This is a genomic window from Photobacterium indicum, assembly GCF_003026215.1.
In the GTDB taxonomy this organism is placed as follows: Bacteria; Pseudomonadota; Gammaproteobacteria; order Enterobacterales; family Vibrionaceae; genus Photobacterium; species Photobacterium indicum.
The window spans coordinates 230,686-288,356 of record NZ_PYOC01000005.1 but is presented as its reverse complement, the minus strand read 5'-3'; the positions used below and the strand labels follow the sequence as shown (position 1 = coordinate 288,356).

Below are 57,671 nucleotides of genomic sequence, written 5' to 3'. Positions count from 1 at the left end.
TTTAACGGCTTTCAGGTTCATCCTTTATATGATGACTTCTCTACCCCTACATTTGATGGCCTACATAACTTAGTTAAAGGGGGATCTTGGATCTCAACCGGCAACGAGTCTATTAAAGCGTCTCGTTATGCTTTCCGCCGTCATTTTTATCAACATGCAGGATTTCGCTACGTAGAATCAAACCAAAAACCAGAAGAGATGGCGCAAATCAACGTATATGAAACCGATGAACTTATTTCACAGTACCTTGAATTTCACTATGGCCCTGAATATTTTTCGGTTGAAAACTTCTGCGTTAATGGTGTGAAGCAATGCTTACAAGAACTGCAACTCACTCATAGAAGCAAAGCCCTTGATATCGGTTGTTCTGTTGGCCGTGCTACGTTTGAACTCGCCAAAACATTTGACCATGTTGATGGGTTAGATTTTTCTGCTCGTTTTATTCAGCAAGCCTGCACGCTTATTGAACAAGGTGAAAAGCGATATACCATCCGAACAGAAGGTGATTTAGTTGAATTTAAAAGCATAACGTTAGCTGAACTTAACTATATCGAAATAGCCGATAAAGTCAGCTTTATGCAAGGAGACGCCTGCAACTTGAAATCTCAATATACTGGCTATGATCTTATTTATGCCTCTAATTTGATTGATCGCCTTGGTGATCCTAAGCAATTTTTATCTTCGATCTATGATCGCATTAATACGGGTGGTTATTTAGTGATTACCTCTCCATATACTTGGTTAGAAGATTACACAAATAAAGATAACTGGTTAGGAGGCACAAAAGTACATGGCGAGAACTTTACAACCTTAGATGGACTAACAGAAAACTTAATCAGCCGATTTGAGCTTATTGCAGTAAAAGAAATTCCTTTTGTGATTAGAGAAACAAAACGCAAATTTCAACACAGCTTGTCTGAAATGACAATTTGGCGAAAACGCTGATGCTCTCTTAATCCAGCATCTTGAGGTAACTTGGGGATATCGCAGCTGAATTCAAGCAACAAGTGCAACTTACAGGCTGTAGGTTGCGCTTTTATTCTGATACATTACGCGATCTTAGTACTCAAGATTGGATTAAACAGTGAAAACACCTTGTGTTGGTAAATGTAAAAATAATGATGGTGTGTGCAGTGGCTGTTTACGCACAATGAGTGAAGTAGGAGAATGGCGTCAAATGTCTGATGATGAACATGTCAAAACAATCGATGAGATCAAAGGATTACGCACCACACATGCCTGCAGCCTATGCGGAAAGCCCGCTTACTGTGAGATCAGCGCAGGAAAATCAACATGTTGGTGTTTTGAGCTAACCAAACGCGACACATCAAACCTAGAAGCTGGAAGTTGCGTTTGTCGAGCGTGTTTATCCTCCTTACCTCTTCAAGATTAATTTTCACAAAGTCTAGCGTATTTAATTACTTATAATATGATCCTCTGTGGTAATAGTCGGCCAGTAAACATATAACCTATTGATATATATATAGTCAAACATATATAATACCCCCATCAAACGACTAGTTACCTGCACTTATGCCTAATGTTTTTTTTATTATCGTTACACTTTCTCTATCATTTTTATCGTACGCTTCAAATAACGTCACAACAGTTATGCAGAACGAACAAGCTTGCATGAAAAATCTTGAACTGCTCATTGTTAATCAGCAAATTATTTATAGTGATAATACCCTTGCGCTACAAGAACGGCAGATTGCAGAACGTACCATCGACATTACTCGTGATGCTTTTAAAGAAAACGAAAGTTACTGCGATGCACAGCAAGCAATGGAAGCCTACGCACGAGAAAAAGATAAAGGACTCCGTTTAAATAAAGGTCAAGATAACCACTTTGGTCGAAATCAGCACAAATAGTCATTGATAATGCTGCTAAAATGACACTATCTGAAAAATATAAGATCCATAAAACAAAGGGGCTCACAATGAGGAAGTGGTTACTAGCAGGTATCTTTACGCCATTATTACTTGCAGGTTGTGAGAATAATGAACAAATCGGATTTTCCAGTAAAAACCTGCAGCAAGACTGGGTTTTAACTAACATCGATGGAAAAGAAATCACCATAAAGGAGCCAAGAGTTATTCCCAATATGGCTATCGATTCTGACCTTAAGGTATCTGGATTTGGTGGTTGTAATCGTTTTACAGGGCAAGCGGAAATCAAAGACAATAAGTTTAAAATCGACACGCTGAGCTCGACAAAAATGGCCTGTATTCAAGATGATCAAGCAACCACTGAATCGATAATGACGGTATCTCTGCAGGAATGGAGCAGCATAGCATTAGAAAATGATGTGTTAACACTAACATCAGAACAGCATATTTTAACCTTTATGCCTGAAGATATTTTAGAAGATAACGACCAGTAATATTCGCATTCAAAAAGTACACTTAGCCCTAGATTTTTTACGTCAATAATGTGCTTAATCAACCGAACTAGACGGCATGATTTTCATATTTCATTTTTTGTTTATTTTTCATCACAAAAACACTTTACTGTTCGAAAGCCAAGCGTATACTGCGCATCTTTTCTACACACCCATACTCTTTCTGAACATTAACAAGGCACTTAACACAGCAATGCTTGAACTCTTAACTTTCGCCATTGAGCACAAAATCATTACAACCCTAGTCATAATCACGACTTTATTATTACTACGAGTATTAGTATTAAAAATCATCCGAGGCGATCACAATTTCATTAGTGAAAAACAACGCCAATGGATGTCTCGTACAAAAAATGGTTTTGCGATTCTCATTATTATCACTATTTTTGGTATTTGGAATTCAGAAATAAAAGAGTTCGCACTGTCTTTAACGGCTATTGCTATGGCCGTTGTTATCGCCTCTAAAGAAATGATTCTTTGTATAACAGGATCGATACATCGCGCATCATCTAGCTCCTTTACAATCGGAGACTGGATCGAAGTCGGTGATCTTCGCGGCGAAGTGATTGAGCATACAATGCTATCAACGAAGATTCAGGAAATTGATATCGCGCATAACCGTTACGATTACACGGGAAAGACACTAACACTGCCCAATAGTATGTTCTTTTCACACACCATCAAAAATATGAATTTTATGAAACGCTACGTTTATCATAACTTCACGATTGTTGGGCCAAAAGAGCGTAATTTGTTCTCGTACCATGATGAGCTAATCAGCAATATCAACGACTATAGCGAAGAATTTATTGAGGTTGCACGACGCTACAACAGTGTTATTGAACGACATGCTGGAGTTGATTTACCTGGCGCAGAACCACACATTCATATTGGTACAAATTGTACCGGTGAAAGCGTAATGCATATCACAATATTTTGCCCAACAGAGCAAGCAGCCGAATTAGAGCAACACATAACATCAGATTTTATGAGGCTGGTTTACGGGCCATAATTTACATTCAAGGTGGGTTTCGCTACATTACAACGGATTAATAACAGGCCGTGATAATGAAAGTAAGTAAAAAGAAAGCGCAAATACTAAACAATGCTATTGATTCTTGGGAAGAAAAACTCACGATCAATGCAGAGCAAGCTAATACATTACGACAAAGCATGCAGATTGTCGGCTTTGATTGGAAGTTATTGGCTGTATATTCGTTTTGGATTGCGATTACATGCCTCATTATCTCGGTAGGAGTCTTACTTGCCGATGATTACCTATTAGACTTACTCGCCAAGATCTTTGACGCTCCTGCTGGAGTAATATCAATAGTAACCGCGATTATAGCTGCGGGATTATATGCAGTTGGTATTCGCCGCCGACGTAAATATCCAGCAAAAAATATCAGTAATGAAGCAACATTTTTCTTTGGTGTCTTAATGACAGCAGTCTCTGTCGGCTTTTTAGGTGCAACATCTTTATACGGTGATACCCATGATGCCCTACTACTTTTACTGCTAACATCCATTTATGCGGTTCTTGGGTTACGCTTATCATCAATCTTGATTTGGCTATTTGCATTGTTCACTTTTGGTGGCTGGGTGTTAACAGAAACAAGCTTTTTATCTGATTGGGATGCCTACTTTTTAGGGATGAACCACCCTCTGCGCTTTGTTTTTGTTGGTGCGGCAATTACTGCGTTAAGCTTATTGTTCCCTAAATACCCTAAACACGAGCGCTTACAAGAACCTACCCGATTTGTTGGGTTGCTTTACCTGTTTATGTCGCTGTGGCTGCTTTCTATTTTTGGTAATTATGGTGATATCGCTGCTTGGTCTCAAATAAAACAAATTGAATTGCTCCATTGGTCTATCTTAGCTGTTATTGTTTGTTTAATTGCTATTTATGTAGGTATTAAATTCAATGACGCATTAAGTCGTAGTTTTGGTATCACCTTTCTTCTTATTAATTTTTATACTCGCTACTTTGAATACTTTTGGGAATCGTCACATAAAGCAATATTTTTTGCAGTTCTAGCGCTTAGCTTCTGGGCTATAGGGTCTAAAGCTGAGAAATTATGGCAAATAGGCGAGCACTCTGCTGGCGACAAACCAACCCCTATGAAGCATCAATAAATATAAGCATAAACGAAAAACCGCTGCGATAATGGCAGCGGTATTCAAATTGAACTATTCATTATATTTTGTCTGTTTAACTGCGGATCGTATTACTAACTTCGAATACATGACGCTGGTTGATTAGGCTTGTTGCTCAAGTCGGTACAACTGAATTTCGTGCAACACTCTTTCTGTCATTAATTCATTCATTGCATCTTTAATATTGGTCTCCATTTTGGTAATGGCCGGAAATACTGATTCACGCATTTCATCTACACATTCTTTCGACACCGACATGGTCATATCAAACTCAAATGAGGCTAATACTAAGAACTTTTCCATGCGCTCTACTATTACTCTCGCCATCATTGGGTCTGCACCAATATCAAGTAACTCCTGCTCAACAACGACTTCTAGTGGTGACAATTCTTTTGGCTGCTCTTTTACTGGAAAAGCTATGATATTCGACATCTTATCCTCCAGAATTATTAATGTGTAAAGATTCTCCCCCCTAAAAATACTCCTCTTATTAAATTTAAGTATTCTTTATCCTATGTGTATTTTTTGTTAAATAAAAGTTCAAATGACTATTTTCTTAAAAAAAACACCTTATTAGTGAAGAAAAGAATAGTCACACCTATAAAAAACGGAAAAAATCACATTGATTATCAAAAGGTTAAATCAAAAAATTAAACATTGTTTAAAATTCAACCTTTCAAACACTAGAGTGATCTCTATTGGTAATTGAGCACGTAGTGTTCAATGTTAAGCAAAATACATTCGAAAAAGCGTTCGATAAAGAAGGTCGGAATATTGAATTAATGGATCAAACGTTTGTTGATGACAGCTATTTGAGTAATATATTCCATCACACCTTATTGCCACTAAATTGGCATGACCGTTCAGATGCTCTCGCTTTTACGCACATTCAGCAGATTGTTTACGTACACTTATTAAAAAATCACTGTAATGTTCAATTTAACATGCCCAATATTACAGGCGGCTTATCACCCATTGTTGCAAAGCGAATCAATGAATATATTCATGACCATTTAGCTTCAAAGATCACTATTGAGCAACTTTCAAATATAGCTGAATTAAGTGAATTTCACTTCTCTCGCATGTTTCATCAGTCATTCGGATCCCCTCCTCATCAATACGTACTCAAACTACGTACACAACTCGCCGCAATGTTATTAAAGACAACCCAGCACCCTCTAGCTGATATCGCCATACAATGTGGCTTTTCTTCACAGCCTCATTTTACACTGCACTTTAAAACGTTTTTTTCGATAACTCCGGCTAAGTATCGCCAGCTGCAACGTTAATATACCCAAGTTATACCAATTTCAAAAGAGAACCACTCTTCTATCAAACACTATCCTTGAACTCGACTCCCAGTGATATTCTGAATGGTCAGATAATTAATGGCTTTGGTATTACCTCAAAATGCTCGTTTCATTCATAGAGTTAATACCCTACAATCGATCATATCGCTCTCTATTTAAAAAGGATTTGTTTTATGAAGAAGATCCTCTTCGCAATTGGTCTGGCTACCCTACTCGTTGGTTGTTCTGACAATGAGGTTGGTGATGTATCCTTGGGAATGTTCACCATGAAGGATATAAAGATTTCGAATTTGGATGACGATAAAATTCCAGGAATAACCTGTCACATCGCATCTGTTGAAGCCAATTTAAGCCTTTCTGATCCAAGTGATAGCTCAATTTCTTGCCGTCAAACCGGTGATATAACACCAGAAATGCTTGCCACTATCGACAAGAGTAAATCTGGTGAAGTTGTATTTAAGAAATCTAAAAGTATTTTCTTCAAAACAATGAAGGTTAGACGTATCTACGATGCAGATAATCAAACCCTGCTCTATTTGTCTTACACAACCAAAGAGACTGAGGGTAGCTTTAAACACAGCCTATCTACTGTGCCTTTATGGGGAACTAAGGCATACCAAGCGCCAACACCAGTCGCGCCATAAGATTCTTGTTAATACTCATAAAAAAAGCCTGATGATTATCTCATCAGGCTTTCTATTTTAGATCATTACATACGTTGTAAGAACAACTTCTGTTTATTCCGGTGGTACTTGTTTCACGCTGCCTTGCTCTTGGTTACGCTTAACAAGAAATACAGCGATACAACCGTATACGAGTGCTTGCAACCATAGCTGCCCCCACCAATTTATCACCTGTTCAAAGCTTGCTCCCATCTGGTTCAACCGCAAAAATCCATTTATTGCGGGGGTTGATGGTGCTAACTGAGCAAGTGCATTAATCGGGGCTGGTATTGCCGACACAGGCCAAATAAAACCTGCGGAGAAAACCAAAGGTAATGAGCTAAGCAAGATAATTAATGTTGCCAACTCACGCCGTGGAATAAGCTGACCAATAATTATTCCAACGAAGATAACCGCTAGCAAAAATGGAACGGTCATTGCGACTAAATCAGATATCGAAGCTAAGCGGCTTATATGATAGTTAGAGAAGCTATAACCAAAATAATAGGCAACAAGCGGGATATATATCAACACCAATAAGAGAGTACGAACCAGCACGATTTTCCATGCACTGTAACGTAACCAATACCCAGTGCCACCTTGCAGGCGATATTCATTCTGTCCACCGCCAAGCATTCCCGCAGCAATCATCAGTGTTTGATGTAAGATCAATACGAATACCGCAGGTACAACATAATTTATGTACCCCATCGTCGGGTTAAATACTGGCCGCATATTCAACTTCATTGCTGAATACTGTTCTGATGCTAACACGAGGTCATCACCAGACATCACCATACGAGAGACTTTAGCTTTAGCCCCCAATGTGCCACCAGCAGTTGCTAAACCTTCTACTATCGTACCGTACACTAAGAAATACGAAGCATCACCTGCGTACGCAACCGTTGGGCTTTTTCCCAAGAGTACATCACGATAGAAATTAGTGGGGATCACCATCAAACCATGTACATCACCTTTAATCAGTAATGACTTGGCTTCTTCAATACTATAAACATGCTTGGTAATATTGACTTGAGGCGTAGCGTCAACCATCCGCTCTAGTTCTCTGCTCATTTGGCTATTATCCAAATTCACTACCGCGATAGTTTGCTCACGTGGTAACTGCTGAGAATACGGCAAGGGATAAAGAAACGAATAAATTAGCACGCCACCAAATACAGTAAAAAGCAGTGATGGATTAGTGAAAATTGCCGTCAATTCAAACTTGAAAAGCGTACGCCAACTCATGCTTGCGTTCCTTTATTATCAGAATGCTTCAACACAGCATTCTTAGTAACTGCATTTACAGCGCTATTAGAGGCTGTGGCAATTTTTTTCGCTTTCATCATCGCAACTAATAAAACAAACCCGAAACACGCTAATGCAATCATATTGGGTATGGCGTCAACTAATGAAGCACCATAATCAACCTGCTGGATTTGAATTTCTATATAATGACTAACAGGTAACATTGCTCGCCATAGCTGCGCTAAGAACGGCATATCCGTCGCAGGAAAAGTAACCCCCATGAAGGCAAAGGCAGGCGCTGTAAATCCAGCCACTAAGCTTATTGCGCGTGTTGAATCGAGAGTTAGCAGAAAGAAAGCAGCCCCCATACTTTGGCAAGCCACAACCATAAGTAATTGCGACAAACTCAAAATAAACCAACTGCCGTGCATCGGCCATTCAAGTGCCCCGTACATAGCCCACAAGAATATGAAGCCTTGTAACCAAAACAACAGGGTATAGGGAAGTAGTTTTGCAATAACGTGATTAATCGGACTATTTGCTAACCATGCCGATATACCTTGTTGCCGAAATTCTGCCGATATAGCCAATACCGTAGTGGCGACTATCAATATCTGCCAGATAGCGGGAATTGCGGCAGAAACCAAGAATTGCCCGTAGTGACTATTACTATTAAATAATGGCGTAATCTGGCTTTGGATTGGAACAGCCTGACCCAATGCTTGCAATGGAACTGGTGAACCATCCGCCATATTTTTCAGCGTGTCGATTCCTGCGGTATAAGTCCCTTGGGCTTGCACCATCGCAGAATTGATCAGCTTACCAATTAAGATGTATTGGCTATTATAAAAAGCCGTTACTTCAGGAGCACGCCCTAACAACGTATCTTTCTCTAATTGGGCTGGCAGTACAACCAACGCATATATATCTGCATTTTTAAGAGCATGACTCCCCTCAGTCGCAGATGTATAGACATTAGTGACAGCCAGTGTTGGGCTCGCGTCATAATAACGCACTAAACCACGAGACAAGCGGCTGTGGTCAAGGTCAACAACACCAATAGGCAGATCACGCGCTATACCCGCAGAGAAAATCAGCCACATACTAAAAAACAGTACAACAGGCAGCCAAAAAACCATGGCTTTCAGCCAACTGTCGGATACAAGTATTCGCCACTCACGGTAACATTGTGTAGAAAAAGCCATAAAATTACTGCTCTAAAATGACACTCATACCAACACGTAAGCCTTCTATGGCTTCCATTGGGCGTGCTTCAATCTCAAATGTACGCATATCAAACCCTTGTGAAGCATCTGTTGCACGCCATGTGGCAAAATCACCCATCACGGCAACATGTGTCACCTTAAAACTATATGCCTCATCACCCAATGCTGGAATCGTAGCATCGACAATCGTACCTTGGTTAAACTCACTTAAACGGTCTTCGCGTACATGAAATACCGCCCACGCATCATTCATGTCAATAACGCTAACCACAGGGAAACCTTGTGGGGCAAGCTCGCCACCGTGTAATAAAACCTGTGTCACTTCGCCATTATGCCAACTGGTAATTTTGGTATCAGCCGCATATGCTTCAACTTCTGCCACAGCACCCGCTGCCATTCTTTCTTTTTCTATCGCAGCACGTTTGGTTTCAACACGCGCACCTTCACTTGCCATACCAAACATTTGATAAGCAGCTTGTTCGGTATAACGCGAGGCTTGCCATTGAGTGTACGCCTCATCACGCTTTTGTTCTGCAATCACGCCGTCTTTATAGAGATTGTCGATACGCTTATAGGTTTTTTTCATTAAAGAAGACGCTGCTTTGGCTTTTTGCCACTGATCCCTTGCGGCGGCAATTTCTTGTACTCGAGCACCTTTCTCTGCTTGCTCGGCCATCGCACCCGCAGCTTGTTGGCCCGCTTTGGCTTGCATTAATTTTGCATCAATTTCAGGGCTAAGTAGCGTAAAAATTAACTGTCCACGCTCAACCTGATCACCTTTGCGCACTAATACTTCATCAACACGTCCCGGTACTTTTGAAGAAATATTATATTGTTGTGCTTCAATCTGGCCTTGCATGCGGTCTGCTTGAGGCTGATAAGCCTGCCAGAAGGTGTAACCTAACCAACCGACTAATGCTACAGCAGGTATCACTACTGCTAATGGCTTTAACTTACTCATTGTTTAACCTCAAGACCTTGATATTGTTGATACTGATTGAAACTGTTCATTTCACCGCTTACTGCCAATAGACGCGATAACGAAATAACATACTGGTATGCCGCTGCCAATCGTTGAGTTTTCACTCCCGCTAAATACATTTCGGCATCAACAACATCAAGTGACGTTGATAACCCCTGACTAAATGCTTTTTCACGCAATCGTACATTTTCTTCGGCAAGTGCAAGGCTCGATTTCAATCCGTTGTATTCTTCTAATGATTGATTCGCTTCTCGGTACGTTTTTTCAACCAGTACAGAGAGATCTTGCTCTGCTTGCGCACGAAGATAGTTCACTTGTGTTACTGCACTGTGTGCTGCTTTTACTTTTCCTGAACGACCCGATGTATCAACAATAGGAATATTCACGCCAACCCCAACCGCCCAATCTGGTGCAGTCTTGCTGGCTAATGTATCGTCTTCATACAAGCTGTAGTTACCGTATAGGTACACTTCGGGGTAATACTTCCCTTTCTCGACATCAATAACGCCACTCGCTTGTTTTTTCTTTGCGTCTAAAATGCTCAAGCCTGGGTAGTCTGAAAGGGTTTTATCAATAAATGCATCCATAGGCGGTAGCGATTCATTGGTAAAAAGAGTCGTCGATGGCATAGCAGGAGAGTTTAATTTCAGAAGTTTGGTTAACGCCACCTGAGCGATTTCTAAATCACGCGCTGATTTTTGACGATCGACACGCGCCTTATCATAAGATGCTTCAGCTTGAAGGCGTTCAACTTTGGCAATTTGCCCCTGTTGTTCCATTTTCTGTGCATGATCTAGGTGTTTTTTCAGGCCTTGCTCTACATCAATCCGAGTCTGCAGCACTTGCTCGGTTAACACGACACCAAAATAAAATTTTGTTAAATCTTCAAATTTTGCTTGCTGTTGCATAACGAGCATATATTTAGCTTCTTCGGTTTTACCCTTCGCGATTTCTTGTGCGGCATTAATACGCCCACCAGTAAAAATAGGCCAAATAGCACGAATTGAGCTGGTGAAAATATCACGATCGGTCAGTTGCGAGGTAAATAGCTGATCTAAATTGGTTGTATTAGGGAAAATACTGGCTAATAAGTCGCCCACGGGCATACTATCCAGTAAATCAGACGGTGAAATTTCGACAGGCTTATCAAGCCTAGTGTAGTTAGCAGATACACTTATATCAGGTAAATACAGATCGCTCGTTGCATCTTGTAAGTGCCTAGCTTTATCTACATTTGCTCGCTCTGCTGCTAGTGCATCACTGCTTGTTAAAACCGTTTGCCATGCATCATTGAAGCTAACAGATGCAGCTTGAACACTTGGTGATAAGACCAAAATAGCAACGGCCAATTGCTTTAATGCAAGTGGCTTTATTTTCATTTTCAAACCCTTTTAAGCCTTTGTATTTGGCTGATTCATGCTCATTTTAGAGTGTTGACTCTAAAATACAACTTACTATTGATAGAGCTAATAATCATTCAGTAAATAATTGATGCTTACCCAATGACTAGAACAGAGTACTTAAGAATTAAATTACGCAACCAACTATCGCTAGATCATTGATCGTAGCAGGTTTTATCCGTATTTCAGAAGCAGATAAGATAAAAATTCAAACAAAAAACGGCCTACTTATGTAGACCGTTTTTATTTTACATTATGCCGCTCTTAGGCTTGCTTAACCCGCGCTCATAGAAACTATGATTAACGAGCAAGGCTGATTAGCGATTTGCCCAGCAACCATTCCAATTCTTTAATGCTATCGTCTCCGTAGCGTTCTTTACACAGAGCATATAAACGCTCAATACCACGCAAAGCAAATTCGCTTGAGTTTTCAGCGGAAACAATATGGTGAAATAGTAAGCGTAAGATCGCACGAAACTTTTCATCTTCAAGCGCTTCAACCCAGCTTGCTACAAATGCTTCAAGACCATTATCAAGATTCAATCTTTCAACAAATAGACGAAAGATCCGGCCATCAAGTGCGTTAGCAAAATCTTGCTTTTTCGGAAAATGGTGGCTGATGCCAGTACGAGAAATCCCGGTTTGCTTACTCAATGTTGTATACGACATTTTGTCGTAACCTAATCGTAAAATTTGATCAACAACGGCATCCATAATTGTTTGGATAGTTATCTCAGTATCTTCTTTACTACGCTTTGGCATAATTAGTTGGCTCTGTATCTAGATGTTTTAATCAACAGCTTCTATTGAGTGCAGGCCCAAATAGCTAATGTGATGTTCTTTTAGTTAGTATCTTGGCTAGTATTACAAAATGATATTCCGTTAACTAGTATCATTATCATTTTTTATCAAAACCATAACTAAAAAGCGGTCAAAAATGAAAATCTTCGTAAAACATCACACTTTATAAACGGAAAATTGGGCATTCATGGTTAGCAGTTAGTATCAAAGAGCTATACCTATTAATATTTCAATAGACCCTAGCGTCCAAATTTTTGGGCTTCCTTTTCAATATTCCGGTATAGCTGCATTACCCAAAAGGGTTGTCCGTGTCTAGGAACAAGAGGCCCCTTACGAGGATCTGAAGGGCTAATCACAACTTGCACATTCTGAATTTGAGCTCGCTCAACCAAAAGAAATAGCTCTTCAATGGCAATATCCCCCATAGCTAAACAACCAACAGACTTCGCTTTACCATGAATGAAAATATTAGAACCAGGTCGATTACGCTTTTCTAACTGTGCATATTTTAAATCAAATTCATTGGGGTAATTTAATTGCATTGAAAGGTGGTACTTACTATTAGGGTTCAGGCCGATTACTTGATATATACCCTCAGGAACTTGATGATCACCCTCCCGTAGTTTAGGGCCGGATTTTCCACTGATTTTCGCAATATCATACCGCTTAATATAAACCCAGCTCTCTTCATCTTTTGCCCATAACTCAACTTGCATTTCTTCTTTTAAAGCAAACATTGCTATTTGTTCTGGTGGATATTGAACACCGACTTGTTCAAACATGAGTGAAATACGGGGCTCTAAAATAGGAGAATAATGCTTAACGACATCATTAATAGTTCGATAGCCCTTTTTAGGGGAATCGGGATAATCCCAGTTTGCTTGTACTAACGTGGTTGCCATCGTTAGAAGCGCGGTAAATATAGCCTTATGCTTTAACACATCCATACCATCCATTATTCTTGCTATACAATACATTCACCAGTCGCCATTCATTCCTCTAGCGAATGCTTTATGAAGCAATAATCAACCAATTGCACTGAGCGTTAGATAACAAATAGCAATATAATAAGAATTTTAGTTATTTCAAAAACTTACTAAACACAAAAAAATCATACGCTCGTTTAAAATTTATTGTTACTTTTCTTAAGGATAGCTAAAAGAATACAAAATAAATCACTAATAATTATGCTAACCATCAGAAACACGACTAGAATTTAGACTTGACGGACCAGTTAATAAAGCCTTAAATTTAACACAATAATAACATACACAAGGACGCGATGAATATGACATTACCTCTGCAGACCGAACGTTTAAGGGAAACGCTTATGGCTCAGCCTTTACCTAATGAAATGATCTTAAAGTGGGCGAGTGAACGCCCCAATGAGGTGTACCTACGACAAATAATCAACAGAGAATTCGTTGATTACACATTTGCAGAAGTCGCCGATAAAGCGCTACGTTTAGTCAGTGCTTTACGCGACATGGGTATTCAGCCCGGTGATAAAGTCGCCCTAATGTCTAAAAATTGTGCTGAATGGTTTATTACCGATTTAGCTTTAATGCTTGGCAGCTATATTAGCGTACCTGTATTTCCAACAGCAGGAGCTGATACGGTTGAGCACTGTGTAACACACAGCGAGTCTAAAATCCTTATTGTGGGTAAATTGGATGATGCAAAAGCGGTTAATGCCGTGGTTAAAAAGTATCCTGACTTACCGACGATATCTTTTGCCTATCCAGGTACGCCTACTTGTACTCATGAGTTCAATACGGTGATAGCAAAAAGTTTACCAAGCGAAGAGCGTCCAAAGCATGCTCAAGACGCATTAATGTCAATTGTATACACATCTGGCACATCGGGTTTACCTAAGGGTGCGATGCTCACATACGGCTCTTTTTCATGGTCAGCCCAACGCATTGTCGATCACATTGGAATGCGTGATGGCGAGCGCTTGTTCTCTTACTTACCGCTTGCGCATATTACAGAGCGCGTTTACATTTTCGGTGCTTCTATCCTAGCGGGTATGCAGGTTGCCTTTCCAGAATCACTCGACACCTTTATCGATGATGTAAAAATGCATCGTCCAACGTTATTCATTTCTGTTCCGCGCTTATGGACGTTATTCCAGCAGCGAATTCTTGATAAATTGCCACAAGCGAAACTGAATATACTACTTAAAATTCCATTCATTTCAGGAGTTATCAAACGCAAGCTTGCTGATGGCTTAGGATTAGACAAAGCACGTATGCTTGGTTGTGGCTCAGCACCCGTATCACCAGCCCTACTTCGCTGGTATGAAAGCATTGGGCTTAATATTACCGAAGCATGGGGTATGACAGAATCTTTTGCCTACAGTACGATTAATCATCCGTTCCGTAGCGATAAGATTGGTACTGTCGGTAATGCAGGGCCAGGTGTCGAAATAAAAATTTCAGACGATGAAGAGATACTTGTTCGTGGTATGGGGATCTTCTCTGGTTATTACAAGAACGAAAAAGCAACACAAGAAAGTTTTGATAAAGATGGTTGGTTATACACAGGTGATAAAGGTTTTCTTGATGAAGATGGCTATTTGAGCATTCAAGGACGCCTTAAAGACACCTTTAAAACAGCCAAAGGTAAATTTGTTTCACCAGTACCCATTGAGAAACGCTTATTCGAGCTGTGTAACATTGAAACCATGTGCGTTATTGGATCAGGAATGCCAGCACCTATCTTGTTAGCAATTCCTCATGAATTCCCTAACTTTGACCCTAAACGTTACGAACATAAAATTGAACGTACCATCGAAACAATCAATAAAGAGTTAGAATCACACGCAAAAATCAAAGGTGTACTCATGGTGAAAGAACCATGGACCATTGAAAACGGCATCCTGACACCAACACTAAAGATCAAACGACATATTTTAGAGAATAAATACCAAGGTCTTGGTGATGACTGGCCAAAAGACACGTTAATTCAGTGGGAGAAATAGCAATAATATTGTCAGCTAGTTCCACATTAAAGCTGCAAACTGCGTTCATCTAATGACAAAAGCCGAAGCACACTGAAGAAAGTGCTCCGGCTTTTTTATTTACCATGACATATAGCTATATATTGAATTGACCAATGAGTGTATCTAACCGCTTACAATCACCAGCTAATGCTGCAAATGCTTTTTCTGACGATTGAACTTTAAACACAACCTCTTGACTCTTATCTGCAATTTTCTGAATATTTTGATTAATATCTTCACTGACTTGGCTTTGTTGATTGGCCGCTGTCGCAATCTGCATATTCATTTCATTGATCACTTCAATCGACTGGCTAATTGCATCTAACGACTCATTAGCACTATTCGCCTGATCAACAGTTGCAGTACCACTTTCTTGGCTTCTTGCCATCGCTTGAACAGCATCATGCGCACCACGTTGTAAACGCTCAATCATCACTTGTATTTCGCCAGTACTATCTTGGGTTTTACTGGCTAAAGAACGCACCTCATCAGCAACAACAGCAAAACCACGCCCCTGCTCACCCGCTCGTGCTGCTTCAATGGCAGCGTTTAATGCCAATAAATTGGTTTGATCTGCAATGCCACGAATAACATCTAAAATAGAGGCTATGTTACTGACATCTAGCTCAAGATTCGTAATAACGCCGCTCGATGTTTCAATATCATCCGCTAATTGATGAATAGAAGTGACCGTATTACCAAGAATTCTTTTCGCTGCATTTGATTCACCGGCTGCAGATTGGCTCGCGCTAGCGGCCTCATTTGCATGTGAGCTCACGTTATCGCTTGTTGCACTCATCTCGTGCACAGCGGTGGCAACGTGCGCGCTTTCAGCTTGTTGTTCTGATGCGTTTAACACGACACCTTGTGTTTCTTTTTGAATCTGTTGCGTTTCTTCACGCACAGATTTCATTGTCACCGACACTTCAGTGATCGTAGCGTGGATTTTTGATACAAATTCATTAAACGCTGTGGCTAATTGCCCTATTTCATCACGACTTTCGACAGGCACTCGTTGCGTTAGGTCACCTTCACCCGAGGCAATATTTTCCATTGTTGTAGAAAGCCGCTGTAAAGGCGCAAGAATAATGCTAGATACGAACCATGTAATCACAATAGATAAAATAATGACCACCAGTGCACCCACTTCTAACACAATAATGGTAAGACTAATCTCATCATTCATCTGCTCTTTAAGTTCAAGTTGTGCCTGCTCTATTTGAATACGAATATCTTTATATGCTGCTTGCAACTGATTAAATTCTTTCTGGATCTGTTTCTGATTGTTTTGATAATAATCAGCAGCACTATCAGGATTTTCGGCAATATAGGAGTAATGCGTTAACCATTGACTGTAAAGGGTAGGTAAAGTTTGTACCGATACACGACCCGACGAATTAATAAAACCATTATCAAGCAATAATGTAGGTGATTTAAAACGAGTTAATGTTTTACTGCTGTCATCGTAAAATTCTTGCTGATTATATTTTATCCTATCTTGATCTCCTGCAGCTAAGATCACCCCTTGCCCTGCAGTTATAACCTGGTAAAGATCACGATAACCTTCTTCCATTTCATTTAGCACAGGTTGCACTTCATCACTTTGCAATGCATCTGTTCGTGCTAAATCGTTGAACACAAATAAAACCATACTCAAAATAGCCATGAATACAACAACAATAAGCCCAGTAGGCAACGCAAGCTTCCAACGAAAACTAAGATTATAGAACCACGACATATATTTCCTTTGATTATTGTTTTATCACGAGTGCTTAATATCAGAAATGCACAGGTATGAAACAAGCTGCACCTCATATTCTCGATATGCGATCACTTTATTTCTGTCGTAAAATATTCATTGTGATAATACTGACACATTTAATATTTCCCTTGCTGATAATGTAAGCAAAAATAAACTTGTTATTTTTATTATTTTACCGCCCACACCCGCAACAAACAGAAACACTCCATTAATCTATTGATATTTAATGCAATAATGTGGTTTCATTGACACACAATAATAACATACTAAAAATAAGGTCATTCCGTGTCAGCCACCCTCATAAATAAAGAATCTACCTTTTCTGATAACGAACAATTAGTTTCTACGACAGATACAAAAGGTGTTATTACTTACTGTAATCCGCTTTTTTGTCGGGTGGCTGGTTATAGTCCCGAAGAGCTCATAGGTCAAAACCACAACATTATCCGCCACCCTGACATGCCTAAAGCTGCATTTGCTGATTTATGGCAATGCTTGCGAGATGGCAAAGCATGGAGAGGAATTGTAAAAAATAAAACCAAAGAAGGCGGTTTCTATTGGGTAGATGCATATGTCACACCGATTCACGAACATGGAAAAGTCATTGGTTTCCAATCTGTTCGTGTTAAACCCAAAGCACAATGGGTTAACGTTGCAACATCAGCTTATAAGCAATTACTAAATGCCGAGAAAAAAGGGCGACAGATAGCTTTCTCTTTACCCGATGGCATCAAATACGCGGCATTAGCAATATCATGTGCACTCCCCGTTACAGCAAGCATAATACACACAGGCATGAGCCTACAAAGCGTATTAAGCATTGCCCCTGCTGCCGTTATTAGTTTGTTTTTCCGCCAAGAACTCATTAATACGCCACGTCAGCTGAAGCAGCTTCAATCACGCTATGACAGTGTCAGTCGATTGATTTTTTCTGGTAATGACCAATTTTCTATTGCAGATTTCCATTTAAAATTGATGTCGGCACGTATTCGAACTGTACTCGGTCGAATGACAGATTCTGCTGAACCTTTGCATGATTTAGCCGATCAACTCAGCGATACCGCCAGCCGAGTAACACATGCTATTAGCTCACAAAATGACAATATTCATCATGTTGCGAATGCAGTAAATGATATGTCTGACTCTGCTCGAACAGTCTCAAATCATGCCAGCGAAACCCATTCACTATTAGATGAAACCCGTTTTCACTGCGATCTAACCCGTGTGCAACTTGATTCAACACAAGAAAGCTTACAGCAACTCTCAGCACAAGCCGAACAAGCAACCTCCGCAACGCACCAACTTAGTAGCGAAGCCGGTAAAGTCAGTACTGTCATGTCTGAAATAAGCGGTATTGCCGCACAAACCAACTTACTGGCTTTGAATGCTGCCATAGAAGCTGCACGAGCAGGCGAACACGGCCGGGGGTTTGCGGTTGTTGCCGATGAAGTGCGCGCTCTTTCTTCTCGAACGCAAAATGCGACAGAGCAAATCCAAACCAGCATTGAGCAAATGCTAACCACAATTGAAAATTGGCAAAACCTGATCGAAAGCAATCGTGATAAGACGAACGAATGTGTGAATATCGCAGAGAAAGGTGCTGATTGTTTGCAAAAAGTAGAAACCAATATGCTGACGATTAACAAGCTAATCTCTCAAGTTTCTTCTTCTGCTACCCAACAAGAAAGCTTGTCTAGTGAAATTGGTCAACATATCCATTCCATTGCCGATGCTTCTGAACAGAATCTTCAAGATGTTGCTGACGTAGAAAAAACAGGCTCAACACTAAAAGATAAAGTGGATGATTTTCATCATTTAGCACAGCAATTCGAAGATAAGTAATACCGTTATTAATCATAAAACGGTCAAACATTGAGTACAAAGAAAAATGCCAATACTTGTGTATCCAAGTTACCTCTGGTGCATATTGGCATTTTTACCGATTGATTATCTTGCAAGAAAACTCACTTTAGCTCTAAAAGTTCCACCTATCGGCTTACAACGCTTACTATCTTATTGTCAGTTAGGCTATTATTGCTGTTCATTTGTAAAGTGAGCGCGCACTCTGTATGTATCATCAAACACTTAAAGATTACTTTGGCTTCGATAGTTTACGTAAAGGACAAGAAGACGTTATTACTCGTGTTCTTAACGGGCAATCTGCTGCTGCTATTTTCCCTACAGGGTCAGGTAAATCTTTATGCTATCAATTACCTGCAGTTCAGCTACCTCACTTAACACTAGTGATCTCCCCTCTTTTAGCATTAATGAAAGATCAACTCGATTTCTTGCGATCCAAAAAGATCCCAGCGGCATCTATTGACTCAAGCCAAACATGGGACGAGAGCCAACAAGTCATGCAAGGCGTTAGAAACGGAGAAACCAAGGTCTTAATGATTTCTGTAGAGCGCCTGAAAAACGAGCGTTTCCGTCAGTTTATCTCTCAGGTACAGGTTTCTCTATTAGTGGTTGATGAAGCACACTGTATTTCAGAATGGGGACATAATTTCCGCCCCGATTACCTAAAACTGCCATATTACCGTCAGCTACTTAACATTCCTCAAGTATTGCTACTAACAGCAACAGCAACACCGAATGTCATTCAAGATATGAGTACAAAATTCGGCATTGCAGAGCAAGATATCATTGTAACTGGCTTCTACCGCCCGAACTTAGACCTTACAATTTTGGCTTCCGAAGATGATAATAAGCTAGCAACGCTTTATAAAGTACTTGGGCATCACAATGATCAACCAACCATTATCTATGTCACGCTTCAACAAACTGCAGAAGCCGTTGCCGTTGCGCTAAATCAACAAGGCTATCAAGCACAGGCTTATCACGCAGGAATGGATAGCGACCGACGCCAAGCTATTCAACATGAGTTCATGAGCGGCAATATCAACTGTATTGTTGCCACCATCGCATTCGGCATGGGTATAGATAAGTCCAACATTCGTAAAGTGGTCCACTTTGATCTTCCTAAGTCGATAGAAAATTACAGCCAAGAAATTGGCCGTGCAGGACGAGACGGCGAAAATTCTGAATGTACCGTTATAGCCAATAAAGCAGGGCTGAATGTTTTAGAGAATTTCGTTTATGGTGACACACCCGATCTAGATGCCATTGCATATATATTAGATGAAATTAAAAACCAGCCTGCCGCATGGGAAGTCATGCTGACTCGTCTTTCTAAAGACAGTAATGTGCGTTTATTACCGCTTAAAACATTGCTGGTTTATCTCGAGATTCATAAGATTATCGAACCGCAATTTACGTATTTTGCTGATTATCGATTCAAATGCAACCTAACACCTCACGAAATATTGGCACATTTTCAAGGTGAGCGACGCCAATTTGTTGAAAATATTTTCGCTTGCTCATCTAAAGCTCGCACTTGGTACACGGTTGATTTTGAAGCACTCTGGAATAGCTGCCATGCAGAACGTAAACGAGTAATAACCGCTATCGACTATTTTAGTGAAAAAGGCTGGATTACATTAGAAAGTAAACAAATGACCGATGTTTATCGTGTCGTTAATAATCAATATGATGTGAATGAAGAAGCGAAGAAGCTGTTTGATTTATTCCGTCAAAAAGAAAGCAGTGAAATCAAACGTATTAATAAGATGATCAGCTTCTTTGAAAACACGCAGTGTTTAAGCCACGACCTTGCGAGTTACTTCGCCGATAATAATGCACCCAAGCAATGTGGTCATTGCTCGGTCTGCCGCGGTGATATTGCTGTTCTTCCACCAGCACTTCCGCTACCAGAAACATCTGACAATGTACTTAAAGCTTGGTGTGATCCATTTTTAGCTGCATGTACAACTACGCCATCAGCCGCCGCAATTACTCGCTTTTTAAATGGTATGACATCACCATTAAACACTAAAGTAAAAGCGAGACAAATGAATGGCTTTGGGCAGCTAGAAGCCTATCCGTTTGGCGAGACTCGTGCGCTAGTTTGCAAGGTTTATTCACTTCAAGAATAAACATCCATTGTAACAACCAACCCATCTTTACAGACAACGCCAGCGATTATGCTGGCGTTTTTCTTTGCGGTATTCAACGTTTATCTTTTGCACGGCAATTGTTCAACAGAAAAAGCGTATTTCATGAAATAAATGCAATGTAAGCAGGTCTTTTAGATTAGGTACCCAATCATTTTATGACTAGAAATGGTCAATAACTATGTTATCTAATTTGAGGAATGAACGATGAAAAAGTTAGCTTTGCTATTCATAGCACTTATATTCAGTTCAAGTACTTTTGCCTTCTCTTGGGACTCAAAAGAAGAAACCCGAAACCTAACTGCAGGGATCAGTGATTCAAAAGAAGGAGCGTACAATTTAGGTCATAATTTTGCCTCAAACATTCAGAAAGAATCACCAAATAAATTAAAAAGAACGTTAGGAATATATGAATATGGGCTAGAAACTAATTCGATAAAAGTTGAAAGTTCACATGTGGAGGTTGACGAAATTTCAACAGCAAAAGGACAAGTTAAATACCGTGCAATGGTCAATATAAATTATAGCTATGATGTAAGTGGTCCAAATAGTCGTTAGTTTCGAGAAGGTCACAACAACAAACTATCAACCTAACTTTAACACCAGCACAAACAGGAGGCCCACGCATTGGCTTCCTGTTTTTCTATTTCATCCCTTCCATTTCTTCACTAGATTGAATTACTGAGATTTTTACGTATTTTCAATATGCTGAACTGGAAGAAGTACGCCTATTCAATAATCTACTTCGGTGATGTCTCATTTCCGCCGCTTCAACATTGACCATTAACAATAACAAGCCCATAACATTCAGAGTGTAAAAACTCAGCACCTACATACTCATATTCGCTACATAGCAATTATGCGTTACTAGGTTAGCTGTCTAACTAGATAAATACATTTCAATTTAAAAAGGAGTTTACGCACAATGTATCAATCTCTAAAAACAGGGCTTCTTGCATTAACACTGGCAGTGTCGCTACCTGCTGCTGCTGAAAATTACACAATTGGCACTGGAAGCCAAAGCGGTACTTATTACCCGTTAGGCGGCATTCTTGCAAAGGTGTGGAGTGACAGTATCGATGACTTCAACATGCGTGCTGAAGTAACAGCGGCATCGGTAGAAAATGTTATTAAAGTATCAAGCAATAAGCAGTTAGCGGGTATTGCTATGGGTAATGTAGTTTTACAAGCCTATGAAGGAACAAAACCTTTCCCACGAAAAATGGATGTATCGGTACTCTTTGCCCTTTACCCAAATGTGGTTCAATTCTTGGTACCTGCCGACTCAGACATCACGTCAATTGAGCAGCTAAAAGGTAAACGTGTATCACTGGGCGCACCGGGGTCTGGTACACGAGTGAGTGCCATTAATATTTTAAAAACATTAGGTATTGAAGAAGGTGATGTGAATGGCCAAGCCCTGAATTACACTGCAACAACCAATGCATTAGCGAATGGTCAGATTGATGCTGGTGTTATTGTTGGTAGCCTAGGTGTGGGCGCGATTACTGAATTAGCCCTAACCCGTAATATCCGTATTCTGTCATTCACTGATACTGAACTTGCGAAGATCGTTGAAGCAAATCCTTCATACCAAGGCCTTGATGTACCGGCTGATACGTATAAAAACGTGCCTGACTTTAAAGCACCAGCGGTATGGAACGTACTTGTTGCAAACAACAAGATGGACGAAGAGCTAGCTTACGATATGACAAAGGCCGCTTTCGATAATATCGATAAAATTCGACAAGTGATTGGTGTGACTAAATTCACGACAATTGAAAATATGGGGCAACTAAAGGGAATTCCTCTTCACCCTGGTGCTCAAAAATACCTAAACGAACAAACCAAGTAAATCCTTTTAATTATGTTAGCTCAGGCTAGCTGAATTCAGGTCATGAGTTCGATAAAATAAGAGCACTTGTTAATCACACTGGTGCTCTATTCGTTCTGCATTTTCGGTTCACTCGTTTAATTGCACGGAGTAAGCGATGACGACAACCTCTTCATTCCGCCAAGTATTGGCAGACAAAATCATGTTCGTTTCAACAATCGCAGCGATTATTCTATCTGCATTTCAAGTATGGCAAGGTATTACAGCAGAGCTTTCTGCCCCTATTTTCCGACCGATTCATCTTAGTTGGGTACTTATTTTAGTCTTTCTTGTAAAACCTTTAGTTCATATAAACAAACACCCTCACCTCTACTTACCCGCTCGTTTAATTGATATTACCTTTGCTGGCCTCACTATTTGGGCTGCACTTCGAGTTATCCAATTTGATTACGATGATATTAGCTTTTTGCTTGATGGGCTAAGCAATGCAGATCAACTAGCAGGGGTGATTATTATCGCTTTGCTACTTGAGGCAACCCGCCGAACCGTTGGGCTTGTGATGGTCGCTATCGCGGTATTTTTTCTTGGGTATGCTTTATTTGGCGACATATTGCCTGACGTAGTCGCGAGTAAAGGGTTCTCGGTTGAAGAAATCATTCGTTTTCATATTTTTTCAACCAATGGCGTTTTCGGTGCCCCTCTGGCTATTGCGGCCGGGGTTGTTTTCATTTTTGTGTTATTTGGTGCTTTTTTACAAGTAAGTGGTGCGGGTCAGTTCTTCATTGATGGTGCATTTTCGGTGGCAGGGAAATATCGAGGAGGACCTGCAAAGGCAAGTGTCATTGCATCTGCTGCATTGGGGTCAATATCTGGTTCAGCCATTGCAAACACCGTCACCACAGGTGCACTAACGATTCCTATGATGAAGAAGCTTGGGTATAAACCTGAGCAAGCGGCAGGTATTGAGGCAGCAGCGTCTACTGGTGGCCAAATTATGCCACCAGTTATGGGAGCAGGTGCTTTTGTTATGGCACAATTTACAGGCATTCCATACAGTGAGATCTTACTCGTTTCGATTGCACCTGCCATTTTGTATTTTGGCTGTACACTGCTTTATGTGCATTTAATGGCGTGTAAACTCGGTTTGCAAGGCATGGATACCGTAGAAAAATTAAGTGTGGTACTTAAACAAGGTTGGCACTTTTTAGTCCCGTTACTTTTTATAACGACGTTACTGTTAATGAGCTACTCCCCTGTTTTAGTTGGTGTCGCAGGGTGTGCAGCTATTCTTACCGCAGCGATGTGCCGAAAACACAGTCGACTAACTTTTCGTGTTTTCTTACAGGGTATGAAAGAAGGCGCTCTTTTAGCACTACCTATTTCAGTTGCATGTGCAACGGCTGGTATTGTGGTTGGTGTGGTTGGCCAAACGGGTATTGGTTTGCAGTTCACCCAATTTTTGATTGCTCTTTCTGGCGGTCATTTATGGTCTGTTTTAGGCTTGATAGCCATCGCTGCCGTTATTCTTGGTATGGGGTTACCTGTAACAGCTGCGTACATCGTTTTATCCATAATGGCCGTACCAGCCTTAACTGATCTTGGTTTGGGTTTACTTACCGCTCATATGATTATTTTTTGGTTATCACAAACATCAAATGTTACTCCCCCTATCGCTCTCGCAGCATTTGCGGGTGCAGGTATTGCCAATGCTTCCCCTATGAAATCAGCGATTCAAGCCTTTAAGCTCGCGCAAGGTTTCTTCCTCATTCCAGCCATGATGGCTTTTTCAGGGCTCATTTACAGTGGTGATAACATGTCTGGATTTGTCTTTGCCATTATAACCACTATCGGGCTAATTCTAGCCTTTGCAGGAAGTATTGAAGGACGCCTCATTAATCCACTATCATTGATAGAACGGAGCATTTTATTCATGTTAGCCGGCGGAATTATTTTTACAGATAGCTGGATACGTATAGTCGGTGTTGCCATTATTGCCGCCATAGTGTTGTTTAATATGCGATCTCAAAGTAGCAAACTTGCTACTTCAAACGATTAGTAAAGCACTTGTAAGTACCTAAGGCTATGCTTTAGGTACTTTTTTATGAATGAATAAACATGTATTTTATGAATTAACACGTAATCCTCAGGAACAGTGCATCCTATGATTAAAAACAGTAAAACTTACTTTTCACAATTTATGAATAGCGATCTAGGTCACGACGTTTTAGAATAAGCCCATAAAACCAATAGGGATTAAAGTCATGACAAACGAAGAACAAGAATTCCAAGCCTGCGACGCTTGCGGCGTTTCTGCAGAAATGGGCTTTATTATCAAAGAAGGTGACGATGTAGCTGAAGTATCAATCTTCGCTCAGAGCAAAGTTGCTTTAGAAAATGAATTCAACAACTACCTTGCACTAGCCAAGGAAGTGAATGCTAACTTCGAGTATCAAGCATCAGAGCTAACAGAAGAAAGCACAGAATTAACAGCACGCATCAAATTTGAATGCAGTGCTGAAAAACTGATTTTTGAATTAAAGAGCCGTTCTTTAGCTAAATAATCAACGCTATGTTTTGAATGAAAAGCCGACTTCTATCTGAAGTCGGCTTTTTTATTGATAATCTAAACTATATTTAATACGACATGCTTTATAGCCATGCACTGTGGTCTTTTCACTTTGAGTTGTTATGCAAAATTGTGCTAGGTATTACAATAAGCATTCAAATACTTTATACGAATTTTCTCTGGTAATGCACTTAGTTTTGTATGAGAATGATCGCATATAAAAATTTTGTAAAAAATCATTTAATACGCACTGTCGCGAGTATTGAAAAGGAGATATTCAATGAAAGACAATAAAGCGAAAATAATTTCTAGCTGGAAGCCAACTAATCCACGTGAGTCAGCAGCAATGAAAGAGCTGTTAATGACTGAAATGGGCGTAACAACAGAGCATCACCAAGGTGGTACAGGTAAAATCGCGCCTAACTCTGGACGTGTTATTCGATAAATCTCTCTCTTCCCCCTATGAGAGATATAAAACGCAGTGGTCTACACTGCGTTTTTGTTTTCTATTTTGATGACCACTTATCATAATGAATAACAGATTCTAAATTTTGTCTTGGCAGCCACCCAATTTTCTCTAACTCAGGCTTTTCATTAAAATGTGAAACATAACCGACACACAGATAAGCGACAATATCGATATTGTCAGGAATACCCAACGTATCTCGAAATACAGAATCATGCACAATGCTAACCCAGCCGACACCTAAATTTTCAGCTCTAGCCGCCAACCACAAGTTTTGTATCGCGCAAACTACACTGTATAAATCCATTTCTGGTTTAATTGTTCGACCAAGTACAACTGGCCCATTTCGACTACGGTCACAGGTCACGCAAATTCCAAGTGGTGATTCAGTGATACCTTCTAATTTTAAACGTTTATATTGTTGTTTTTTATTCTCATCAAACATCTCTGCTGATTCAGCATGTGCCTTTTCAAATCCTTTTTTTATAACAGATTTAATACCGTCACTTTGAACTAAGATAAAGTCCCATGGCTGCATAAACCCCACACTCGGCGCATGATGGGCAGCAGTTAAAATCCGTTCAAGAACATCTTGCGGTATTGGATCGGGCTTAAATTCACTTCGAACATCCCTTCTCGAAAATATTGTCTTGTAGACGGCATCACGTTCGTTGTCGGTAATATTCATACTGCAGTACTATTGATAGAATTATCTTCAGATTATCTTACAGAATACGACTTAGTGCTATATCTGCGTTACCAGCGAACACCTTGAGGTAACTTAGGTATAATTTGAAGATACAAAAAATCCGAGTATATAAATACACTCGGATTCAATATTCTCTATAGACCTTCGGGATTACTGCATTGCTGGTCTTTTTGTTATGTCTTCAAATTCACCATCAATAGTCGATCCTGATTGCTGCTGGGGTTGATGCCCTTGCTGCTTTAAAGCTTCTTCATAAGCAGCTGTCATTCGCTTTTTAATAAACGGTTTAGCAATCAGTGCTGCGATACCAATAAATAGCCCCATTACCGCAGCGAAGGTAATGGTAAAAAATCCGATCACAAGAGCAACAACGCTAGCTATAAAATTTTTCATGACTTAGCCCTTTTCTTTATTTCTCTTCAATAGAATGCAGTCTATAACATCTTAAATGAATCAATCCTGAACAAAAAAGACAGAAAGGGGAAAAGCCTGAAGACGAATAGTATAAAAAATGCCAGTCAGATTTACTAACTGGCATTCACGTAAAGACTCTTTAATTATTTTAAGGTCTTATATACTAATCAAACTTGCTCGCTCGACTAAGGCTCTTCTGAAACCACTTTTGGCAAATAATGCTCTGGTTTCAAACCAAACAATTCAGGTAACGTTGTACCCACAGAAATGGATGACCATGTACCTGTAATAATACCGATGAACATAGCAATCGCGAATCCTTCGAGCGGGCCACCACCCAGTAACCATAGTGCGCCCACAGTCATTAACGTTGTACCTGAAGTCACCATGGTGCGTGAGAATGTTGCAGCAATCGCTTCATTATTAATTTTTTGAATCGACCATTTCGGTTTCGCAATCAATAATTCACGAATACGGTCGGCGATAATAATCGAGTCATTCAATGAATAACCTAAAATCGCCAACACTGCAGCTAGTACCGTTAAGTTGAATTCCATTTGAGTTAATGCGAAGAAACCCAACACAAAAACCACATCATGTAGCAACGCAAACAAAGACCCTGATGCGAGGCGCCATTCAAAGCGGTAACTTAAATAACCAAGAATACACAGCATACACACGAGTAATGCTAATCCACCTTGGTCTGCCAACTCTTGTCCTACCTGAGGCCCAACAATACTGGTGTTAAGAACCGTAATGTCGGTTGAAATAGGAGCCAACATATCAGTTATTGATGGCAACTCTTGGCCTGCTTCTGGTATTGCATAGCGTAATACCCAACGCCCCGGCTCACCCGATGCGATAACAGCGACATCTTGATGAAGACCCGCTTTCAATAATGGTTCAATTTCGCTACTGGTAATCTTACTGCTTAATTGCACTTCACTTACAACACCACCAGTGAAGTCTAAACCCCAATTTAACCCTTTAGTTGCCACTAAAAGAATAGAGACAAGCATCAATGTAATAGACACGGCACTCGTAAAGTAACGCCACTTTGTTGCATTTTTCATATTAATAATCATGGCACTACACTCTTATATTACGACGAGAATCACGACCCCACACCAAATTAATGATGGCGCGAGAAGCAAAAATACCAGTGAACATACTGGTTAAAAGACCTAAACCTAGTGTTAATGCAAAGCCCTGAATAGGACCATTACCAATGGCGTATAACACAACTGCGGTGATCATTGTGGTGAAGTTAGCATCAAAGATTGTACCGATAGCACTGCTAAAGCCGCGATCAATCGCTTGAGCCATACTGCGTCCTTCTTTTAGCTTATCTTTAATTCGTTCAAATATAAGTACGTTTGTATCAACAGCCATACCGACAGTAAGTACTAACCCAGCAATACCCGGCAGGGTTAAAACAGCACCAGGAATTAACGCTAATAAACCAAATAACATGATCATATTGGCAATCAAAGCTACATTCGCAACCCAACCTAAACGGCGATACCACACTGCCATAAATAACAATGTAACGCCCAAGCCTAAGCCTAGCGCAGCAAAGCCATTTTCAATATTTTCTGCCCCTAATGTAGGACCAATAGTACGCTCTTCAACAATGGTTACAGGAGCCGTTAATGAACCTGCACGCAGTAACAACGCCAGCTGTTGTGCTTCGTCCATCGAACCGGTACCTGTTATACGAAAACGCATACCAAGCTGAGATTGAATGGTTGCAACACTGATGATTTCATTGGTTTGAGTTGTTTTACCTTCGCTATCACGTCCGTACTCACTGTATGAGGTAGCCATTGGCTTACCAACGTTATCACGAGAGAAATCAGACATAATCTTACCACCCGATGAATCGAGGGTAATATTCACTTCAGCCATACCCATTTCGCCAAAACTAGCACGGGCATCAACAATATGGTCACCACCCAAAATAGGATTACGGCCTACTCGCACAGGCTGGCCTTGTTTGTTTTTCAGCTCCATCGTACTGCCAGTGCCCTGCTCTTTCACTGCATAAAAAGCCAAACTCGCAGTTGCACCAATAACATTCTTCGCCGCAGCAGGATCTTGCACACCAGGTAGCTCAATACGAATACGGTTTTCACCTTGACGCTGAACCAATGCTTCAGTAATACCTAACTCTTCAATACGGCTACGCATTGTTTGTAAGTTCTGTTGAACTGTTAGGTTACGTAATTCTGTTTTTTCTGCATCTTTCATAGCTAACAGGACGCTGTTACCGTCGCCATTGGTTGCTTGCCATTGTGGATACTGTGTTTTAACAAATTTGCGAACAGCACTATTTGCAGCAGAATTATTCACTTTCACTATTAGATGATCAGCATCAGACTGCTCAACACGTGCGCCTCGAATACCGTCTTTACGAAATAACTGACGAAGTTCATCTGCTAAACTTGCACCCTGCGCCTTATAGACTTGGTCTATATCAACATCAAGCAAAAATTGCACACCACCACGAAGATCAAGACCAAGCTTAATTGGTTCGAAGCCCATATTTTGTAGCCACAGTGGCGCAGCAGGTTCAAGCGCTAATGTTAACGTTGATTTGTCTTTTACAACATTTGATAACACTGTTTTAGCTTGTGTCTGTTGGTTGTCATTTTCTAACACGATAACTGTTTTATCAGCTTGCTGATCAATGCGTTTTACCGTTATACCACTCGCTTCTAACTGACGTTGAATAGCTAAAGCAGAAGGTGCTGGTGAGTTTTTAGCGCTAATCTGAACAGCTGCATCTTCGCCATACCAAGTTGGAATCGCACTTAGTAGCATTACCAGTACCGTCACTACCAGCACAATATACTTCCATGCTGAATAATGATTAAAAATTTGTTTTTGTTTAATTTGTTTTTTCATTCTCAAGTCGCCATACAATTCACTCTGACGCGATTATTGTTCAACAATCGACACCCAGTGATTTGAGGTTTTAATAGTGACGTCATGAATAAGAATATAAAACCAATAGCGTGATCGCTAAGTATTGGCTTGCTCAGAAATACTCATCCCATAAGGGATCATTCTGTTTATTTACATTCATGCGTCATTACGTACAACATCGATGAAGATTAAGTTATTTTTCGACCGATATTGAATTGCAATTGGATCATGCTCTTAATAAGCAATCACAAATTAGGCGTGAGAAAGTTGTTGCTGATATCGCGTATGGGTAAGATTACTCTCTTTCCAACCGGATATACGAGAAGAGGGAGGATTGGTGTTTAACATCCAGTTTAATGCATCACTAAATTGTATTGTGTAGCCAATGACTAAGCTAGGTGCGGGTGGAACGGGAAGTTCTATTGCTAATTGGTAATACGGCTGAACTTCTTCGGGATCATGACGGATAACATTCGCCTGACGTGAAGAATTAGCTAAACCAAGATGATAGGTACGACCTTCTGACGAATGTTCACGCTGTGTTTTTTCAATCGGTTGAGAGAAGTTCCAAACCAATAACGTGTCATGCGTTTTTAGTGCAATATCATTTTCTGTCACGCCATGTGCATTAGCAAACAAAGGCTCAATATTTGGTGATTCATCAACCTTTTCAGTCACAAGATGGAAAGTGTTTACAGCTGATAAACCATTACTGATGATTTGCTGACTTGAAGTGCTACTGTCATTTTGACTTAAAACCGTCACTGCATTTATTTCATCATTTGATAGACGAGCGTCAGCGTGAGCGACAAAAGAAGCTCCTAGACATATCACCATCATTAATACACGAAATAAATTTATGAACATATTTTACAAATCAAGACAAGGTTAGTCATTAAAAACTGAGACAAGCGCATAATAATGTTCAATTACAACTGATACAAGTGATAATTAAAATAACCTCACTTTAACTGCGTTGAATCAATCATAATTGCCCGTTATATTGCTGCATTCCGTTACAAATAATACAGAGCAGAAAGCCTATTAATGGTAGGCTTTCATTTCTAATGTATAAAACGAGTTTTATGTTCAATTATGCTTATCACCAAGTCATACGCCTATTGACCTGATGCTGGCTAAATTCTTCAGCATCGACCAAACCATCTTGATTTAGATCGATAACATCGAACATGTTAGTTTGATTCATATTTTTCATCTGACGCCCTTCAGCCTTACGTTCGCTAATCCTTTGTTGACGGAATTGTTCAAACTCTACAGGGCTAATGGTTTCATCATTATTGAGATCTATTTGGTTAAACTCAGGCATATTCCATTGCATCCTTTCGTTCATCCCAGCCATACTTGCACCAGATATCAGACTAATACCGATAACTGCAACAGTAGCAAGTTTTGTGTTCATCATAATAGTACCCTCCTTAGTTAGTCACTTAAATAATAACACTTTAGGGGGGGGATGGATGTCAGGTTAAATCATGTTTTGTTAAATCACCTGTATACCCAAGTGGTTAATAGGCTGATTACCCCTAATTTCTGCCCTTCTACCACAATCTTCCTATATACATGATGGATATGATAAAGTTTAGTCAGGCAATAAATTAGCCATGACTTGATGGCCTCTTCTACCCAGTATTGATAACAGAAATACTGGAACATTTTAAAAAACGTAACTTTTTCAAATTACATAGAATCGATATTTTATGTATTAGTTACATGTAACGAGGTGACAATAACAATGACAACACACAATATCGCATTCATCGGACTTGGCACTATGGGCTTCCCGATGGCGGGTCACTTAGCCAATGCAGGCCACAACGTTACCGTTTTTAACCGCACAACAGCCACAGCCGAAAAGTGGATTAATAGCTACAAGGGTCAACTAGCTTTAACACCCGCTGAAGCGGCAAAAAATGCCGACATTATTTTTACTTGTGTAGGTAATGATGATGACGTTCGCCATGTTTACACTGGTGAAGATGGCATTCTTTCTTCAGTAAAATCGGGCGCTATTTTAGTCGATAACACCACAGCTTCTGCTGAAGTGGCACGCGAAATTGCAGCGGCTGCACATGCCGTACACGCCGAGTTCTTAGACGCCCCCGTTTCTGGTGGCGAAGCAGGTGCAGTAAATGGCTGCCTAACTGTTATGGTTGGTGGTGATCCAGTAGTCTTTGAGAAAGCAAAACCGATTATTGATTGCTTTGCTAAAGCCGCCACGTTGATGGGGGATGTGGGTTACGGGCAGGTAACAAAAATGGCCAATCAAATCTGTATTGCAGGTATTTTACAAGGCTTATCTGAAGCCATTACTTTAGCTAAGTCATCGGGCTTAGATATTGAAAAAATGACAGATGTGTTAAAGCACGGTGCTGCTGGCTCTTGGCAGTTAGAAAACCGAGCAGCAACAATGGCTGAAGATAAATTTGATTTTGGTTTTGCTATCGATTGGATGCGCAAAGATTTAGGTATTTGTTTTGATGCAGCAGACAAGCTAGGTGTTGAGCTACCCTTAGCTAAGCAAGTGGATGAAAAATATGCTGATTTACAGCAGCGCGGGCTCAACCGTTCAGACACGTCAGTATTGATTAAACAATTCGATAAGCCCGATTTCAGTTAATAACTGCGACACACGCTATATTCAACCTGAAGGCATGGTTAATATCATGCCTTTTTTAGCTTGATTTTTTTGCTGCTGATTATTGGTTATTGGTTAACATAAAATCAAGTGCCATCAATGCGACAGGTATAGCACACCCCTCTCCTTCACACTCAACACTGTCATAAAAGTTGTTTTCAGTATTACGCGTATATATAGATGGCATGCTCTGTAATGAACCTGTGGTCAGCGAATTATTGAAGTCAAAACCACCAGCCCTACCATCGACCGATATCGTCTCTGTAGAGAACACTGCAGATTCAGGTAAAAGTTGCATTGGTTCATTCAATGTATGCAAAAAAAGAACATCTGCCGATACTTCCTCTGCAGCAGCCCTGCTTGTCACTACGCTGAAAAATACCGTCATAATAAACGTTGTAATATCTCTTGAGTACATACTATCTCAATTCAAGTTTAAAACACTGTTCAATTTTTATCATAAAAAAAGCCACACGAAAGTACTGTGTGGCATTTTTATGCTTCTATCGCTTATCGCGAATCAAGCATCATTGTTATAGCGAGATAAAAATGCCCGCTAAAGCTGCACTCATTAAGTTCGCGAGTGTTGCAGCAAGTACCGCTTTAAAGCCTAACTTAGCCACATCTCCACGACGCTCTGGTGCCATGATACCAATTGAACCAATCTGAATTGCAATAGAACCAATATTTGCAAAACCACATAATGCAAAAGTAATGATAACTTGGCTCTGAGACGACAAAGTTTCTTTTATGCTGACGAAATCAAGGAAAGCAACAAACTCATTTAGAATCATCTTCTGACCAATGAATGAACCCGCTTGCAGCATCTCATTTGCCGGTACACCAATGATGAATGCTAATGGTGAGAAAATGTAGCCCAAAATACCTTGCATTGTTAAGCCAGCAAAGCCGAACCACTCACCTACCATGCCCAGTCCTGCGTTTGCCATTGCAATAACACTGACAAAAGCAATAAGCATAGTACCAATAGCGACAGCCACTTTCATACCGTTCATCGCACCAGCTGCTAATGCATCAATCGCATTGCTGTGTTCACTGGTCGCCATTTCGATATCTGTTTGCTCTACAGGCGTGCTTTGTTCTGGTACTAAAATTTTAGCCATTAACAAACTACCAGGAGCAGCCATGAAACTTGCAGCAATTAGGTACTTTAATTCAACACCTAAACCCGCATAGCCACCTAATACACTACCCGCAACTGATGCCATACCACCTGTCATTACAGCAAATAGTTCAGAACGCGTCATCTTAGGAAGGAAAGGTCTAACAAGAAGTGGAGATTCACCTTGAGAAAGGAAAATATTACCTGTTGCCACTAATGATTCAGCACGACTAGTACCTAGGAATTTCTGGATGCCGCCACCGATCACTTTAATGACCCACTGCATCACACCAAGATAATAAAGAAGAGAAATAAGAGAACTAATGAAGATAACGAGAGGAAGAACACGAACTGCGAAGATAAAACCTGTTGTTGCTAAATCACCAAATAAAAACTTTATCCCTTCATCAGCAAAACCCAATATACTCGCAACGCCACTACTCATTGCCCCCAACATCATCTGCCCCACGGGTATATACAATACCAATGCAGCGAAGCTTGCTTGTAAAAACAATGCCCCACCGACTGTACGCCAGTTGATTGCTTTACGATTTTCAGAAATTGCGCATGCGCACAAAACCAGTACCAAAATACCGGCTAAACTAATTAACAACTGCATTATTTCGTCCTGCTGCTTTTTTTAAAATAGATGTCGAAAAATGAAGGTGTTACTGAATGTTGCCATTGGGGATCATTAGCCTTCAGGAAGAAAGCAAAATAGGTAGGAACTAAGCTAAAGAGCTTAGAAAATAAAAGATTATCCGTCAATAAAAACAACATACAAGTCACCTTGATAACAAGCTAAAATCATGCCGGTCCAACTCCGTGGGTCGTTCACATTTCCGTGGTGACAGCTTGTAACTAAGGTGGCTGGAACTCAATGGTTCTGACCGGATGCGGAGTATATAGAGATATAGATCACATTAACAACCCAATTAGCGCTTTTTTTTGTGATCTTGGTTTGTTTGGGTGAAATATAGACAGATATGACAAAAAATGGTGCTTTTTCTATAGGAGGGAAGTATTGGCAAGGCTGTAGAAAGCAATGTAAACGAAAGATTATTGCTCTAAGAAAAAAGTAAGAAGGGAAAAGCCCATTTTCCCTTCTTAACAACGTCAAATTTTTAGTTAATCAGACACAATTAGTGTTGATTTAGAATTTGTAGTCAACAGACCATACAACCTGCTGAGAGTAATCAAGCTTTGTTGCTTGCTCGCTGTAGTCTTGATCAAGATAACGGTAAGTCAAATCAGTAGACCAGCTATCATTAATTTCGTACATCGCGCCTACTTGGCCACCCCATACAAAATCTGTAGAACTTTCATTACTGATCTTGTTATCAGCTAAACCTGCAGATACACCTGCAAATAAATTCACTTTCTGAGCGACAGGAATCAGGTAATCATAAGAAGCGAGAAACAGATTTTGAGATGATTTATCCATGTAGCTGTATGTACCCATTACACGGTGATGGTCATTAATGATTGCACCGCCACGTAATTGGTAAGTTGCATCTTCACCATTCTGTGCATTGTCACCTTTAATGGTGTCTTGCTGGTAACCAACACCACCACCAACAAACCAATCAGTATCTGCAGCGAACGCCGGAAGAGCCACTGAAGAAGCCAAAATTAGAGTTGAGATTACTGTAAATTTATTCATGGGAAACTCCTAAGTCTTATTATTGTAAGTTAAAGCAATATGTAAATTGCTGTGCTCCGTTTCAATAACAACTACTCTACACCTTAAAACTGAACCAAACCTTAATATAAAAAACAATGTTTTATAGCTGAATTAACGCTGAATGCAATGTCGAAACTTGAAGAATAACGAACAAATTAATTAATCACTCCTCCCCGAAATGATTAAAAAACACTATTTCTTTAATTACAAAGTAATAATTAACTCGTATTTTTACTTATACCAAACCCATTAATTATCTGCTTAGTTCAGCGAGAGTTAAAACACAACTAAAAATGACAAAAAAAAGAAGAGCCTTTGTATCGACAAAAGGCTCTTCTTTCTCATACTACTTTCTAAAATAATGTACTGTTACGGGCTTTTCCATCTAGCCGTGCTAATCAGGTAGTAAGGTAAAGCAACGACATAGAATGTATGCATACATTCTATGTCGTTAACTAAAAACAGATCTTAGTTACTTAATAAATTCCGCATCAAACATATGGCCTAGTTTGGCTGATTTTGTTTTAAGGTAACCTTCATTAAAAGGGTTATTACCTTCTTGCAAGGTGACACGTTCAACAACATTAATACCGTTATCAGTCAGTGCATTAATCTTACGTGGATTATTTGTCATTAAACTAACTGATTCAATATTAAGAAAACTTAGCATTCCTCTACAGAAGGCATAATCACGCATATCAGCTGCAAAGCCTAACCTTTCGTTAGCTTCTACTGTATCTGCTCCTTCGTCTTGCAGGTGATAAGCGCGAATCTTATTAATTAAACCGATGCCTCGCCCTTCTTGCTTCAAATATAATAGGACCCCAGATCCTTTCTTAACGATATTCTCCATTGCGCGAGCTAGTTGAAAACCACAATCACAACGTTGACTAAATAATGCATCGCCTGTTAGACATTCAGAATGTAAGCGGATAAGAGTAGGCTCACCTGAGGTTGGTTGACCATAAACAAGGGCAAGATGTTCTTTCCCCGTCTTCACCTCAATGAAGCCATACATTTGAAATGTGCCCCACTGAGTAGGCAGCTTTGCACTATCAACAAAATGAACAAGGTTAAAAGGTTCTTTTTTAGCAAAATACTCTCGAACATCCATGAGAATTTTACCTAACTCATTTCTGCCACTTCCGTCGCCACCGTCTCCCCAGTAATCATCTTTATGCGAGTGCTCTTTAAGAACATGATCACCAGTACTGACTAATAGGTGCGTAAAATATGTATTCTGACGAAATTTTTCGAATACAATGAATCGCATTACAGCACCACGAACTTCCATCCAATCATCTTTTTCTTGTTCAGCAAAATCACGACTAATTTTAAAAGCCTCATCCGGTGTTTTTGCATTTAATATTTTATTTTGAATACTTAGATCTGTAAATTTTTGAGCTTGATAATAATGTTCACTACTCGGCCATACCACATCACTCAGTGTTATAGGACTTAAAGCAAAGTTGGATAAAAAACCGTGATTATCTTCTGGCTCATAAAATTTTATGTCTTCAACCATTTATTATACTCCATGATGCTAAATGGGTTTATCCACATTTGTGTGTATTTTTTCTTGTCTTTCATTTCCTACACTGAAGTATAGTTACTTTAACAAAAAAACAACATTTAACAGCAAGAAATTACCACTGACTCATAATAAGTAGATTGTTAATATCCATATTCCTTAAATAACCTCTAGATGCAGAACTCATGGTAAACTCGCGAGCACTTAAGGTAACTTGGGTATATATGTAAAAATTGCCTAATGGAGAGATAAATGAAGTACAAATGGATCCTGTTCGATGCGGATGAAACATTATTCCACTTTGATGCCTTCAAAGGCTTGCAACTGATGTTTTCACGCTTTAGTGTCGATTTCACTTCACATGATTACGGCGTTTACCAAACAACAAACAAACCGCTTTGGGTTGACTATCAAGATGGAATAATTTCAGCAGAACAACTTCAGAATATCCGCTTTGAAGGCTGGGCCAAAAAACTAGAGGTGACGACTCAAACATTAAACAGTGCTTTTTTAACGGCAATGGCGGATATTTGTGCCCCACTACCTGGTGCTAAAGAGCTACTTGCATCACTACACGGTAAAGTGGGTATGGGCATAATCACTAATGGCTTTACTGAACTACAAGAAATACGCCTTGAACGCACTGGGTTCAAAGAGTACTTCTCGCCACTTATTATCTCTGAGCAAGTCGGTATTGCTAAGCCACATGTTGGGATTTTTGAACATGCGTTAGAACATATGGGGCAACCTGAAAAACAGCATGTGCTTATGGTGGGTGATAACCCGCATTCTGATATTTTAGGGGGGTTAAATGCAGGCTTTGATACGTGTTGGCTAAATGTTGATGGAAACGAAACACCAGAGAACATTACCCCTCATTATCAAGTTAGTTCTTTAGGTGAATTACAAGCACTGCTTCACAAACAAGCAGCCTAAGTTTGATACTCCCCTTCAAGGTAAGTCAATGCTCTGTGACTTATCTATACCCAAGCTACCTCAAAATGCAGGATTCAGAGTGATCTCAGCGAGTTTTGTTGGGCTCTATGCGGTGTTACTTATTTTCAACGTAGAACGACTAGGTCTATAAATAAGTGCCTTGCCTAGAGCCCAACAAATTCTCGCTGAAACGAGCATCTTGAGGCAACTTGGGTATATAGGGAGATAATCAGGCAGAAATATTGACTGCCTGATTCATTGTATCCATATAAAAAACCACATGAAGTGGCCATTCATAATTAAAAACCCCAAATTAAGACTTTACAATGGCGGAATATCCCATTAGTTTAAAGTCTATCAACTTTCACACAGAAATGAATAATGCCGTATTCTCTTAAACATACAATTTGTACGCGCAACATGGAAAGATACTTACCTTCAGTATCTCATTCCATTCTTTCTGTCGTCTCTGTCGTCGTCGTAGTCACACACTTACGCTGACAGATAATGTATTTCGTCAGCTTAGCTGGCGGATACCGATTACCTCTTTTCCATATCCTCTAGCTCAGCTGACAACAACCATAAAGGTTTAGTCAATTGAATAAAAAAGATCTTATCGCCATCGGGTTTATGACCTTTGCACTTTTTCTTGGTGCTGGAAATCTCATTTTCCCGCCACTAATGGCACAACAAGCCGGTGAATATTGGTTACTTGCCATAGCAGGCTTCCTGTTAACCGCTGTTGGATTACCAGCTCTTACAATTATTGTACTTGGCCGTTTATCATCAGCAGATAAACTTACCTCTAGCTTACCCAAGTGGATGGATCGTTCATTTTGGATTTTAGTTCTGACAACGTTAGGGCCTGCTTTCGTATTGCCTAGAGCTGTTACTGTCGCCTATGAGATGGGGATAAAACCTTTTGTAAATGATAACTATCTCTTTATTTTCTCTATTAGCTTCTGCGCACTTACATTGCTATTAGCATTAAAACCGGGCCGTTTAGTCGATTACATTGGAAAAGTGATGACACCAGCACTCATTAGCATGCTGGCATTACTCATTATTGCTGCCATTATTAACCCCCTTGGCTCAACAAGCCCTGCAACAGATATATATAAACAAGCCCCAACCGTTAATGGACTAATTCAAGGTTACATGACATTAGATGCTATCGCTGCGGTTGCATTTGGCTGGGTGATCATTCAAGCCATTAAAAGTAAAGGGGTTACATCGACTAAGGCCATTGCAAAATACAGCAGATGGATTGCGGGGATCTATGCAATACTGATGTCTAGTTGTTACCTTGCTATGGGCTATTTAGGGGCTACATCTTCAAATATTGCACCCAATGCATTAAACGGCGGTGAAATATTAACCCGTTACGCAGCAGGTGAATTTGGACAAGCAGGGCAAGTATTACTTGCCGCCATCACGTTAATGGCATGTTTAACAACCACGATTGGTTTAACCAATGCAAATGCCCAGTATTATAAAAACACTTACCGTACACCTTTTAAAATCAGTGCGACGCTTATTTTAGGATTAACTGCAATTGTTTCTAACTTCGGCTTAGAAACAATTATCGAGGTAAGTTTGCCTGCTATTTTGATCTTATGTCCTATTGCTATCGCTTTAATATTAGCAACGGTTTCTTTGCCGCTCCCCAATAAACCATCAACGACTCACACTGTAATTGTGCTGATAGCAACCCTTTTTGGTACAATTGATGCCCTAAGTATTTTAGACAAATTGCCACTTACTGTTATTGAGCCGCTCACTAAATGGTTACCATTTTACTCAGCACACATGAGCTGGTTAGTACCAGTATTCATTACAATCGTTATTTCTAAGTTGCTATCATTTCGCACTGAAAAAATGATTCCCGCATAAAGCTCATCTAGACACATCGCATAACAAGATGGCAGCCAGTTTACTCATAAGCTAGCTGCCATCTTCTTCAACTTAACTTACGTTCTACGCATCATCAAACATATTGGTACTTAGTACTTAGTACTTAAGCAGCATGTAGGCCTGCATGAGTAGTACTTAATACTAACAATTATTCTAAAATAGAATTAATACGTTAAAAAGCATTTACATTTCAGCTTAAAACTTATAAGTTGAATACGTTGCCAATATAAACGACTAGGTTTAATTATGCTTTCTCATACAGCCCAACAATTTATGACTTCAATGAAAGTACTAAATCGTGCTGTATTGCGTGCAACGAACATTATCATCGCCATTATTCTGGTTATTATTAACTAGGCTGGCGGTTACTTCCGTCAGCCTGGCTGACGGAGGATACAGTTTTCCCTTCATCTTTTTTCAGCCTATCTGACGGTCCTAATAGAAACAATACAGGACATGTCCATTGAAAACACACGACTTACTTGCCATTGGTTTAATGACGTTCGCCCTTTTTCTTGGCGCTGGAAATCTCATTTTCCCACCTTCTTTAGGTCTAGAAGCTGGCACAAACCTTCTTCCTGCGATGGTTGGATTTCTTATTACAGCTGTTGGTTTACCCGCTCTAACACTGGTTGTTTTAGGGCGACTCAGTAGCACTCAGAACTTAACCAATCCGCTACCTAAATGGTTAGCCCGTGCATTTTGGATATTGCTGTTTACGGCAATAGGTCCGGCTTTTGGTATGCCTCGTGCTATTACTGTCGCATATGAAATCGGAATAAAGCCTTTTGTTAATAGTGACCATCTATTACTTTTCTCAATCATCTTTTCTGCTGTAACCTTACTGCTTGCTTTTAAACCCGGCCATTTAGTTGATTACATTGGAAAGGTAATGACACCGTTGCTCATTCTTATGTTAGTCGCACTTGCATGTGCCGCTATATTCTCGCCTTTAGCCGTACCACAATCTCCTTCTTTCGATTACCAACAAGATGCCATTACTCATGGATTGATCCAAGGTTATATGACCATGGATGCTATTGCTGCGGTCGGATTTGGTTGGGTAATTATTCAAGCAATAAATGCAAAAGGAATTACCGAGCCGAGAGCTGTCGCTAATACTGCATGTAAAGTCGCCATTATTTATGCAGTGCTAATGACAGGATGTTATGTCGCAATGGGTTATGTTGGCGCAACCTCAGCATCTGTTGCAGCTAATGCAACAAATGGAGGCGAAATCTTAGCTAAATATGTTGCGGGGCAATTTGGTATTTATGGTCAATGGCTACTGGCTACAATCATTGTAATGGCTTGCTTAACAACAACCGTAGGATTAACCAATGCTTGTGCTGAATATTACAAGCAAACCTTCAAAACACGTTTTCCAGTAACCGCAATAATCGTCGTAACGCTTACTGGTATCATTGCAAATTTAGGTTTAGAACAAATATTAGCCGTTAGTCTTCCTGCTATTTTAGTTCTGTGCCCTGTTGCCATTGCGCTTGTTCTATCTTCTTTTGTATTGCCTTCTCTTACATTATCGAATAAAAAAGAAAAATCATTTACTCATGTTATAGTTTTATTTACCGCTTTATTTTTTGGTGGAATTGATGCGCTCAATATTCTAGAAAAGATGCCAAATAACATGCACTCGCTACTCCTACAAGTGTTGCCATTGTATAACGCACACGCAAGCTGGTTGTTACCTTGTTTACTTATATTAGGGGTAAGCTATCTAAAAACGATTAAAAAACCTCTTCCTGTTAATATGATTAATTAATATTGACTTAAGCATTACAGGCTCAACTTAAAAATAGTATTTATAATTTTTATTTAGGACGAGACAATGTAAATATTCTTGCTAGTTGTTATCTCTAGAGTTGCGTTCTATAGAAAAATACCTTTAGAGGTAACAACATAGCGGTTAGTTGCCATGACATAAACCGAAAAAAGCATGGACCCTATATTAGCCCTACCTTTCATAGGGGATATAAGAAACAGCTTCTGAACGTGACTGATAGCCAATACCATTAGTTACCCACAGGAAGTAGAACTTTCGAACATATAAATAATAACACTCACTTTGTTTTACAACTTTAAATTTCTTATTAAAGCTTGTTATCGCTATTTGAGGTCTCATAGTAAGATCGTAATAAATAATTGAATACGTTTAGGATGCCTATGTTTTAGCTGTATTTTAATAACAAACAATGACCATGCGGTCAAGTTAACGATTTAAAAATCATTGTTGCATCGGGATAGCTTAACTATTTGAAGTGTTACCAATTAGATTTTTTAAATAGCATGGCAATTTGTGTTGACACTATCATTAAAAAAGAAAGGCTAAATGATTAAACAGACCTCCAATAAGGTCTGTTTAAATAAGACAAAAAAAGAGGCTTACTCTGGCTTGCGTTTACCTGTCATGAACTCTTCAAGAATCTCTGGTGTTAGTTCACCAGCTTCTTCCAAACGCTTTAGCTCTGCCACAATTAGTTTTTGTTCATCAAGAGAAGGAATCGGTAACTCAGGCTCTTGCGTAAGGTTTTCAGGTACACTTAGGTTTAGATCATCTTGCATGTTTATTCTCTTTATTAGATTCAATCACTGTAACCAGTATACAACAAACCCTAGGCAGAAAACTTGATCATAACCGCCGTTGTTTTTTTACTTGTTCAACTGCTTAATAATCAAACTTTTTCCTATAAAAAGTCCATGCTTTCATTCTTTTTACTCAATTAAGAAACTCACCATGTATTTTGGCTATCGATCATCACTTCATAATCATGTTCTTCTTTATGAATAAGATACAATTCAATTTCACCTAGCTTAGGATGCTTAAAATGGTAGTGTCCATCAGGGAAGTGAGTACTACCATCACCTTGAAAATCGATCGTGAAATGTTCTATCGAACGCCCTAAATCATCCATACCATGACGCTCTAATTGCGTAACCGATTTCACGCTAAACGTGCCTAATACATCAGATTTATCAAACAAAAATACATTTTCACCAATCAGCTTTTCAATATTCTTCATTGATAATGGATTCATAGATCCCCCGCCGTATATGCCGAATACCCTTACCATCAGGTACGTTTAGTTCATCACCTTCCAATAATTATAGCTTGACCTACAACTATCAATAATATGTATTGATTGGTTATTTATTTCATATAATGAATAGAACTAAATATTAGTCTAATCATACCAACGTATCAAATTTAGGATCTTTTAGTTTTTATCGATATTAATAATAACTTTTCAATAGACATCATCTGGCTATCTTCTTAAAATTCTTCGAAATAAACCCTATCCCCATAGTAGACGCCTGTCATCATGACTCTCTTTCGTTCATTATTCTTTATAGCTATCGTTTTTCTTGTTTCTTCTTGCTCTTTGCTTGAAATTAAACTCGACTCACAAACAACTCCGCTTACCACCCAAGAGCTTAACATTAGGCTGTTATCTCGTGATTACAGCATCACTTTCTTTAAGACGATTGAAGAAGCGGCAGATGAAATTGCCCAAGCTAACCTCGACGATAACACGCAATATTCCTATACGTTGCTTTGGAAAATTCACAGTGAAGAAGGGCTTCAGCAGTCAGTATATCAGGCATCTCCGTTAGCAAGCTTAATCGACAGTTGGGTATTTACCTACCAAATGAATGATTATTTCACAACAGGTGCGGGTAAAAATATATTTTTAGAACAGCAATATATAGCAACATCAGCCAGCCAAAAATTGGTTAAAGACGCAGATGCACTTGCGTTTAATTTATTAAAAAAAGCCGACTATGTAACAGCTCAAAAGTTTGTCGCACAATTTAGTCAACAACACCCTTTTGAAAACTTGGCTTTTAATAGAACACCCGCATTTCAAGATTGGCTAACCTTCAACGGTATTGATGAATCAGAAGCAGTAGCAACATTAGGTACAATGCCTGAAGCGTTAAGCGATCTATCAGATAGGCTAAGCGTAATGTCAAATCAGACACCTAAGCTGTTGTCGTGGAAAGCAGAGTTAGTTGCGCGTAACAGTAGAGTGAATGGTGAACAGTTAAGCCAAACACTTTCAAATATTAATAATACATCCTTAAAATTCCAAGAGTTTATCGATAACAACCCTGAATATATGCGTCTGTTAGCCTCTGAAATGGGGAAAGAGCTACAACCATTACTGAATGATTTCGATAAAAAAGCAGGAGAGAAATTAGCTGTTATTACGCAAGAACGTATCGCGTTAGAAATAATGGTTGAGCGTGAACGTATTGCTATTGGTCAAATGGTCACACAAGAGCGTGCAAATATAACCACAGATTTAGATGGTATCGCACAAAATGTTGTCAAGAAAGCCATCGAACAATTAACAGTAATGCTGTCAGACATTCTGATTTACCTAATACTGTTTGTTCTGGTTATTTTCTTTGCACCCTTTGGATTAGGTTTTATTGTAGGGCGTAAAACCCATAAAACAAAAGCATAATACGATTATTGATACGCAGATAGGTTGACCTTATCTAACAACTAAAAAGGCGTACTCGCGATTAACGATGTACGCCTTTTCTTTATCAATAATCGAACTCACTATGCTCAGGGCTGTCGTAACGTTGCTTAACTATACGACGTTTCTTTTTACGATCATCTTGAATATAATCTTGAGAGTCGTCACCAAAATCTAACTTTGATTTAGCTTTAGCATTTTTATGAAATTTTTGATCTAACTTAGCCATGTTATTTCCTGAAATACATCCAGTGTGAGTGATTAATAATAGAACACTGGCAATATTAATGCTCTATTATGACAAAATTACGAATATTCTATGTCGAAATTACGACAGATGATGAGACTGTGAAATCCATCATTATGACAATGTAAATATTCGTTTCCTAAGACTAATCGAATCACAGAAGCTGTGTACAACGAGATTTTCTTATCGTCACCATTGTTATTTTTCATTAAAAACAAAAAATAGACCAATGTCTCGATACGCTGTGAACTCGTTAACATCTATAAGCAACATGCACTAAAATAGACAACTCTTTATATTAGACAGATTCAATAACATTATTAAAAGGCACGGCTAACATCGCTTCAATCATTTCTGCTTTTTCATTATCTTCACGAGAAATCAAATACAGTGACTGCTCCATCACTGGTGCGCCTTCTACTACATGCAATAGACCTTCATCAACACTTTGTGCAACCACTGGTGACGGTAAATACCCCACACCACCGCTACCCAAAATATAATCTAAGGCCATACGGCTTGAATGAGTATGTAAAATTGGCGTACGTTGTAGCTCATGGATCCGGCTATGCTCAACAGAGAAACGAGTTCCCCAATCAAGATATACCAATGGGATATCTCGTACCTTTTCCATCGTACAGTTTGGTTTATGCACAACCAATTGTAATTGATAATCACGTACTTTTGTTACTTGTAGATTTTCAATTCTTGGCGCTTCACTGGTAATCGCTACATCAATCGTCTTATCAAGTAATCGCTTCGACATGCTCTGACGAGGCACTGACTCTAAGCGTAATGCTAAGCCAGGTATCGAACCATATATACGGTTTATCCAATCTGAAATACCATCAAATTCCCAAAAAAGTGCAGATGCACCTATCGCTATCTGAGTGTTTAACGTTTCAGATAATGCAACATCTTGCTTCGCTCGCCCCCACGTTTGCAATATGGCTTCAGCATACGGCTGTAAACGTTCCCCCGCTGCCGTTAAATGCACATTACCGCGCTGCCTTGAAAATAAAGGGTTGCCTAGCTGCGATTCTAGCTGTCGTATTCGAAAGCTAACCGCTGATTGCGTTAGAAATAAATTATCTGCCGCACGGCCGAAATGACGTGTTTTGGTCACCTCTAAAAACGTTTTAAGTAATTCTGTATCCACAAGGCTTGCTCTCATAAAGAACGACATTAATTAGTTTGGATATTACACCGAATCACTCAAAAAGGATCGATAAATAATTTTAATCGTTATGGCGAAAATTACTTGTTTTACAAGTTTGACTCTCTGAATGATTATCTGCGAAAACCTCAGCAGGAATATAAATTAATGAGAATTTTAGGCAAATTTTACGACGATAAAAATTTCCCTCGAGGCTTTAATCGTTCAGGTGTATTCACCATCAATGAAGCCAGCATGTTAGAAAATTATGGCCGCACTATGCGCGGCTTACAAGATGGCTCAGTTGCTCCCATTGATGAATCTGAAGGTCAATTTCTAGCTGAGGTTAATGGACAGCAAGATGTCATATCTGAATTTGGAAGATGTTGGACTAAGTATTTAAATCGAACAACGACAAAAGAACGCCGCTACACATTGTGTGATTCACCACGTAAGCCTAAAGGTTTATATGACTACGATGATAGCAGCTCAGATGACAATAACCTTGATTATTAGACAGTTTTAACTCCACTAAAGTCACCCTTAATTTAATGATAACGACAAGCCATCGTCTAAAGAACGATGGCTTATTTCTTTTTGCGCTTAGAAAAAAGCTAAGCGATGTAACTTGGTAATATGTATGAAAATTTGTTTTGTTATGTACCCGTGGGATAAAGTAGAACCAGAATCTGACTCTACCTTACGCATGATTCACGAAGTCGCTAGTAGAGGGCACACGGTAGCCATTACAACGCCAAATAATTTGACAATGCGTGATAGCATGGCAATTGCATTCTGTAGCGTTTTAAAAAAGTCAGATATTTCTAATAATATACCAAGCTTTTACCGTAAAGCTGAATTTCGTAAAGCACAGTTACCTTTAGCGGGTTTTGACGCAATCATTATGCGAGCCAACCCACCGCTAGACACAATGGCATTGAATTTCCTTGATTCAGTTCGTGATGACACCTTCATCATGAATGATATTAACGGACTGCGCGTTGCAAATAATAAGCTGTATACCGCATCTTTACCTGATCCAAATAACGAGTTTATTCCTGTTACTCACGTTTCTAAAAATCGTGAATACCTAGAGCGTGTACTGGAAGAAAGTCCGAACGATCGCATGATCATGAAACCGCTAGACGGTTACGGTGGGAGCGGCGTTATTTTGGTCGAGAAGAGTGCAAAGTCGAGCGTTAAATCCTTGCTTGATTTCTATATCGGTGCTGACCAAAACTACGTGATCTTACAAGATTATATTGAAGGCGCTGAAAAAGGCGATGTACGTATCATGATGCTAAACGGCGAGCCTATTGGAGCTATGCGCCGTGTACCAGCAGAAGGCGATGTTCGCTCGAATATTCACGCCGGTGGAAAAGAAGTAAAACACACATTAACCAAGCAAGAGCTGCGTTTATGTAAGCATATTGGTCCAAAATTAGTCCGTGATGGTTTGTTTTTTGTCGGGCTTGATGTAATCAGTGGCAAGTTAGTTGAAGTAAACGTACTCAGCCCTGGCGGCATCACACGTATTAACCGTTTAAATCGCACTAAACTTCAGTCTGAAGTGATTGATTTCGTTGAAACGGTAGTAAAAGCAAAACACTCTAGCATCGCGCGTAAAAATGCGTTCAGTAAAGTAATTGAAGATGCTACAACTAACTGAGCAGGAGGTGCTGGATAAGATCCAGCATCTCGTCCCTTTTGAAGGACAACTAAACGACGGTAGTTTAACTATTCGTATCAGTGAGTATCAACCGTACATTGCAACAGCGATACATAACGGCAGCCGCCTACGTGGCGAGTTAATGACAAAATGCGAATTAACAGAAGAAGAACGATACTTCGAAGAAGATCCGTTTACTGGTGATTTCATTTCATCTTTACCTATCGTGTTACAAGGTGATGACTCACGCTATGAATATGACTTAAACCGTGCACCTGAACACTGTATTTATCAGGATGCATGGGGGAAAAATGTTTGGTCTACACCGTTAACAGATGCTGAAAAAACAACATCTCATGACAAACATGCATGTTATTACCGTATTCTTAAATGCTTAATCGCAACATTAGAAAACAAGTTTGGCTTGTGTTTACTGTACGACATTCATTCATACAACTATCAGCGCGTTGAGAATGAAACACCCACATTCAATGTAGGTACAAAACAAGTTAATGCACGTCGTTGGCGTAAAGAAATTAATGAACTGTTAAATGGTTTAAGCAACATTGAACTGCCCAATATTGCCGTAACAGCTAAAGAAAATGATATTTTCAAAGGCATGGGATATCAAGCAACGTTTATTAATCAGCACTTCAACAATACATTGATTTTACCGATTGAAATCAAGAAAGTGTACATGAGCGAGTTGGGCGGTGAAAGCTTCCCTCTTGTGATTGAAAAAATGAATGAATCGATGAAAACGGTTATCACGGAGCACGCAGCTTCTACCCTTTTACGTCGAACAAAAGTAAAGCGTTTAACAGGTAGCCATATATTGGCCTCTAAGCTACCGCGTGAAGTGATCAAGCTTGATCGCCAACTTTATGCGATATCTCGCGGTATCAATACATTAAGCTATATAAACCCAACGAACTTAAAACAAGAAAAACGCCGTTTCTTGCATAACCCGTATTCATACCAGCCGCAATTTACATATCGCCAACTGGATTTGGATCCGTACAAGTTTCGTGAGCAATTATACCGCTTACCTGTTGAAGATATTCGCGATGCTGATATTCAAAAAATGTATCGTAAAGTGATTGACCAGTTAGCGATTCGTATCGACTTGCTAACCAACATTGGTACCGATGAGTTCTTATATAACTCTTTACGCTACTATGGTCAGCCAGATGAGCGAGATATTGCGAATGCAAATTTCATTCTTCATGCTTGCGAATACCAAGAGCCACCAGAAGCAACAATTAGCGCAGCAGAAGCCATTCAAGCATTTAAAGATGCCGCAGATGATTACGGCTTAACCTGTAAAGTGGTTGGTTCAAAGCAGCTAATTGCAAGAGCAATGGTGAGTGGACGCAGTATAAAGGTAAACACAGGCTGTATGTTCTCACAAAGAGACTTAGACGCATTAATTCACCACGAATTAGGCGTTCACTTAGTCACTTCAGTGAATTCAGATGCACAGCCACTTAAAGTATTGAAACTGGGTCTACCTGGCAATACACACACACAAGAAGGCTTAGCGATCTTATGTGAGTTTTTATCTGGTAGTTTCCCGTTACACCGTCTTAAAACACTCGCATTACGTGTCATAGCTGTTGATATGATGGTAAATGGTGAAAGTTTTAGTGCGACATTCAATACCTTAAAACATGTTCATAAGCTATCGGATGATGATGCCTTCACCATTACAACACGTGCGTATCGTGGTGGCGGTTTCACTAAAGATTTCTTATATTTGCGCGGCTTAAAAGATGCTATTCATGCCTATAAGCAAGGGGATTTAACCTCGCTATTTGTCGGTAAAACAGGCTTCGAATCGAAGGCTTTACTAGATGAGCTGATTGCACGAGAAATCTTGAAAAAGCCGACATACATACCTAAAGCGCTTAGCATCAAGAAAGAACCAGATCCGGTAATGGATTTCTTAATAAATTCCATCAAGTAATACCAATTTAAAGCGACTTCGGTCGCTTTTTTATCTGTCATAAAAATCAAACGATACCCCATCCATAATTCTCGATACAAGCGATCTTGTGAAAAATTTGATTGCATTTCACCTGACGACGACGCTGTATTCAGTAAGATTCCCCCCTCATTCAAGCTTGCACCATTGCAATAAGCAAGGTTAATCACGAAGGCTTTTGTCAATAAAGATCAACAGGCAATTGTTCAACATCTTAAATCACCAACCCGTAAAATAATTAGAACACAAAACATTAAACCACATACTATAAAATATATTTTCATCATAAAAATCAATAAAATAATATGGATAGATAGAATATTATTCATGTATACACTTGATATATTCAGTGCAGAGTGTAATGATTACGCCATGATTGTTTAGACCACTAAGGATTATGGGTGCAAAATGATTACGACAGCACCTTGGATTGTATGCCCGTCAATATTAGCCAAGGATGAAAACAAATGGGTATTTAGAACACCAAGTATTGGCGATGGTGATCAAGCGCATAAGCTTATCGCGTCATGCCCTCCTCTAGATGTGAACTCGTCTTACTGTAACTTTCTGCAATCTACTCACTTCAAACAAACCTGCATCATCGCAGAATGCAATGATGAAATAGCAGGTTTTATATCTAGCTACCTCAAGCCAGAAAATAATAATGAATTGTTCATTTGGCAAGTTGCCGTAGCCCCCAAGCACAGAGGGAAAGGGCTTGCATTTCATATGCTAAAAGAGCTTTTAATGCGCGACAACCTGGAGCACATTAAGGCGATTGAAACAACAATTACCAAAGACAATCAAGGCTCTTGGAACCTATTCAAGAAACTGGACGAGGAAAATAATAGCCATGGTTCAGTGACAACTTTTCTAGACGAGCACAAACACTTTAAAGGTAAACACGATACCGAATACTTGTATCACATCCCTCTTACCAAAAATCATTAATTCATTGAAAAAACGGTCCCAATATGGATATCTTCAAAAAACAAGAATCAAATGTGCAATCATATGCAAATAACTTCCCTGTTATTTTTTCATCTGCAAAAGGGTGTTGGCTACACACCAATAATGGTAAACGTTACCTCGACTTCCTTGCTGGCGCTGGTTCGTTGAACTACGGCCATAACAATGACGTACTAAAACAAGCACTACTTGATTACATCGATTGTGATGGTATTACCCACGGCCTAGATATGCACTCAAAAGCCAAAGCGGAATTTTTAACCGCACTTCGTAATCACATATTCTCCCCCCGAAATCTTGATTACAAAGTGCAGTTCACTGGTCCTACTGGCACAAATGCCGTAGAAGCAGCAATGAAGCTCGCACGAAAAGTAACTGGCCGCATTAATATCGTCACTTTCACCAACGGCTTTCACGGTTGTACCATCGGTGCACTGTCTGCAACAGGGAACCAGCACCACCGCGGCGGTGCTGGTATGCCTCTGATAGGCACTTCACGTCTTCCGTACGAAGGCTACGCTGGCGTTGATGGTCTGGCTTTATTCGAAACAATGCTGAACGATAACTCAAGTGGTTTAGACAAACCCGCAGCAGTATTACTTGAAACGGTACAAGGTGAAGGTGGGCTGAATGTTGCTTCCACTGAATGGCTGAAACGACTGAGCACCATTTGTAAGCAGCACAAAATCCTACTGATTGTCGACGATATTCAAGCTGGCTGTGGCCGCACGGGCACCTTTTTTAGTTTTGAACCTTCAGGTATCAAGCCAGACATCGTTACTTTGTCCAAATCAATCAGTGGCTATGGATTACCAATGGCGCTAGTTCTACTTAAGCCTGAGCTCGACATATGGCAACCAGGTGAACATAACGGTACTTTCCGTGGTAATAACCATGCCTTTGTTACCGCAACGAAAGCCATTACAACTTACTGGGCAAACGGTGAATTTGAACAGCATATCAACCAGCGTGCAAACCAAGTCAACACCGCAATTCAACGCACCCTACGCCGTTATCCGTCACTATTTATCCGCGGTAAAGGTCGAGGTCTGATGCAAGGTATCGAATGCAAGAACGGCTCCATTTCATCAGCTATCGCCAGAACATGTTTCGACAAAGGTATGGTAATTGAAACTGCAGGCCCAAATGACGAAATCGTTAAATTCTTCTGCCCACTCACTATTAGTGAGTCCGAGCTTGAGCAAGGATTGCATATTTTCGAACAGGCAGTAGATGTCATTGCCACAAAACTGATCAAGAAAGCTTCTTAAGGGCCTTAAACATGATTGTAAGAACTCTGGAAGAGTGTAAAAACAGCGAACGCCGTATAGTATCGGACAACTGGGAAAGTATCCGTATGCTATTAAAAGACGACAAGATGGGGTTTTCATTTCATATCACCACCATCTATGACAACACCGAAACACATATTCATTACCAGAACCACTTAGAGTCAGTTTACTGTATTTCCGGCGAAGGTGAGATCGAAGTGATCGGCGATAAAACCTACCCAATTGATCCAGGGACATTATATATCTTAGATAAGAATGATGAACATTACTTACGAGCCTATAAAGACAAAGAGATGGTAATGGCTTGTGTGTTTAACCCACCGATTACTGGTGCTGAGGTCCATAACGAACATGGCGTATATCCGTTAGTGGAATAACCCTCTTCCCAAGGGGCAATCAATGCCCCCTTTTCCCAGATGTAATAAAATGAGTAAAGGATTCCCTCATGAGTTATACCGTAGAGAAAATCGGCGGTACATCAATGTCAGCATTCGATGCTATCTTAGATAACATAATGCTACGCCCTAAATCTCCCTATAATCGCGTTTTTGTGGTATCTGCTTACGGCGGTATCACCGATGCGCTGCTAGAGTGCAAACGTTCTGGAAAACCCGGAATTTACCAGTATATTGCCAAGCGTGATGAAACATGGCTAAAAGCTGTTGCCGATTTAGAAATGCGTATGCTACTCGTCAACGAAAATATGTTTGCCGATCCCCTTAATCGTAGACGTGCCGATAAATTTATCAAATTAAGGATCACTGATGCAGTAAGCTGTATCACTAACATTATAGAAACTTGTCAGTACGGCCAATTCTCTTTACGTCATTATTTGCCTCAAATCAGAGAGTTCCTATCGTCGCTCGGTGAGGCACACAGTGCCTATAACACTGCCCTGAAATTAAAAACCCTTGGCATTAACGCCACGTTTGTTGATTTGTCCGGTTGGGATAACAAAAGCTATGGCAGCCTAGATGACGTCATCAAACGTGCTTTTGCCAATATTGATGTCACTAAAGAGCTGCCTATAGTCACAGGTTATGCCTACTGTGATGAAGGACTGATGAAAACCTATGATCGCGGCTACAGCGAAATTACCTTTAGTCGTATTGCTTGTTTAACGCACGCTACTCAGGCCATCATCCATAAGGAATATCACCTAAGCAGTGCCGACCCTCGCGTCGTCGGTCCAGAAAACGTATTTCCTATGGGACATACCAACTTTGATGTTGCCGATCAACTGGCCAATTTAGGAATGGAGGCGATCCACCCCAATGCAGCGTCTGGGCTACGCCAAAATAACATTGAATTACGTATCAAAAATACCTTTGAACCCGAACATCAGGGCACACTGATTTCACAAAATTACCTACCTGACGCTGAGAGAGTAGAGATCATTGCAGGTAAAAGTAAAGTCTTTGCCCTACACATTTTTGATCAAGCCATGGTTGGTAAGGTTGATAATGTAAGCTACGAAATGATGGAAATAATATCAGACGCCAGAGTGAAATTAATTGGTAAAGAGATGAACGCCAACTCTATTACCTACTACTTAAGTGGCGGTAAAGAAATCTTAAACAAACTGCTTTATAAAGCAGAAAAACGCTACCCAAATTCGACGATTACAGGCTGCATGGTCGCGCTAATTTCAATTATTGGAGCCTCTATCAATACCAATACTGCTTTAAGCAAAGGCATACTCGCCTTAACAGACAAGTAGATTTCACCAATAGCTGCCCACTCATCCATGCGTAATGTTAACGTACAGTTTGTTGTGGAAGACAAATATTACAAAGCGGCGATCTGTGCTCTTCACTCCGAGTTTATTAACCAACCTGAAAATACAACGCGCAAAATTGCTTAGCTTCTTTTAAGGAAAGCCCCTTAACCGGCAATGCTACTCACAAAAGAAATGCCACTCACAACGGCAAAAAGGCGATCTGAAGTTTAGGATTATACCAATCTGAATAAGTAAATGGTCATAAATTTACGCAGGGAGAATCGGTAAAAACAAGACAGAAATTGAAATAACTAGTGGTTCTAATTATAAAATTTCTAATGTAGTTATTATCGATTTTAACCAGCAATAATGATCAGGTACTTATTTAGATTGGTATTATAAAGGCGAGAGTTTACCTCTCGCCTTTACCGACTTAAGGCTTAAATATTAATACTTGGTGGAATTTTACTTGGTAACAAGAAACTATACTCTTGACGAGTTTCATTCTGGATATTAATTGTTTTTTCAATGTCGGCCAAAGAGGCTTGGAACTGACTCAACGGTCCGCCTTCACCTGTGATCTTATCATCCTCAAACCAATCCAAATACGGGAAGTTATTAGTACGGTACTCACCTAGTTGACGATAATAAACGCCTCCTAATATTTGCAGCAATGAAAGCTGCTCTAGAGATTCTCGCATTGGAGGAAAGTTTTGTAGCCAGGCTTCCTTTGTATGAACGTTTGTCGGATCTTTTCCCCAAATAGCTCCGGTTACAGCAGGAGCGAAGCTCATCAAAGAACTTTGAGGAAAATTAACGGCTGCATGTTGTGCGCTGGAAGTGAAAATGACCATCGTAAGCACTTCCGAGAGCTGCTCCCGAGTTGTGATAGGTTTAAACCCTTTGATTGCTCCTTCCGTCATTAATGACTCTGTCCATGTCGTTAATTCATAATCGTCAGTTACTGCTGCATCATCGGCATAGTAAACATTAATATATTCTGTAGTCCAACTCTGAATCGCATCCCAAATCAAAAGGGCATCGTCGCGATATGGGTAGTCAGGCAAGAAATCTTTGTTATCTACTTGGCGTGTAGCCAAATCATTTGGCAACATATAGCCATAGAAATCGAGTTCAAGCCGATCTGTTCCTGCTGCTAATTGCGTTGATTCAATTTTCCCACCAAAAATATCATCAATAGGCCCCCCCGAAGCAATCAAAGAACCTGCAGCACTATTATTAATAAATAAGGTTCCTTCGAAATGAGGAAGCAGTAACACATGAATCGGGTGTGATTCAGCAAGACAGCGATTCGTTGCAATGGTAAACGCTTCAATAATCAAGTGCGTACGACCGAGATGTACAAAAAGTTCGTGATAATTACCATCAGCCACTTGAACCAAAGACATAGCGGCTTGCCACTGCCAGTACTCCGGATAATTATCATTATTATCAACTGCATAGGTGATCGAAAAATCATCCTTGCTTTGACCACTCTGAATAGCAACGGGAGTCAGTGATTTGTCATTTTTGGGAATTGCAAATAGAGCAATAGGTGCGAATACTTGCTTCTCTGGACCTTGAGGATTATCGACCACTCCCTCTAGTTCATAGTAATCCAAAAGGTAAACCCGCTTTTCCGCCAGAGCTTCTGCTAACGTGTCATTCGCTCCCATTACTTTTTGATACCCCGTTTCGCTTACCGGAAAGTTATCTGGTAGGCTGGAAACACCTTTTATTAGCATTGGGTTTTGCCCTGCAACCCGGTAACGAGCGAAGACATCATTTTCTTGGAAAACATCTGCGACTGCTGGTAATGGGATCTTTTGGAACAGATCTTTATAAGCTTGTAACCCTGCATCTTCATGGTATTCCTTCACCTCTGAACTAACCAACCTAAGATACAAGTCGACTAATGATTTCAACATCTTCGTTGTGTTAGTAATTAAGCTCCACTGCTGCCCTGGCTTCAAGCTCCCTACCGCTTTTGAAACTTCGCTCAAACCTTCTTTTATTTCTACCAGCTCTGCGGCATCTTTTACGTTAGCAGCCAGGTTCTCCACAATAGGTACTAAAACCTTCAATACAGTGATCCCCCAAATTAAAGTAGGATCAGCTTCTTTAGGCACTTCTTTTACCATTGGAACAGGCGCTACATTGGGGTGTTCAAGATCCCAAATATATTTTTCTTGTGTATTTTCCAGTTGGTTACGACGCTTTTCTTGCTGTCGCTGGCTATCATTTTGCGGAAGTGACGGATGTTTACGTGGAAATAAGTTAAACATGATGAATCCTTTCTTATTGGTATATGGATACACGAAAGTGACCATTGCAAACAAAATTTGAAAGAATGGTCATTGACATCACTCCATCGAATATCATGTGTACTACCACGAACGTCCATTCGATGATATGTGCTGAAAAGATAGTTCAGGAATGGAAATAAACCAGCAACGAAAGAAACTAGTTGCATATCTGGCGCAATATTGTGAACGTTCTCTCTAAATGTGCGCCATTGTTATGTCTTCAAACACAAATAACTTGAGGTTCACGTATAAAATAGGGGCTTTATTAATTATTTCAAAATAATTGAAACAAATGCTGCTGTTTTATGGTCAGATGAACATTATGAAATACAATACGGCTTTTACAGTTATGCACTTCGAGATTGAATCTGCTCCTGTAATTTGCGTTATTACTAATCAAAGATAAAAGGTTTGCTATCAGTATGTCTTTTGGGGTGAGGAATCACCGCATTGCAAAATGGTCACTGGTTATGGTTTGGCTAGTTATCGTTGTCTGTTTAGGACAACGGGCTGGTTTTATATCGTCGTGCCCAATGAGTGCTGATAACCGTTCATCTGAAGCATCTATTATCAATGAAAAGACTGCCAGCTCAAAGTGGGGATCAACAGCGAATACAAGTGATAGCAACATTGATGGAGCGACTGACAAGCAATGTGACATGACAGATCACCTACTTCAAGTTCATCAACACTCTTTTGAACATGCCCTCATTTTTATATCACTATTGATTGTTGTACTCGCTTGGCTTAGTACGATGCAATACCGCATTCTCGTTTTAACTGAACCCATCCCCCCTACCCGACGGCTTCATTTAACCTTGTGTGTTTTCCGAGAATAAACCCTCAGGCATTTCTACATCTGGCAAAAGCCAACATGATTTGTTTTAGCGTTTATTGGAGATCCACCTTGAAAAAAATATTCAACTCTTATGTTTCACTGTTCATATTGATCAGTGCGTCGTTTCTCGCACTTTTCTCACTTACAGCCAATGCATCAGATGAAAGCACTGGTTGGTTAGTAAACCCGATGCACCCCCCGCTTGAAGTTCGCTTAATGCTTACTGGGCAAAAAGATCTTGAAGCCAAAACAGTAGAAGGCTTTTTAGAAGTCAAACTAGATACCGACTGGAAAACCTATTGGCGTTCACCTGGTGAAGGAGGCATAGCGCCAAAGGTTGATTGGGAACTATCCAATAACCTCGATACTGTAGATTGGCAATGGCCAATGCCAAAGCGCTATGAATTTTTAGGCGTTGAAACGCTTGGTTATAAAGAACACGTTATCTTTCCGATGACTTTCCATATTAATAATATGAACAAGCCTGTTTTCCTTTCGGGTAAATTGACTATGTCGTCATGTACAAGCATTTGTGTTCTGACAGATTACGAGTTGGTATTGGATTTCACGCCAGCTAATTTACCGTTATCAACCAACGCAATGCATGTCTTTAATCAAGGTATGAGCCAAGTTCCAAAGACATCACAAGCCGTGTCTCTAGACATGATTTCATGGAACCAAGCAAAGAAAGAACTTACTGTTGTAGCAACGAATACAGCAGGCTGGAACAAACCAGATGTATTTATTGATGGCCAATCTCAGAATGTAAAAGACACATCGTTTTTAGCCCCAAAGATCGCCATTAACGATAATCAAATGATCGCAACTATGAGTGCATCAAGCTGGTTTGGTGATCCGGAATTACTCAATGAAGAGATGGCTGTCACAATCAGTGATGAGAATATGGCCGTTGAACTTTCAGCAACAGCAACCAATCAAATTATACCGATGGCTGCCAATACCAGCCTACTCAAAATTATTGGCATCGCCTTATTAGGTGGATTGATTCTTAACATCATGCCATGCGTACTGCCCGTTTTAGGCATGAAACTAAGTAGTGTAATATCAGCTGAAGGGCTACAAAAGCGCCAAATTCGTACACAATTTTTAGCATCAGCAGCAGGTATTTTAACGTCTTTTTGGTTAATTGCAGGCTTTCTCGTAATACTAAAAGTATCGGGGCAAGCTTTAGGCTGGGGTATCCAGTTTCAAAATCCGTACTTTATTGGTGCCATGATTCTCATCACGGGTTTGTTC

The 57,671-nt window shown here is 39.9% G+C and carries 52 protein-coding genes and 1 pseudogene (2 of these 53 only partly in view); 30 read left to right on the top strand and 23 right to left on the bottom strand.

The genetic code is table 11. From position 1 onward, the window contains the following. The 6 genes from ovoA to C9J47_RS15865 form a co-directional block, all read left to right on the top strand. On the top strand, nucleotides 1-945 hold the final stretch of the coding sequence (gene ovoA, locus C9J47_RS15890; protein WP_107254383.1) for a 5-histidylcysteine sulfoxide synthase. 1,170 nt of this gene lie to the left of the window's left edge; only the last 945 of its 2,115 coding nucleotides appear in the window; its start codon lies off the left edge, out of view; it ends in the stop codon at nucleotides 943-945. 139 nt (nucleotides 946-1,084) lie between these two features. Beyond that, the gene (locus C9J47_RS15885; RefSeq protein WP_107245080.1) at nucleotides 1,085-1,393 is read left to right on the top strand and encodes a cysteine-rich CWC family protein; all 309 of its coding nucleotides are present in this window, start codon (nucleotides 1,085-1,087) and stop codon (nucleotides 1,391-1,393) included. Nucleotides 1,394-1,632: 239 nt separating this feature from the next. Then, nucleotides 1,633-1,872, top strand: a complete 240-nt coding sequence (locus tag C9J47_RS15880; protein WP_107254382.1) for a hypothetical protein — start codon at nucleotides 1,633-1,635, stop codon at nucleotides 1,870-1,872. A 68-nt stretch (nucleotides 1,873-1,940) separates the two neighbouring features. Continuing rightward, entirely contained in the window at nucleotides 1,941-2,384 is a 444-nt protein-coding gene (locus C9J47_RS15875) for an META domain-containing protein (protein ID WP_107254381.1), read from the top strand. 211 nt (nucleotides 2,385-2,595) lie between these two features. Continuing rightward, nucleotides 2,596-3,414 carry a mechanosensitive ion channel family protein gene (locus tag C9J47_RS15870; RefSeq protein WP_107245077.1) on the top strand — a complete coding sequence of 273 codons (819 nt, stop codon included), beginning with the start codon at nucleotides 2,596-2,598 and terminating at the stop codon, nucleotides 3,412-3,414. Nucleotides 3,415-3,470: 56 nt separating this feature from the next. Further along, nucleotides 3,471-4,538: a hypothetical protein gene (locus C9J47_RS15865; protein WP_107254380.1), complete on the top strand. Its 1,068-nt coding sequence runs from the start codon at nucleotides 3,471-3,473 to the stop codon at nucleotides 4,536-4,538. Between the two features lie 123 nt (nucleotides 4,539-4,661). Here C9J47_RS15865 and C9J47_RS15860 read toward each other — a convergent pair whose 3' ends face one another. Further along, nucleotides 4,662-4,991: a hypothetical protein gene (locus C9J47_RS15860; RefSeq protein ID WP_006229255.1), complete on the bottom strand. Its 330-nt coding sequence runs from the start codon at nucleotides 4,989-4,991 to the stop codon at nucleotides 4,662-4,664. Between the two features lie 284 nt (nucleotides 4,992-5,275). Here C9J47_RS15860 and C9J47_RS15855 point away from each other — a divergent pair, with 284 nt between their 5' ends. Further along, nucleotides 5,276-5,848 carry a helix-turn-helix domain-containing protein gene (locus C9J47_RS15855; RefSeq protein WP_245903495.1) on the top strand — a complete coding sequence of 191 codons (573 nt, stop codon included), beginning with the start codon at nucleotides 5,276-5,278 and terminating at the stop codon, nucleotides 5,846-5,848. Between the two features lie 194 nt (nucleotides 5,849-6,042). Next, nucleotides 6,043-6,513: a CreA family protein gene (locus tag C9J47_RS15850; RefSeq protein WP_107254379.1), complete on the top strand. Its 471-nt coding sequence runs from the start codon at nucleotides 6,043-6,045 to the stop codon at nucleotides 6,511-6,513. Nucleotides 6,514-6,606: 93 nt separating this feature from the next. On the opposite strand, the gene C9J47_RS15845 is transcribed toward C9J47_RS15850, so the two are convergent. From C9J47_RS15845 to C9J47_RS15820, 6 genes are all read right to left on the bottom strand, one after another. Further along, a complete protein-coding gene (locus C9J47_RS15845) occupies nucleotides 6,607-7,779 on the bottom strand; it encodes an ABC transporter permease (protein WP_107254378.1) in 1,173 nt (390 codons plus the stop codon). Further along, nucleotides 7,776-8,984: an ABC transporter permease gene (locus C9J47_RS15840; RefSeq protein ID WP_107254377.1), complete on the bottom strand. Its 1,209-nt coding sequence runs from the start codon at nucleotides 8,982-8,984 to the stop codon at nucleotides 7,776-7,778. The genes C9J47_RS15845 and C9J47_RS15840 overlap by 4 nt, the downstream gene beginning before the upstream one ends. 4 nt (nucleotides 8,985-8,988) lie before the next feature. Next, a complete protein-coding gene (locus tag C9J47_RS15835) occupies nucleotides 8,989-9,966 on the bottom strand; it encodes an HlyD family secretion protein (protein ID WP_107254376.1) in 978 nt (325 codons plus the stop codon). Beyond that, a complete protein-coding gene (locus tag C9J47_RS15830; protein ID WP_107254375.1) occupies nucleotides 9,963-11,366 on the bottom strand; it encodes a TolC family protein in 1,404 nt (467 codons plus the stop codon). Before C9J47_RS15830 ends, C9J47_RS15835 begins: the two co-directional genes overlap by 4 nt. A 321-nt stretch (nucleotides 11,367-11,687) precedes the next feature. Further along, nucleotides 11,688-12,149, bottom strand: coding sequence for a TetR family transcriptional regulator (locus tag C9J47_RS15825; protein ID WP_107254374.1), 462 nt, complete (start codon nucleotides 12,147-12,149; stop codon nucleotides 11,688-11,690). 278 nt (nucleotides 12,150-12,427) lie between these two features. Then, complete coding sequence (locus C9J47_RS15820; RefSeq protein WP_245903493.1) at nucleotides 12,428-13,165, bottom strand: L,D-transpeptidase family protein; 738 nt, start codon at nucleotides 13,163-13,165, stop codon at nucleotides 12,428-12,430. 311 nt (nucleotides 13,166-13,476) lie between these two features. Here C9J47_RS15820 and C9J47_RS15815 point away from each other — a divergent pair, with 311 nt between their 5' ends. Further along, nucleotides 13,477-15,171, top strand: a complete 1,695-nt coding sequence (locus tag C9J47_RS15815) for an AMP-binding protein (protein ID WP_107254372.1) — start codon at nucleotides 13,477-13,479, stop codon at nucleotides 15,169-15,171. A 115-nt stretch (nucleotides 15,172-15,286) separates the two neighbouring features. Here the strand turns inward: C9J47_RS15815 and C9J47_RS15810 are convergent, their stop codons facing one another. Next, nucleotides 15,287-16,930, bottom strand: coding sequence for a methyl-accepting chemotaxis protein (locus tag C9J47_RS15810; RefSeq protein ID WP_107254371.1), 1,644 nt, complete (start codon nucleotides 16,928-16,930; stop codon nucleotides 15,287-15,289). Between the two features lie 309 nt (nucleotides 16,931-17,239). Between C9J47_RS15810 and C9J47_RS15805 the strand changes: the two genes are divergently transcribed. The 7 genes from C9J47_RS15805 (at nucleotide 17,240) to C9J47_RS27145 (ending at nucleotide 25,812) form a co-directional block, all read left to right on the top strand. Beyond that, nucleotides 17,240-18,796 carry a methyl-accepting chemotaxis protein gene (locus C9J47_RS15805; protein WP_107254370.1) on the top strand — a complete coding sequence of 519 codons (1,557 nt, stop codon included), beginning with the start codon at nucleotides 17,240-17,242 and terminating at the stop codon, nucleotides 18,794-18,796. Between the two features lie 227 nt (nucleotides 18,797-19,023). Continuing rightward, complete coding sequence (locus tag C9J47_RS15800; protein WP_107254369.1) at nucleotides 19,024-20,949, top strand: RecQ family ATP-dependent DNA helicase; 1,926 nt, start codon at nucleotides 19,024-19,026, stop codon at nucleotides 20,947-20,949. A gap of 225 nt (nucleotides 20,950-21,174) precedes the next feature. After that, a complete protein-coding gene (locus tag C9J47_RS15795) occupies nucleotides 21,175-21,525 on the top strand; it encodes a DUF3316 domain-containing protein (protein WP_107254368.1) in 351 nt (116 codons plus the stop codon). Between the two features lie 367 nt (nucleotides 21,526-21,892). Next, nucleotides 21,893-22,822, top strand: coding sequence for a TAXI family TRAP transporter solute-binding subunit (locus C9J47_RS15790; protein ID WP_107254367.1), 930 nt, complete (start codon nucleotides 21,893-21,895; stop codon nucleotides 22,820-22,822). Nucleotides 22,823-22,958: 136 nt separating this feature from the next. Then, the gene (locus C9J47_RS15785; protein WP_107254366.1) at nucleotides 22,959-24,857 is read left to right on the top strand and encodes a TRAP transporter permease; all 1,899 of its coding nucleotides are present in this window, start codon (nucleotides 22,959-22,961) and stop codon (nucleotides 24,855-24,857) included. Nucleotides 24,858-25,062: 205 nt separating this feature from the next. Next, nucleotides 25,063-25,362 (top strand): YfcZ/YiiS family protein, encoded by a 300-nt coding sequence (locus tag C9J47_RS15780; protein ID WP_107254365.1) that lies wholly within the window; start codon nucleotides 25,063-25,065, stop codon nucleotides 25,360-25,362. A 285-nt stretch (nucleotides 25,363-25,647) separates the two neighbouring features. Then, the gene (locus C9J47_RS27145) at nucleotides 25,648-25,812 is read left to right on the top strand and encodes a hypothetical protein (protein WP_170107523.1); all 165 of its coding nucleotides are present in this window, start codon (nucleotides 25,648-25,650) and stop codon (nucleotides 25,810-25,812) included. A 61-nt stretch (nucleotides 25,813-25,873) separates the two neighbouring features. On the opposite strand, the gene bluB is transcribed toward C9J47_RS27145, so the two are convergent. The 6 genes from bluB to C9J47_RS15750 all read right to left on the bottom strand — a co-directional run bounded on the left by bluB (nucleotide 25,874) and on the right by C9J47_RS15750 (nucleotide 31,307). Next, nucleotides 25,874-26,521, bottom strand: a complete 648-nt coding sequence (bluB, locus tag C9J47_RS15775) for a 5,6-dimethylbenzimidazole synthase (RefSeq protein ID WP_107254364.1) — start codon at nucleotides 26,519-26,521, stop codon at nucleotides 25,874-25,876. Nucleotides 26,522-26,692: 171 nt separating this feature from the next. Continuing rightward, on the bottom strand, nucleotides 26,693-26,935 hold the full coding sequence (locus C9J47_RS15770; protein ID WP_107254363.1) for a hypothetical protein: 243 nt from the start codon (nucleotides 26,933-26,935) through the stop codon (nucleotides 26,693-26,695). Between the two features lie 206 nt (nucleotides 26,936-27,141). Then, on the bottom strand, nucleotides 27,142-28,041 hold the full coding sequence (secF, locus tag C9J47_RS15765) for a protein translocase subunit SecF (protein WP_107254362.1): 900 nt from the start codon (nucleotides 28,039-28,041) through the stop codon (nucleotides 27,142-27,144). Between the two features lie 4 nt (nucleotides 28,042-28,045). After that, complete coding sequence (secD, locus tag C9J47_RS15760) at nucleotides 28,046-29,869, bottom strand: protein translocase subunit SecD (RefSeq protein WP_211321764.1); 1,824 nt, start codon at nucleotides 29,867-29,869, stop codon at nucleotides 28,046-28,048. A gap of 267 nt (nucleotides 29,870-30,136) precedes the next feature. Beyond that, a complete protein-coding gene (locus C9J47_RS15755) occupies nucleotides 30,137-30,751 on the bottom strand; it encodes a hypothetical protein (RefSeq protein ID WP_245903492.1) in 615 nt (204 codons plus the stop codon). A 235-nt stretch (nucleotides 30,752-30,986) separates the two neighbouring features. Continuing rightward, on the bottom strand, nucleotides 30,987-31,307 hold the full coding sequence (locus tag C9J47_RS15750; protein ID WP_107254360.1) for an EF-hand domain-containing protein: 321 nt from the start codon (nucleotides 31,305-31,307) through the stop codon (nucleotides 30,987-30,989). A gap of 330 nt (nucleotides 31,308-31,637) precedes the next feature. Between C9J47_RS15750 and C9J47_RS15745 the strand changes: the two genes are divergently transcribed. After that, nucleotides 31,638-32,522, top strand: a complete 885-nt coding sequence (locus C9J47_RS15745) for an NAD(P)-dependent oxidoreductase (RefSeq protein ID WP_107254359.1) — start codon at nucleotides 31,638-31,640, stop codon at nucleotides 32,520-32,522. A 79-nt stretch (nucleotides 32,523-32,601) separates the two neighbouring features. On the opposite strand, the gene C9J47_RS15740 is transcribed toward C9J47_RS15745, so the two are convergent. The 4 genes from C9J47_RS15740 to ribA all read right to left on the bottom strand — a co-directional run bounded on the left by C9J47_RS15740 (nucleotide 32,602) and on the right by ribA (nucleotide 36,872). After that, nucleotides 32,602-32,958, bottom strand: coding sequence for a hypothetical protein (locus tag C9J47_RS15740; protein ID WP_107254358.1), 357 nt, complete (start codon nucleotides 32,956-32,958; stop codon nucleotides 32,602-32,604). A gap of 115 nt (nucleotides 32,959-33,073) precedes the next feature. Next, nucleotides 33,074-34,282, bottom strand: coding sequence for a NupC/NupG family nucleoside CNT transporter (locus tag C9J47_RS15735; RefSeq protein WP_107254357.1), 1,209 nt, complete (start codon nucleotides 34,280-34,282; stop codon nucleotides 33,074-33,076). Nucleotides 34,283-34,816: 534 nt separating this feature from the next. Further along, nucleotides 34,817-35,326, bottom strand: coding sequence for a porin family protein (locus C9J47_RS15730; RefSeq protein ID WP_107254356.1), 510 nt, complete (start codon nucleotides 35,324-35,326; stop codon nucleotides 34,817-34,819). Between the two features lie 493 nt (nucleotides 35,327-35,819). Then, on the bottom strand, nucleotides 35,820-36,872 hold the full coding sequence (gene ribA / locus C9J47_RS15725; RefSeq protein ID WP_107254355.1) for a GTP cyclohydrolase II: 1,053 nt from the start codon (nucleotides 36,870-36,872) through the stop codon (nucleotides 35,820-35,822). Between the two features lie 258 nt (nucleotides 36,873-37,130). Here ribA and yjjG point away from each other — a divergent pair, with 258 nt between their 5' ends. The 3 genes from yjjG (at nucleotide 37,131) to brnQ (C9J47_RS15710) (ending at nucleotide 41,508) form a co-directional block, all read left to right on the top strand. Continuing rightward, a complete protein-coding gene (yjjG, locus tag C9J47_RS15720; protein WP_107254354.1) occupies nucleotides 37,131-37,814 on the top strand; it encodes a pyrimidine 5'-nucleotidase in 684 nt (227 codons plus the stop codon). A 597-nt stretch (nucleotides 37,815-38,411) separates the two neighbouring features. Next, on the top strand, nucleotides 38,412-39,707 hold the full coding sequence (brnQ, locus tag C9J47_RS15715; RefSeq protein WP_107254353.1) for a branched-chain amino acid transport system II carrier protein: 1,296 nt from the start codon (nucleotides 38,412-38,414) through the stop codon (nucleotides 39,705-39,707). 484 nt (nucleotides 39,708-40,191) lie between these two features. Beyond that, the gene (gene brnQ / locus C9J47_RS15710) at nucleotides 40,192-41,508 is read left to right on the top strand and encodes a branched-chain amino acid transport system II carrier protein (RefSeq protein ID WP_107254352.1); all 1,317 of its coding nucleotides are present in this window, start codon (nucleotides 40,192-40,194) and stop codon (nucleotides 41,506-41,508) included. 620 nt (nucleotides 41,509-42,128) lie between these two features. On the opposite strand, the gene C9J47_RS15705 is transcribed toward brnQ (C9J47_RS15710), so the two are convergent. Together C9J47_RS15705 and C9J47_RS15700 are read right to left on the bottom strand one after the other, a co-directional pair. Then, entirely contained in the window at nucleotides 42,129-42,308 is a 180-nt protein-coding gene (locus C9J47_RS15705) for a restriction endonuclease subunit S domain-containing protein (RefSeq protein ID WP_107254351.1), read from the bottom strand. Nucleotides 42,309-42,475: 167 nt separating this feature from the next. Further along, entirely contained in the window at nucleotides 42,476-42,781 is a 306-nt protein-coding gene (locus C9J47_RS15700; RefSeq protein WP_107254350.1) for a DUF6916 family protein, read from the bottom strand. A 285-nt stretch (nucleotides 42,782-43,066) separates the two neighbouring features. On the opposite strand from C9J47_RS15700, the gene C9J47_RS15695 reads away from it, so the two are divergent. After that, a complete protein-coding gene (locus tag C9J47_RS15695) occupies nucleotides 43,067-44,215 on the top strand; it encodes a chemotaxis protein (protein ID WP_107254349.1) in 1,149 nt (382 codons plus the stop codon). An 85-nt stretch (nucleotides 44,216-44,300) separates the two neighbouring features. On the opposite strand, the gene C9J47_RS27140 is transcribed toward C9J47_RS15695, so the two are convergent. After that, nucleotides 44,301-44,462: a hypothetical protein gene (locus tag C9J47_RS27140; protein ID WP_170107522.1), complete on the bottom strand. Its 162-nt coding sequence runs from the start codon at nucleotides 44,460-44,462 to the stop codon at nucleotides 44,301-44,303. Nucleotides 44,463-44,778: 316 nt separating this feature from the next. Then, nucleotides 44,779-45,639: an HTH-type transcriptional regulator HdfR gene (gene hdfR, locus C9J47_RS15690; RefSeq protein ID WP_107254348.1), complete on the bottom strand. Its 861-nt coding sequence runs from the start codon at nucleotides 45,637-45,639 to the stop codon at nucleotides 44,779-44,781. 165 nt (nucleotides 45,640-45,804) lie between these two features. Between hdfR and C9J47_RS15685 the strand changes: the two genes are divergently transcribed. From C9J47_RS15685 to C9J47_RS15655, 7 genes and pseudogenes are all read left to right on the top strand, one after another. Next, on the top strand, nucleotides 45,805-46,152 hold the full coding sequence (locus C9J47_RS15685) for a MaoP family protein (protein WP_006229207.1): 348 nt from the start codon (nucleotides 45,805-45,807) through the stop codon (nucleotides 46,150-46,152). A 124-nt stretch (nucleotides 46,153-46,276) separates the two neighbouring features. Then, nucleotides 46,277-47,305 carry a glutathione synthase gene (gene gshB / locus C9J47_RS15680; RefSeq protein ID WP_107254347.1) on the top strand — a complete coding sequence of 343 codons (1,029 nt, stop codon included), beginning with the start codon at nucleotides 46,277-46,279 and terminating at the stop codon, nucleotides 47,303-47,305. After that, on the top strand, nucleotides 47,289-49,271 hold the full coding sequence (locus C9J47_RS15675) for a flavohemoglobin expression-modulating QEGLA motif protein (protein WP_107254346.1): 1,983 nt from the start codon (nucleotides 47,289-47,291) through the stop codon (nucleotides 49,269-49,271). Before gshB ends, C9J47_RS15675 begins: the two co-directional genes overlap by 17 nt. Before the next feature lie 426 nt (nucleotides 49,272-49,697). Then, on the top strand, nucleotides 49,698-50,240 hold the full coding sequence (gene ectA, locus C9J47_RS15670; RefSeq protein ID WP_107254345.1) for a diaminobutyrate acetyltransferase: 543 nt from the start codon (nucleotides 49,698-49,700) through the stop codon (nucleotides 50,238-50,240). 23 nt (nucleotides 50,241-50,263) lie between these two features. Then, nucleotides 50,264-51,529: a diaminobutyrate--2-oxoglutarate transaminase gene (ectB, locus tag C9J47_RS15665; protein ID WP_006229203.1), complete on the top strand. Its 1,266-nt coding sequence runs from the start codon at nucleotides 50,264-50,266 to the stop codon at nucleotides 51,527-51,529. 11 nt (nucleotides 51,530-51,540) lie between these two features. Next, nucleotides 51,541-51,927 (top strand): ectoine synthase, encoded by a 387-nt coding sequence (locus C9J47_RS15660; RefSeq protein ID WP_107254344.1) that lies wholly within the window; start codon nucleotides 51,541-51,543, stop codon nucleotides 51,925-51,927. A 68-nt stretch (nucleotides 51,928-51,995) separates the two neighbouring features. Then, nucleotides 51,996-53,414 (top strand): annotated as a pseudogene (locus tag C9J47_RS15655) (aspartate kinase). A 296-nt stretch (nucleotides 53,415-53,710) separates the two neighbouring features. Here the strand turns inward: C9J47_RS15655 and C9J47_RS15650 are convergent. After that, nucleotides 53,711-55,555 (bottom strand): lipoxygenase family protein, encoded by a 1,845-nt coding sequence (locus C9J47_RS15650; protein ID WP_107254343.1) that lies wholly within the window; start codon nucleotides 55,553-55,555, stop codon nucleotides 53,711-53,713. A gap of 491 nt (nucleotides 55,556-56,046) precedes the next feature. On the opposite strand from C9J47_RS15650, the gene C9J47_RS15645 reads away from it, so the two are divergent. Both C9J47_RS15645 and C9J47_RS15640 read left to right on the top strand, forming a co-directional pair. Continuing rightward, a complete protein-coding gene (locus C9J47_RS15645) occupies nucleotides 56,047-56,415 on the top strand; it encodes a hypothetical protein (RefSeq protein ID WP_211321763.1) in 369 nt (122 codons plus the stop codon). 68 nt (nucleotides 56,416-56,483) lie between these two features. Further along, nucleotides 56,484-57,671, top strand: the 5' portion of a protein-coding gene (locus C9J47_RS15640) for a protein-disulfide reductase DsbD family protein (RefSeq protein WP_107254341.1). The gene runs 948 nt beyond the window's last position; only the first 1,188 of its 2,136 coding nucleotides appear in the window; the start codon lies at nucleotides 56,484-56,486; the stop codon falls past the right edge of the window.

Bases quoted from the DNA above. Each gene is read 5' to 3' on its own strand.
- C9J47_RS15880 (WP_107254382.1), top strand. From the start codon at position 1,633: ATGAAAAATCTTGAACTGCTCATTGTTAATCAGCAAATTATTTATAGT.
- C9J47_RS15875 (WP_107254381.1), top strand. From the start codon at position 1,941: ATGAGGAAGTGGTTACTAGCAGGTATCTTTACGCCATTATTACTTGCA.
- C9J47_RS15870 (WP_107245077.1), top strand. From the start codon at position 2,596: ATGCTTGAACTCTTAACTTTCGCCATTGAGCACAAAATCATTACAACC.
- C9J47_RS15865 (WP_107254380.1), top strand. From the start codon at position 3,471: ATGAAAGTAAGTAAAAAGAAAGCGCAAATACTAAACAATGCTATTGAT.
- C9J47_RS15860 (WP_006229255.1), bottom strand. From the start codon at position 4,991: ATGTCGAATATCATAGCTTTTCCAGTAAAAGAGCAGCCAAAAGAATTG.
- C9J47_RS15850 (WP_107254379.1), top strand. From the start codon at position 6,043: ATGAAGAAGATCCTCTTCGCAATTGGTCTGGCTACCCTACTCGTTGGT.
- C9J47_RS15845 (WP_107254378.1), bottom strand. From the start codon at position 7,779: ATGAGTTGGCGTACGCTTTTCAAGTTTGAATTGACGGCAATTTTCACT.
- C9J47_RS15840 (WP_107254377.1), bottom strand. From the start codon at position 8,984: ATGGCTTTTTCTACACAATGTTACCGTGAGTGGCGAATACTTGTATCC.
- C9J47_RS15835 (WP_107254376.1), bottom strand. From the start codon at position 9,966: ATGAGTAAGTTAAAGCCATTAGCAGTAGTGATACCTGCTGTAGCATTA.
- C9J47_RS15830 (WP_107254375.1), bottom strand. From the start codon at position 11,366: ATGAAAATAAAGCCACTTGCATTAAAGCAATTGGCCGTTGCTATTTTG.
- C9J47_RS15825 (WP_107254374.1), bottom strand. From the start codon at position 12,149: ATGCCAAAGCGTAGTAAAGAAGATACTGAGATAACTATCCAAACAATT.
- C9J47_RS15820 (WP_245903493.1), bottom strand. From the start codon at position 13,165: ATGTATTGTATAGCAAGAATAATGGATGGTATGGATGTGTTAAAGCAT.
- C9J47_RS15815 (WP_107254372.1), top strand. From the start codon at position 13,477: ATGACATTACCTCTGCAGACCGAACGTTTAAGGGAAACGCTTATGGCT.
- C9J47_RS15810 (WP_107254371.1), bottom strand. From the start codon at position 16,930: ATGTCGTGGTTCTATAATCTTAGTTTTCGTTGGAAGCTTGCGTTGCCT.
- C9J47_RS15800 (WP_107254369.1), top strand. From the start codon at position 19,024: ATGTATCATCAAACACTTAAAGATTACTTTGGCTTCGATAGTTTACGT.
- C9J47_RS15795 (WP_107254368.1), top strand. From the start codon at position 21,175: ATGAAAAAGTTAGCTTTGCTATTCATAGCACTTATATTCAGTTCAAGT.
- C9J47_RS15790 (WP_107254367.1), top strand. From the start codon at position 21,893: ATGTATCAATCTCTAAAAACAGGGCTTCTTGCATTAACACTGGCAGTG.
- C9J47_RS15785 (WP_107254366.1), top strand. From the start codon at position 22,959: ATGACGACAACCTCTTCATTCCGCCAAGTATTGGCAGACAAAATCATG.
- C9J47_RS15780 (WP_107254365.1), top strand. From the start codon at position 25,063: ATGACAAACGAAGAACAAGAATTCCAAGCCTGCGACGCTTGCGGCGTT.
- C9J47_RS27145 (WP_170107523.1), top strand. From the start codon at position 25,648: ATGAAAGACAATAAAGCGAAAATAATTTCTAGCTGGAAGCCAACTAAT.
- bluB (WP_107254364.1), bottom strand. From the start codon at position 26,521: ATGAATATTACCGACAACGAACGTGATGCCGTCTACAAGACAATATTT.
- C9J47_RS15770 (WP_107254363.1), bottom strand. From the start codon at position 26,935: ATGAAAAATTTTATAGCTAGCGTTGTTGCTCTTGTGATCGGATTTTTT.
- secF (WP_107254362.1), bottom strand. From the start codon at position 28,041: ATGATTATTAATATGAAAAATGCAACAAAGTGGCGTTACTTTACGAGT.
- C9J47_RS15755 (WP_245903492.1), bottom strand. From the start codon at position 30,751: ATGTTCATAAATTTATTTCGTGTATTAATGATGGTGATATGTCTAGGA.
- C9J47_RS15750 (WP_107254360.1), bottom strand. From the start codon at position 31,307: ATGATGAACACAAAACTTGCTACTGTTGCAGTTATCGGTATTAGTCTG.
- C9J47_RS15745 (WP_107254359.1), top strand. From the start codon at position 31,638: ATGACAACACACAATATCGCATTCATCGGACTTGGCACTATGGGCTTC.
- C9J47_RS15740 (WP_107254358.1), bottom strand. From the start codon at position 32,958: ATGTACTCAAGAGATATTACAACGTTTATTATGACGGTATTTTTCAGC.
- C9J47_RS15735 (WP_107254357.1), bottom strand. From the start codon at position 34,282: ATGCAGTTGTTAATTAGTTTAGCCGGTATTTTGGTACTGGTTTTGTGC.
- C9J47_RS15730 (WP_107254356.1), bottom strand. From the start codon at position 35,326: ATGAATAAATTTACAGTAATCTCAACTCTAATTTTGGCTTCTTCAGTG.
- ribA (WP_107254355.1), bottom strand. From the start codon at position 36,872: ATGGTTGAAGACATAAAATTTTATGAGCCAGAAGATAATCACGGTTTT.
- yjjG (WP_107254354.1), top strand. From the start codon at position 37,131: ATGAAGTACAAATGGATCCTGTTCGATGCGGATGAAACATTATTCCAC.
- C9J47_RS15705 (WP_107254351.1), bottom strand. From the start codon at position 42,308: ATGCAAGATGATCTAAACCTAAGTGTACCTGAAAACCTTACGCAAGAG.
- C9J47_RS15700 (WP_107254350.1), bottom strand. From the start codon at position 42,781: ATGAATCCATTATCAATGAAGAATATTGAAAAGCTGATTGGTGAAAAT.
- C9J47_RS15695 (WP_107254349.1), top strand. From the start codon at position 43,067: ATGACTCTCTTTCGTTCATTATTCTTTATAGCTATCGTTTTTCTTGTT.
- C9J47_RS27140 (WP_170107522.1), bottom strand. From the start codon at position 44,462: ATGGCTAAGTTAGATCAAAAATTTCATAAAAATGCTAAAGCTAAATCA.
- C9J47_RS15685 (WP_006229207.1), top strand. From the start codon at position 45,805: ATGAGAATTTTAGGCAAATTTTACGACGATAAAAATTTCCCTCGAGGC.
- gshB (WP_107254347.1), top strand. From the start codon at position 46,277: ATGAAAATTTGTTTTGTTATGTACCCGTGGGATAAAGTAGAACCAGAA.
- C9J47_RS15675 (WP_107254346.1), top strand. From the start codon at position 47,289: ATGCTACAACTAACTGAGCAGGAGGTGCTGGATAAGATCCAGCATCTC.
- ectA (WP_107254345.1), top strand. From the start codon at position 49,698: ATGATTACGACAGCACCTTGGATTGTATGCCCGTCAATATTAGCCAAG.
- ectB (WP_006229203.1), top strand. From the start codon at position 50,264: ATGGATATCTTCAAAAAACAAGAATCAAATGTGCAATCATATGCAAAT.
- C9J47_RS15660 (WP_107254344.1), top strand. From the start codon at position 51,541: ATGATTGTAAGAACTCTGGAAGAGTGTAAAAACAGCGAACGCCGTATA.
- C9J47_RS15650 (WP_107254343.1), bottom strand. From the start codon at position 55,555: ATGTTTAACTTATTTCCACGTAAACATCCGTCACTTCCGCAAAATGAT.
- C9J47_RS15645 (WP_211321763.1), top strand. From the start codon at position 56,047: ATGGTTTGGCTAGTTATCGTTGTCTGTTTAGGACAACGGGCTGGTTTT.